We start from the raw sequence: 43,191 nt of genomic DNA on the forward strand, positions 1-43,191 counted from the left end.
CCTCGTGCCGCCAGCCAGCGGCCTGCCCGCGGCGGGAGCCGGCCGGGCGCCGCCGACCAGCCGGGACGCGGTGCCTCCCACGGTCGCGAGCGCGGCGCCGTGCACGGCCGGTTCGCCGGCCCGGACCGGGCGCGTGAGCGCGAACCGGCCCGGTGGGCCATTGCGGCCGTCGACATCACCGGCCGCCCGTCCGCTCACCCGGACGCCTGCTGGAACCCCTGGGCGCTGACGTGGGTCATCACGCTGCTGGCCACGCGGTAACGGCCGTTGGGCACGTCCGAGGAGCGCGTGATGTGCACGGTGAGCGGGCCCGCCCATTCGTAGCCCTTGTGCTCGGCGTGCCGCAGCAGACTGTCCGTCAGCTCCTGGCCCACGCGGCTGCCGCGGCGGGTCAGCTCGTCGTGCACGTGGTCGGCGAGTTCGACGTCGTAGGCGTTGGGGACCACGACCCGGGTCTCGCTGCACACGACCACGTTGTTGTCACACTCGCGCCGCAGCGCGTCGAGGAGTTCCACGGGTTCCTTGTCGACGACGCGCGCCCACAGCGCCTCCCACCGGTTCTCCAGCGCCCGTTCCAGCGCGCTGATCGCGCTCATTCACTGCTCCTTGAAGTCGTCGGGCCGCACCTCGGCCTCTTCGAGGGCCTCCCGCAGCGTGCGGCCGGTGCCGCCCGGGGCGCGCCCGGTGTCCTCCTCCCGGTGTTCGAGGAGGTCGTCGGTGGTGTGGGTCTTGGGGCGGTTCTCCTCGGGGACGGTCATCCCGGCTGCTCCTCGTCTGTCGTCAGCCGCCGTCGGAGGACGGGGAACGACGTGTTGGGGTGGACAGGTTGTCCCGGAGCGGGTTCCCGCCCGGAGCGCGCGTATCCGTCCCCTTCTCGTCGGCGGCCGGATGACACCGCACAAGCCCTGGTCACCGGGGTGGGTGGGCTATGTTGACTCTCCGTGGGAGACAAAGGAGGCGCACCGGTGCCATCGCCGCAGCAGGCACGCGCACAGGCATCCTCGATCACTTCGGGAAGAACCGCACCGGAGACGGAGGCCTCCCCGACGTCCCAGCTCAGGGCCCTCTTCGACCGGCCCCGGCTGTCTCCCGGGCAGCGGCGCATCGCCCAGTACCTGATCGAGCACATCACCGAGGCGGCCTTCCTGTCGATCACCGATCTCGCGGAACGCGTCGGCGTCAGCCAGCCCTCGGTGACGCGGTTCGCTGCGGCGGTGGGCTTCAGCGGTTACCCCTCGCTGCGGGAGAAGCTCCAGTCGATCGCGCTCGGCACCCTCGCCGGCGGCCCCGCGGCGGCGGAGGAGAACGCAAGCAACGAACTCCAGGCGGCGGTCGACGCCGAGATCGAGAACCTGGAGAACCTGCGCCGGGACTTCGTCGATCCCGACCGGGTCATCGGCGTCGGCCGCGAACTCTCCCGGTCGACCCCGCTGACCGTCCTCGGCCTGCGCATCTCGGCGTCCCTGGCCGAGTACTTCGCCTACGCGGCACGCCGCGTCCATCCGGACGTGCGGCTGGTGACGCGGGGCGGCAGCGTCGCGTACGACGCGCTCCTGCAGTCACGGGAGGCCGGCGGCACCTGGGTGCTGGCGTTCTCCATGCCCCGGCACGCCCAGGAGACCCTGACCGCCGTGCGGGTCGCGCGCAGCGCCGGTCTGCGGGTCGCGCTGATCACCGATCTGGCGCTCGGCCCGGTGGCCGACGAGGCGGACGCCGTGTTCGCCACCGGCACCGGCTCCCGCCTGGTCTTCGACTCCTACGCGGCCCCCGGGGTGATGGCCGCCGCGCTGCTCCAGGCGATGACCGACGCGGACCCGGAGCGCACCCAGGCCCGGCTGGAGGAGTACGAGCAGATCTCCGACCAGCACCAGTTCTTCCTGCGGGACTGAGCCGCACCCCCGGCCATCGGAACACAATGGGATCATCCGCCCCATATCGCGCATGAATGTTTTCATGCTTCTTGCAAAGCGGACGGCATATATAAATACTGCTCACGGATGCCACCCGAGCCGTTACGGGACGCGTTCCCCACCCCCCGTACCCCCGTCCCCTCCCGCACTGCCCCTCCCCCTCCCCCTCCCCCCTCCGCCCGCAGAAAGCCGACGGTCCGCCCATGCGCACACCGCACCATCCGCCGCGCGGGCACCGTCCGGTACCGCGGGCACCTGCACGGACACCCGAAGCCGCCGTCTCCTGCCCGCGTCGGCGCCCCAGGTGTCCGGACGGGCATCGCCTGCGCGAGCGCCCGTGGCGGCCCCGGTCATCCCCTGGACCGGGGCCGCGCCGCCCCGTCGGACCCTCCCCCTCGACGCCGCACACCCGGAAGCGATGACCATGCCCCTGACGACCACGCGGACCACCCCGCGCATCGGCCCGGACTGGCCCTGCCAGGTCAAGACCCCCGGAACCTATGACTGGGAACGCTCGGCGACCAAGTGGCTGCGTGAACTGGTGCCGGCGCGTTACGCCGGCTATCCGGCGCTGATCCGGCACCCCGTGCTGCTCGCCCGGCACGCCCAGATCCAGGTCCAGCACGAGATCCGGGTCGCCCGCACCGCCCTGCAGACGGCCCGCGCCGATCTTCCCGGACTGGGCCTGCACGAGGCGGTCATCGAGCACACGATCAAGCTGTACGCCGCCGAGGTCCTGCAACTGCAGCACATCGCCCGGAGCGTCCGGGCGGTCACGCAGGCCCTCGTCGAGCACGGTCACGGCCGCTGACACCGGGGTTCCGGCCCAGATGGCGCTCACCACCTTCCTGAGCGCCTCTCCGCTCACGTCGATGATCCAGTGGCTGGTGACGCCCTCCACCACCGCCCGTCCGCTGCCGTCGCGCGCCGCGGTGTTCCCGTTGGTGCCGCTGCCCGTGCCGCTGCCCGTGCTGACGATCCGGTGATGCCGTCGTTGAGCCGCCTGCTACGGCTGCGGCTGCGGCTGCGGCTTTGGCTTTGGCTGTTCCCCTCGCCCTGACCCCTGAGGCGCCCGGGTGGCGGACCGGCGGGTCCGGCCGCGACCGGCGACGTCCATGTTCACCGGTGCGTGCGATATGCGGGGACAAGCCCGCGAACCGACCGGGTCCGTTGTGCGATGCTCATCGCGTGACGAGCGAGCCCGCCAGCCCCGCCGAGCCCGGCGCCGCGCCCGACGTGGCCGCGCTGGCCAAAGTCGTCGCCCGGCAGCGCGCCGAGATGGACCGGCTGCGGAGCCAGGTGGCGACATCGGCCGTCGTGGAACGGGCCAAGGGCGCGCTGATGGCCCTGACCGGGTGCACCCCGGACGCGGCGGGCGAAGAGCTGCTCCAGCGGGCCAAGGCCGCGAACCGCACGCTGCTGGAGGAGTGCTGGATCACCCTCGGCACGCTGGTGCCCCCGCTGCGCGCCGCCGTGCGGGAGCCCCGCTCCGTCATCGCCGTGCCCGGCCCGTCACCGGACGATCCCGCCGGGACCGGGATCCCGGCCGGCCGGGACACGGCCGAGGCCGGCGGCACGGCTGAGGCCGGTGGCACGGAGAACGACGGCTTCGCCGCGCTGGGCCGCCTCGGCGAGGCCCTGGTCCGGGTCGGCAGCCCGCAGGAACTCGCCCAGTGCCTGCTGGAGCACCTCGCCGCGGAGGTGGAGGCCGACGCGGTCATGCTCTACCGGCGGCTGCCCGCCGGAGGGCTCGAACTGATCGGGCACGCCGGTATCGACGACACCCTGGCCGCGCAGTGGTGTCACGTGCCGCCGCTGAGCGGGATCGCGGCACTGGACGCGCTCCGCGCGCGGGAGCCGCGCTGGCTGGAGGACATCGACGCGGACCGGGAGCGGTATCTGCTCATCGGGGATCCGCCCCGGCGCTGGCACTCGCGTGCCTGGCTGCCCGTGCCGGCCGGGGACACCGCCGACGTCTGCATCGGCGTCCTGCGTACCCGTGGCGGTCCGTTCAGCCCGCCGGTCCGGCAGCTGCTGCGGGCGGTGACCCGGCTGTGCGCCGGCCGGCTGCGCGCGTTCGGCACCCGCCGGGACCCGGGCGGCGGCGGCACGGACGACGCCGCTCAGGCAGTCCTCGGGTCGCTGCCGGGCGCGGCCATGCTGCTGACGCCGCTGCGGACGCTGTCGGGAGAGGTCGAGGACTACCGGATCGACGCCGCGACGGCACAGGCGGTCGACATCGTCGGCCGGACGGGCGGCGAACTGGTCGGCCGCCGGATCCTGGAGTGCTTCCCCGCCATGGCGGACGAGGAGCTGTGGCAGGGCTGCCTGCGCACCCTGGCCACCGGCGAGCCGTACGAGGGCGATCCGTTCGCCCACCAGGAGGTCGTCGCCGGTACCGCGCAGCTCTCCCTGTTCTCCATACGGGCGGCCCGGCTGGGCGGCGGACTGGTCGTCACCTGGATCCGGTGCGAGTCCTCGGACCGGCAGGAGCAGCGGCTGGCGGACGTGCAGCGGCTGGGCAACCTGGGCTGGGCGAACTGGAACCTGGTCACCCACGAGGACGGCTGGTCCTCCCAGGTCTTCGCCATCTTCGACCGGGACCCCGCACACGGGCCGATCCTCCTCGCCGACCTGCCCGGCCACACACTGCCCGAGGACGCGCCCGCACTGGCCCGCGCCATCCGCGAACTCCTGCACGCGGGGCGGCCGTTCGACCTGCCGTTCCGGATCCGGGCGGGCGGCGGGATCCGGCATCTGCGCGCCGTCGCCGAGGCGGTGACGGACGTCGACGGCACTCCTGTCGAGGTGCACGGCTTCGTCCAGGACCTCACCGCGCAGCGCAGCGCGGAGCTCGCGCTGGTGGAGAGCGAGCAGGAGATCCTGACCCAGCACGGCGTGCTGCGCGCGGAGCGGACGCTGGCCGCCCGGCTGCAGCACGCGCTGCTGCCGCTGCCCACCCGGCCGGTGCGGCCGGCCGGGCTGCGGGTCGAGGTCGCCTATCTGCCCGCCCAGTCGGGCCTGCACGTCGGCGGAGACTGGTTCAGCGCCATCGAGCTGCCCGACGGGGACGCCCTGTTCGTGGTCGGTGACGTCGCCGGTCACGGCATCGACGCCGTCGCCACGATGGCCCAGCTGCGCTTCACCGCGAAGGGCATGGTGATCACCGGATCGTCGCTGACGGGCGCGCTGGCCCGGCTCAACGCGCTGTTGCTGCACTCCCGGGACTCGCACGCCACCGCGACCATGGTGCTGGCCCGCTACGTCCGGGACGAACACCGGCTGGTGTGGGCGCAGGCCGGCCATCCGCCGCCACTGCTGCTGCGTGACGGCGAGGCGCGCTTCCTCGACCGGCCGCGCGGGATACTGCTCGGGGCGAACTCCGCGCCGGTCTACGAGGAGGCGCAGTGTCCTCTGGAGCCGGGCGACCGGCTGATCCTGTACACGGACGGACTGGTGGAACGGCCCGTGGAGGGCATCGACCGCGGCCTGGAGCGGCTCGCCGAGGCTGCCGTGGCCCACCACGCGGACGGGCCGGGCTTCCTGGGGCCGTTGCTGGCCACCCTGTTGGAGAGTGAGCGGCGGGACGACGTCTGCGTCCTCGACATCCGGGTGCCCGACGAGCCGGAGTGACGGGCACCCTCGACATCCGGGTGCCCGACGAGCCGGAGTGACGGGCGTCGCCCGCCTTGCCGGCGGGTGGTTCAGTCGTCTCCGCGATGCCTCCAGTACCAGACCAGGCCCACGACCAGGGCCAGCAGGAAGAGGGCGGGCAGCACCAGGCCCGGGATACGGGAGCCGCTCATCGGCGTGGCCTTCGGTTCAGGAGGTTCACAACCCCTGGGAAGGGGCTGCCCATGCTGGCGGCCGGCGCCCCGGCGACACCGTCACTTTCCCGACACGTTGCCCCGTGTTCGAGTGCGGGGGCGTGATGTCAGTCGGCCGGGTGACCGGCCGGGATGTCGCCGGCGTCGTCGAGCCGCAGCAGCGGTACGCCGTCCGTGTCCTCTCGCCCGCCGCCCGCCACCGGGTCGAGGACGTACCCGACGTGGTCGCCCGCGTCGATGCGCAGCGCGATCGAGCCGACGAACCAGGCCGCCGCGTCCGCCAGGACCGCGGCCCCCTCCGGGCCCTGCCGCCAGCGGACGTGGGCGAACTTGTCGGTGTCGTCACCGGTGCGGGAGCCGAACAACTCGGCCATTTCCCGCTGTTCGCGGGTGAGCAGATGCACGGCGAGGTGCCGGGCGGTCCGTGCCACCCCGTAGGTGTGGTTCATCTTGGACAACCACACCATGTACCGCGGGGGTTGGATGGCGCACTGGGAGGAGAAGCCGACCAGACAGCCGGACCGCTCACCGTCCGCGGCGACGGTCACCACACACATGTCCGGGTTCAGCCGCCCGATGAACGCGTCGATGTCCCCCATGTCCACTCCACTCCCGTCCGTTCGTCACCCGCGGCCGGTGCCGGTCCGCGGTTCAGCGCGGTCCGGGTACCCACGCCGGGCGAAGTGACGTGCGCCGACGGGAACGAACCGTCACCCTCCGCCGCCCGTACGGGACTCCAGGGCGAGCCGGGTGTCGTCGCCGTAGACGCCACTCTCGTCGCCGCGGATGCCGTACCAGAGCTGGAAGCGGGCCACCGCCTCGGTCAGGGTCGCGTCGTAACGGCCGCTGGCCGAGCCGTGGTCGTAGACGTCCGGGATGCGCAGCAGGCGTTGCTGAAGGTCGGTCACCTCGGGGCCGGCGGCTCCCTCCCGAAGGGTGCCGGGGCCGTCGGGGTCGGCCGCGCCGGCCGGGGCGGAGGGGGCGGGCGAGGCGGACGGGCCGGAGCCGGCGGACGTGGCCGCGGGCGCCGAGGGAGCGGACGCGGCGGTCGCGTCGCTGCGGCCTTGCAGCAGGAACGCGCAGCCGAAGCCGACCAGGGCGGCGGCGGTGACGGCTCCCGCGACGGCGGTCCGACGCAGGCCGCGCGACCGGCCGCGGGGAGCGTCGCCGGGAGCCGAGGCGGGAGCCGAAGCCGAGGCGGGAGCCGGGGTCGGGCGCCGGCCGGTGGCGACGGGCGGCAGTTCCTGGGTCTCCTCCTCGGCCCGGGGCGGTGACGCGGGCACCTCCACCGTCTCGTAGTAGTGGCCGTTCTGCTCCTGGTACTCCCTGATCAACTCGGCCAGGGCGTCGGTGCGGCGCGGGCGCAGCACACGGATCGGTTGCAGAGGCGGGCCGTCGTGGGGCTGCTCCCGGTCGGGCGGTGTCGGCATGGTGCTCTCCCTCCGTCCCCTTTCCCCGGGGACCTCCGGCCTTCCCCGAGAGGGGATACGCGTCCGCCGCCCGAGGAGTTCAGCGACCGCCTCCCCGGTCGAGCCGAAGCACTCAGTTCCCTCTGCGGGCTGCACCGAGTGCCACGGGCCCCGGCCAGGTGCTACGTTCCCGTCCATGAGCTCCAGCGGTGCGTCCCCCCGTCGCGGCGAGAAGGCGGAGGGAGCCAAGAAGGCCGGGAAGGCCGAGGCGGCGCCCGCGAAGCCGCCCATGCGGGACGCGCTCGTCGCGGCGGCCTTCCGGCTGTTCCTGGAGCGGGGGTACGAGCAGACCACCGTCGACGACATCGTGGCGCTCGCCGGTGTCGGCCGCCGGTCGTTCTTCCGCTACTTCCCCTCCAAGGAGGACGTGGTCTTCCCCGACCACGAGCGCTGCCTGGCCGACATGACCCGCTTCCTGGCCGCCGGCGACGACTCGGACGAACCCGTGCAGCGGGTCTGCGACGCGGCCCGGCTGGTGCTGCGGATGTATGCCGAGAACCCCACGTTCTCCGTCCAGCGCTACCGCCTCACCAAGAGCGTGCCGGGCCTGCGCGCGTACGAGCTGTCCGTGGTGTGGCGGTACGAACGCGCCCTCGCCGCGTACCTGCGGACGCGGTTCGCGGGCCGGCACGAAGGCACCCTGCGGGCCGACGTGATCGCCGCCGCCGTGGTCGCGGCGCACAACAACGCGCTGCGCTCGTGGCTGCGCTCGGACGGACAGGGCGACGCGAGCGCCACCGTGGACCGCGCCCTCGGGTACGTGCAGTCCGCCTTCGGCGCGGATCCGGCCCGGCCCGTCACGGAGCGGCCTCAGGACGTGGTGGTCGTCGTCTCCCGGCGGGGGGCTCCGCTGTGGCGGGTGGTCCAGGAGATCGAGACCGCACTGGGCCGCGACTGAGCCAAGAAGGGGTACGGAGTGCCTTTACGAGTGACACTCAGTGCCATACGCTGTGGCCGTGCACGGTGGCACGGCGAACCGGGCACGTGCGTGCACGGTGACCCGCGCACGCGGGATTCCGGCCGAGTGCAGGGAGTTGACCAGCGTGTACCACCCCTCAGGAAGCGTTGCTCGTCAGTCAGCCGGTTCCGCGGCGGGCCTCCTGGAGTCCAGGGCCCCTGGCCTGCGGAGCGCCGACGCGGAGGCCCTGCACTACCAGCGCTGCACCTGGTGCGGCACCGCCATGTACCACCGGCTGCTGTGTCCGGTCTGCCAGGGCGGTGATCTGCGCACGGAGCGCAGCGCGGGCACCGGAACGGTCCGCCACTCCACGGTGGTGCACCGCAACACCCCCGCCGCGCGCAATGTGTCACTGATCGAGATGGCGGAGGGCTTCGTGGTGCGCGGCCGGGTCATGGGCCCGCCCGTCGGCATTCACAGCGGGGACCGGGTACGGCTGTCCACCGCGCAGGACCCGGTCCGGGGCGAGCCGGTCTTCCAGCTGGTCGACGAGCCGTACCGCGCCTGGAGCTGACGGGACGTCCATCGCCCTCCACCGCCCTCAGCGGCAAGGCAGTCCACGTCACGCAGTCCACGTCACCACTCCGTCACACCTGGCACATTGGCGATGCACAGTCGACGTCGGCCCGTGCCCCCTGTCTCACAGGGTCACGCGGATCCCGACGGTCCCGTTCCGTCCTCGGCGCAGCCTGCTGCCGACGAGGGTGAGGCGGCCCAGGATGCCGTACTTGCGGGCGATCAGCTCGCGGTAGCGGGCGGCGGTGGCCGGGTCAGTGATCTCCGCGGTGGCGGGATGCTGGTCGCCGGTCGGGTTCCCCCGTGCGTCGCAGGGGCCGACGAGGACGTCACCGCGCGCCCGGATGCGTTTGACCTTCCATGAGTCGGCGACCGTCCACACCCCGAGCGCGTCACCGTCGCGCACCACCCACACCGGGGTGGCGACCGGGGTGCCGTTCCTCCGGAAGCTGGTGAGGAGCAGGTACTTGCCCGAGCCGAGCCGCTGCAACGCCGTGTGGTCCATGGCCGGAGTCTAGGCAGCCATCCGCCGCAGCAGCACCCCGCGTAGGCCCGGTGGGAGCCGGTCGCGTTCAGTCGAGCGCCGCCGCCATCCGCCGTACGCCCTCCTCAAGGATCTCCGGCGAGGTCGCCAGGTTCAGACGTACGTGCCCCGCGCCGCCGGTGCCGAAGTCGGTGCCGGGGCTGAGGGCCACCCGGCCACGGCGCAGGAAGGTGTCCGCCGGATCGTCACCGAGGCCGAGCGCTCGGCAGTCGAGCCAGGCGAGGTAGGTCGCGTCCGCGGGGCGGTGGGTGACGGCGGGAAGGCGGGCGGCGAGCAGGTCGGCCAGCAGACGCCGGTTCTGGTCCAGGCCGGCGAGCAGGGCGTCCAGCCAGGGGACGCCCTCGCGCAGCGCGGCGGTGTGGGCGAGGACGCCGACGTGGCTCGGGCCGTGGCCGACCTCTTCCGGCAGCCGGGCGAGGTCGGCGGCGGCCCCGGGTCCCGCGACGGCGAGCGCGGCCTTCAGGCCCGGCAGGTTCCACGCCTTGGTCGCCGACATCAGCGACAGGCCGTTCTCCCCGCCGGGCACGCTGAGGTACGGCACGAACTCCACGCCCGAGGCGACGACCGGCGCGTGGATCTCGTCGGCGACGACGCGTACGCCGTACCGGTCGGCGAGCGCGGCGACGGCGGTCAGTTCACCGGCGGTGTGCACGGTTCCGGTCGGGTTGTGCGGGCTGCACAGCAGGTAGGCGGCCCGCCGCCGGCCCGCCGCCGCCTGCCGGAAGGTCTCCTCCAGGGTGCCGGGGTCGATGCGCCCGTCGGCGCCCAGCGGGGCCTCGGCCACCCGCCGGTCCATGTGCGCCAGGAACTGGAAGAACGGCGGGTACACGGGCGGGTTCACCACCACCGCGTCGCCGGGCCCGGTGACCAGCTTGAGCATCTCCACGACGCCGAGCATCACGTCGGGCACGATCGCGGTACGTTCCACCGCGAGCCCGCTCCAGCCCCACCGCTTGTCCGCGAACGCGGCGAGCGCCTCGGCGTACGCGGTGCCCGCGGGGTAGCCGGTGTCCCCGAGCGCGAGCGCGTCGGTGACCGCGCGGACGACGGGTTCGGCGAGCGGTACGTCCATCTCGGCCACCCACAGCGGCAGGACGTCCTCGGGATACGTGCGCCATTTCATGCTCGTACGACGACGGAGGCGGTCGAGCGTCAGGGCGCGCAGGGGGTTCGGTTCACCGGACGGTTCGTGCGGGATCCTGGTCATGGCCACAAGATAAGGGGCTGCGGTGGCCGTGGGACACGGACGGGACGGAGGCCGGTGCCGGCCGACGGGCTCCGGGTGGCGCCGAGTGACGCGACTGACGACGGGCGGGGTCGGGTGGGGTCGGGCGGCGGCCGGCCTCGGCGGACGAGGAGAGATCACCTCCCTGCCGTGAACGCCCCCGCCTCCGCGCGCGTATGGAAGGAGGGTGCTCAACCACGAGAGCCCCCCGCGGTGTTGCCGTGATTTCGGGTTCGGGAGCCATGCATGAGGCACGCACGACGACGGGTCGTCCGGCGAGTGACGCGGCTGGCGGCCGTCGGCGGCCTCCTCCTGGGAGGGACCATGGTCACGCGGGCCATGGCCAGTGAACCTCCCGTCACCACGACCGTTCCGCGCACCTACGCGCAGGAGGCGGGGGACATGGGCGCGGGGCTGGTCCAACGGCTCGGACCGTCCCGTACGGCGGGCGCCTGGATGGATTCCGACGGCAAGCCGGTGGTCGCGGTCACCGACCAGGACGCGGCGGCCGTGGTGCGACGGGCGGGCGCCGAGGCGAAGGTCGTGCCGCACAGCATGAACGAGCTCAAGTCGGCCACCACGACGCTGCGTTCGGCGCCCCGGGTGGCGGGCACTGCGTGGGCCATGGACTACCGGACCAACCAGGTGGTGGTACGGGCGGACAGCACCGTGTCGGCCTCCGACTGGTCCCGGATGACCGAGGTCGCCGACGGCATCGGCGGCTTCGTCCGCATGGAGCGCGCCCAGGGCACCTTCACGACCCGGCTCAACGGCGCGCAGCCGATCCTGTCCACCGCCGGACGCTGTTCGGCCGGTTTCAACGTGACCGACGGGCAGCGCGAGTTCATCCTCACGGCCGGACACTGCGGCCCCACCGGTTCCGTCTGGTTCGAGGACTCCGGCGCCGACGCGCAGGTGGGCAAGACGGTCACGCAGAGCTTCCCGGGCAACGACTTCTCCCTGGTGCAGTACGCCGGCGGCGAGGCCGGCGAGGGAGCCGGTGTGGTGGCCATCGGGAACGGCAAGGGAGTGCAGATCACGGGGGCGGCCGATCCGGCGGTCGGGCAGCGGGTGTTCCGCAGCGGCAGCACGAGCGGACTGCGCGACGGCGAGGTGACGGCGCTGAACGCGACGGTGAACTATCCCGAGGGCACCGTCACCGGGCTGATCGAGACGAACGTGTGCGCCGAACCCGGGGACAGCGGCGGCCCGATGTTCTCCGAGGGGATCGCGCTGGGGCTGACCTCCGGCGGCAGCGGCGACTGCGCGAGCGGCGGCACGACGTTCTTCCAGCCGGTGACGAAGGCGCTGTCGGCCCTCGACGTCCAGCTGATCGTGGCGACCCCGGCCGCCGGGGGCGCGAACGGCTCGGCCGCACCGGCGCCGTCCGCCTCGGCCACGCAGAGCGCGATCTCCCCCGGTGCGGCCTCACCCGGATCGTCGGGCCCGGTGGCGGGCGGCGCGACCGGGGAGGCGCTGCTGTCCCGGCTCACGGACAGCAGGAACGTCGGCCCCGGACTCCTGGTCATCGCGGGCAGCCTGGTCGCGCTGGCGGCCACCCGGTTCATCCGCGCCGAGCAGGACCGCAAGGCGTACCGGCAGTACTACTCGGCCACATGGAGCTGACCCGGCCCGCGGCCCGCCACCTCGGGCCGGCCTCGCCCGGCCCCGCCTCGCCCGACTCCGCCTCGCCCGGCCCCGCCTCAGCCGAGGGTCAGCAGGGTGGTGGCCGCGGCCGCCCCCAGCAGGCCCGCCGTCTGTCTCGGGGTGACCTTCTCGTGCAGCAGGGCGAGTCCGAGGATCACGGGGAGGGCCGGGTAGAGGGAGGCCAGGACCACGGCGACGGCCAGCAACTGCCGCTGGGCGGCGAGCAGATACAGGACGAGGGCGAGAGCGGCCCCCGCCCCGACCAGGAGCGCCTGGAGAGCACGGGCCGGCGGCATCCTCAGGCGGTGCGTGTGGCGGGCGGTGCCCGGCAGCAGGACGAGGACGGCGGCGACCCGGCCCGCCGCCACCGGCCACAGCCCGCTCGACGGGCCGGCCTGGGCGAGGGCGAGGTACTGCACGGCGACGCCCGCGCTGGCCACCAGACCGTCCGCCGCGCCCCCTCCGGAGCCGGTGTCGCCGCCGGAGACCAGCCACAGCGCGGGGACCGTGACGGCGATGCCCACCCAGGCCAGGGGCGTGGGCCGGTCCCCGAGCAGCACTCCGCACAGCACGGACAGGGCGACGCCGGTGACCGCGCTGACGGGCACGACGACGCTCATCGCGCCGCGGCTCAGGCCGCGGTTGAGGAAGTGCATGGCGGTGCCGCTGCCGACGCCGGACAGCGCGCCCCACAGGAGATCCACGGGGCGGACGGCGTCGGCGGGCAGCAGCAGCGCGGCCACGCAGGCGAGCAGGAGGCCGCCGGTCTGCCCGAGGACGGTGACGGCGGCGAAATGGGCGCGGCGGGACAGGAGACCGCCGGCGAAGTCGACGATGCCGTAGCAGACGGCGGAGGTCAGAGCGAGGAGAGGGCCCATCCGGTCAGGGGTGCCCCGCGAGCACGGGCCGATGCCTGAGGGTGGCCCTCAGGCATCGGTCAGGTCGCCTGCACCGGCTGGGGAGCCGCGGCGGCCCACTCCAGGACGAGACGCTGGTACTCCTCGCGCTGCTCGCCGTTCAGTGTCCCGCCCGACCGCAGCCACAGGGCCCGGATCTCCTCGTTGACCTCGTCAGCCGATCGTTCGGTAGCAAGTTCAACACTGGTGGACATGATGTGAAGCATACGGCGCCGTAGGTGAAGGCGATGTGAGTAATCATGAGTTAAATGGACATAACGGACCGTGTCGCTGATCACGTCCATCTGTCAACCCCTGTGCCGGACTTCACGCGTGCGCCGCCCCGAGGACGAGCACCTGGATCGCCAGCACGGCGGCGCCGCGGGCCCAGTCGTGGAAGTCGGACACCTTGGTCTCCAGGCCGACCGGGGCGGCCGCCGGATGCCGGTGCGCGCGGATGGTGTCCTCCACCACTTCGCCCGCCACGTCCATCAGACCGACGCCCTCTCCGGCGAGCAGGATCTTCTGCGGCATGACGAAGTTGGCGATCTGGGCGACCAGGACGCCGAGGGCGCGCGCGGCCTCGTCGATGACACGGGCGGGCATGGGCTGCGCGGCGGCGGCCAGGGCGAGGATCTCCTCGTAGGTGTGGTCACGGCCGGTGGCGGCGTGGACCTGGTAGCGGATGCTGGGGATGGTGAGCAGCGAGACGGCGCTGCCGCGCTCGCCGTCGGGGGTGAGCGGGCCGTTGGGGTTCACGATCCAGTGGCGGCCCAAGCCGCGGTCCTCCTCGGCGTAGGGCACGCGGGTGCCGCCCAGGACGAGGCCGTAGCCGATGCCGGCGCCGATGGTGAGGACGACGAAGCGGTCGAGGCCGCGCCCGGCGCCGAACCAGGTCTCCGCCTCGACCAGGGCGGCGACGTCGTTCTCGACGACCACCGGGAGCCCGGTGCGTTCCTCGACGAGCGCGGCCAGCGGGACCTCGCGCCAGTTCAAAAACGGGGACTCCCCCACCACGGTCCGGTCCCGGACCAGGCCGCCGACGCCGATCCCGATCCCGGCGAGCCGGGGGCGGGGGTGCTCGCGGGCGAGCTCGTCGGCCATCTCGGCCAGCAGGCCGGCGACGCGGGCGGGCTCGTGGGTGGTGAGGGGGCGGTCATGGCGGGCGACGATGTCGCTCCGGAGCGTGGTGACGACGCCGTAGACCGTGTCCTCGGTGATCTTGAAGCCGAGGAAGGAGCGGGACTCGGCGACGACGTCGAGGGGCTGGGAGGGGCGCCCCTGGCGCGCCTCCGCCGGGGAGCCCGCCTCGGGGACCTCTATCAGCAGGCCGGACTCGATCAGCGGCTTGGACAGCCGGGTGAGACTGCCCGGCGACAGGTCCAGCCGGCGCGCGAGTTCCGTGCGCGACAGCGGGCCGTGGACGAGCACCTCGATCGCCACGGAGCGCTCTCCGGGGCTCAGTGGAAGCCAGTTGGCACCTGCGGTCATGGACGTCGGACCCCCGAATTTTTTTCACCATGAAAACAACACTCCCACCATAGGACCCGCTAAGCCCCAGGAAAAGATGGTCGCACGCCCCTTGACGCAGGGATTCTTCCGCCTCAAAAGTAAGCGGGGCCGAGGACGAGTCGCAGCGGACGAGGGAGTCTCCCGATGACCATCGCCTCCAGCAGCCCTCCGTCGCGTCTGCCCCTGGGCGGCGCCGAAGGGGCACCGACCACGTCGGGGACGGACCCGACGGGAGCGGGTGAGAGCCGGGGGGACGGGCGGCTGGCCGCGGTGTTCCTCGCGCCGGCGTTCCTGGGGTTCGTGGTCTTCCTGCTCTGGCCGACCCTGCGGGGCGTCTACCTGAGCTTCACCCGCTTCAACCTGCTCACGCCGGCGGAGTGGGTGGGCCTCGACAACTACGCGCGGATGGTCCACGATCCGATCTTCTGGGACTCGCTCACCGTCACGGTCGAGTACGTGGTCATCAACATCGGGGTACAGACGGTCGCGGCGCTCGCCATGGCCGTACTGCTCCAGCGGCTGACGCAGTCGGCGCTGCTGCGCGGCATCGTGCTCACCCCGTACCTGATGTCGAACGTCGTCGCCGGTCTCGTCTGGCTGTGGATCCTCGACACCCAGCTCGGCATCGGCAACGAGATCATCACGGCCGTCGGCTTCGACCGCATCCCGTTCCTCGCGGACGAGACCTGGGCGATCCCCACCATCGCGCTGATCAACGTCTGGCGGCACGTCGGCTACACCGCGCTGCTGCTGTTCGCGGGTCTTCAGGCGATCCCCGGCGACATGTACGAGGCGGCCAAGGTGGACGGCGCGAGCGAGTGGCGGATGTTCTGGCGGATCACCCTGCCCCTGCTGCGGCCGGTGCTGGCGGTCGTGCTGATCATGACCGTGATCGGCTCGTTCCAGGTGTTCGACACCGTCGCGGTGACCACCGCGGGCGGACCGGCGAACGCGACCAACGTGCTCCAGTACTACATCTACGGCTCCGCGTTCGGCCGCTTCCAGTTCGGCTACGCCTCGGCGATGTCCGTCGCCCTGCTCGTCGTGCTGAGCGCGATCACCGTCCTGCAGTACCGGCTCACCCGGGCCGGCCAGAGCGACCTCGGCTGACGGAAGGAGTTCACCGTGGCTGCCGTGACGACACCGTCATCGCCAACGACCGCGGTCCGGCCGGGCGGGCGCAGGTTCTCCGCCGGCCGGATCGCCGCCTGGACCGTGATGGGCCTGATCGTGCTCATCACCCTGCTCCCCTTCTACTGGATCCTGCGCACCGCGCTCTCCACCAACGCGGGGCTGACCGCCGACCCCGCCGACCCGCTGCCGGTCGGCCTCGGCACCAGCGGCTTCGAACGGGCCCTCGGGGCGCAGTCCGCCGAGGAGGCGATCGCGCAGGGCGGCGCCGGCGGCGGGCTGGACTTCTGGCGCTATCTGCTCAACTCGGTGCTCGTCTCGACACTGATCACCGGCTGTCAGATCTTCTTCTCGGCGATGGCCGCCTACGCCTTCGCGCGACTGCGCTGGCGCGGCCGGGACAAGGTGTTCGGCCTGTTCCTGGCCGGGCTGATGGTGCCGACCATCTTCACGCTGCTGCCGAACTTCGTGCTGATCAAGCAACTGCACCTGGTGGACACGCTGTTCGGGATCGCGCTGCCCAGCCTCTTCATGACCCCGTTCGCGGTGTTCTTCCTGCGTCAGTTCTTCATGAACATCCCCCGCGAGGTCGAGGAGGCGGCGCTGCTCGACGGCGCCGGGAAGGTCATGGTCTTCTTCCGGGTGATCCTGCCGATGGCGTCCACGCCGGTCGTCACGCTGTCCGTGCTGACGTACATCACCTCCTGGAACGACTACTTCTGGCCGCTGATGGTCTCCTACAGCGACGGCTCGCGGGTGCTGACCGTGGCGCTGGCGATCTTCCGGGCGCAGACCCCGGCAACCGGCGTCGACTGGTCCGGGCTCTCGGCGGCGACGCTGATCGCCGCGCTGCCGATGCTGGTGCTCTTCGCCTGCTTCGCCCGCCGCATCGTCAGCTCCATCGGCTTCACCGGGATCAAGTGAGGGACTTCTGATGCGACTTCGTACGCCGACCGCGCTGACCGCAGCGCTGGCACTGTCCCTGGTGTCCGGCTGCGCGACGGGCGACTCGGCCGGGGCGTCCGCGAACACGGTGACGTACTGGCTGTGGGACGCCAACCAGCTGCCCGCCTACCAGGCCTGCGCGAAGGGGTTCGAGAAGGAGAACCCCCGGCTGAAGGTGAACATCACCCAGTTGGGCTGGAGCGACTACTGGACCAAGCTCACCGCCGGGTTCATCGCGGGCACCCAGCCGGACGTGTTCACCGACCACATCCAGAAGTTCGGCCAGTTCGCCGACCTGTCGGTGCTGGAGCCGCTCGACGACCTGGGCATCCAGGACGCCGACTACCAGCCGGGCCTCGCCGCCAACTGGATCGGCCAGGACGGCCACCGTTACGGCGCCCCGAAGGACTGGGACACCGTCGCGCTCTTCTACAACGGGAAGATGGCGAAGGACGCCGGTCTCGGCGCGGCAAAGCTCAACAGCCTCTCCTGGAACCCGAAGGACGGCGGCACCTTCGAGAAGGCCATCGCCCGCCTGACCGTCGACAAGAACGGCAGGCGGGGCGACGAGCCCGGCTTCGACAGGAACAACGTCGAGGTGTACGGGCTGGCGAGCAACGGCGGCGGCTACGGCGACGGCCAGACACAGTGGAGCCCCTTCACCGCCTCCGCCGGCTGGGACTACACGGACAAGGCGCGCTGGGGCACGGAGTACCAGTACGACAGCGAGACCTTCCAGGCCGTCATCCGGTGGTACTTCGGCCTGGCGGAGAAGGGATACATGGTCCCCTTCTCCGACTACAACGTGCAGTCCAACCAGGCCAACTCCCAGATCGCCGCGGGCACGGCCGCCGCCGCCTTCGACGGGGCCTGGATGATCTCCACGTACGACGGCTTCAAGGGCAGGGACATCAGGACCGCCGTCACCCCCGTCGGCCCGACCGGCCAGCGCGCCACGATGATGAACGGCCTCGCCGACTCCCTCACCAAGGGCTCGAAGAACAAGGCGGGCGCCCGCATGTGGGTGGCGTACCTGGCCTCGGACGCCTGCCAGAGGGTCGTCGGCGGGTACGGGGTCGTCTTCCCCGCCACCCCGGCCGGCACCGGGGCCGCCATCGCCGCGTACAAGGCGAAGGGCATCGACGTCTCGGCGTTCACCGATCCCGTGGCCGACAAAAGGGCCTTCCGGACCTTCTCCTACCCGATCACCACCTACGCGGCGGACGTGACCGCGCTCATGCAGCCGGCCATGGAGGACATCTACGGCAACGGCAAGCCGGTGAGCAGCCTCGATGAGACCAACAGCCAGATCAACCGCGTTCTCGGCCAGTGATGCGACCAGTCACTCCACCATTCACTCGACCAGTCACCCCACCAGTGAAGGGCACGCCACCCATGACGTTCTCTCTCGGCATCGTCGGCGCCGGGCAGTTCTCGGGCCAGTTCGCCAAGCTGTTCCTGGCCCATCCCGGGGTCGGTGACGTGCACGTCACCGACCTGCTCCCCGAACGGGCCGAGCGGCTGGCCGCCGCCGAGGGCCTCACGGGCACCTTCCCGTCGTACGAGGCCATGCTGGAGTCGAAGGCCGTCGACGCGGTCGCGGTCTTCACCCAGCGCTGGACCCACGGCCCGCTGGTCGTCCAGGGCCTGAAGGCCGGCAAGCACGTGTACTCCGCGGTCCCCATGGCGATCACCGCCGAGGAGATCGCGGAGATCATCGACACGGTCAGGGCGACCGGGCTGACGTACATGATGGGCGAGACCAGCCAGTACAACCCGGCGACCGTGCACGCCCGCAACCAGATCGCCGAGGGCGCCTTCGGGCGGCTCTTCTACGCCGAGGGCGACTACGTCCACGACATGGACCTGGGGTTCTACGAGGCGTACCGGTACAGCGGCGGCGAGAACTGGAAGGCGACCGCCAGCTATCCCCCACTGCTGTACCCGACGCACGCGGTGGGCGGGGTGCTGGGCGCCTGGCAGACGCACGCGGTGAGCGTGTCGGCGATCGGGGTGACCGACGACCGCGGGGACGGCGTCTTCGACAAGGACGTCAGCCAGTTCGGCAACGACGTCTCCAACGCGACCGCGCTGTTCGAGGTGGCGGGCGGCGGAGCGTTCCGTACGAACGAGTTCCGGCGGGTCGGCTACCCCTCCCACATCCGGGAGTCGCGCTTCAGGTTCTTCGGTACCGAGGCGAGCATGGAGCAGCTCGCCACGGTCGCCCTGTGGCAGGACAAGAAGGGGGTGAAGGACATCAGCGAGCTGCTGGAGCCGAAACCCACGATGTCTCCCGACGATCCGTCGCTCCAGCACATCGCGCCGGACCTGCGGGCCGCCTTCACCTCCGGCTCGGCGCCGGTGCACGACCGGTCGCGGCTGCCGCGGGAGTTCGACCACCTCCACAACGGGCACGAGGGCAGCCACCACTTCCTGGTGGACGACTTCGTCACCGCCGTCACCACCGGGTCGCTGCCGTCGGTGAACGCGTGGGTGGCGGCCCGCTACACCCTGCCGGGCATCGTCGCGCACGAGTCCGCGCGGCGGGGCGGGGCCAGGCTGGAGATCCCTGACTTCGGGGACGCGCCCCGCTAGAAGGGGCGCGGGCGGGCCGGGTGGCCCTGTCAGGTGCCCGGCTTGCGGCCGTACACGAAGACGTCGTCGCCGTTCTTCAGCAGCGACCAGTACTTCTTGGCGGTGGTCTTGGTCATGTTGACGCAGCCGTGCGAACCCGGCGGGTTCCACATGCTGAGGCCCACCGAGTGGAAGGCCTGGCCGCCGTCGAAGAACTGGGCGTAGGGCATCGGCACGTCGTAGATGCTGGAGACGTGGTCGATGTTGCGCCAGTAGATCTTCTTCAGGCCGGTGCGGGTCTCGTAGCCGTCGCGGCCGGTGCGCACGGGGACCGGGCCGTGGACGAGCTTGTCGCCGTCCTGGATCCAGCTGAGCTGGAGGGTCAGGTTCACGCAGGCGATACGGCCCTTGTTCACCGGGCACTTGCCGTCTTTGTTGGGATTCGTCCCGACGGCCTTCTGCTTGTTCATGAGGTTCATCACGCCCCAGGTGACGGAACCCGCGTACCCGGCGTTCGGGGTGATGCCGTGCTTGGTCTGGAAGGCCTGGATGGCCTTGCAGTCGGCGGTGGACTGCTTGCCGTCGACCGGCCGGCCGAGGAACTTCTCCACCTGCTTCTGGTACGGCCCGGTCTGTGTGGTGCAGCTCGCGGCCTGCGCGGGCGTGGTGCCCAGCGCGAGTGCGAGCGGTGCCACCAGGCCGGTGATCCCCAGTACGACGGCACCCCGTCTGCGTATGTCCCCCATGGTCATTCCCCTTCACCCGGTCCTGCGGTCCTCGATGTCTGCCAGCTAGACCGGTGCCCGGGGTATTCGGTTGTAGCGCTGTCCGCCCTGCGACGAAACGGTGACATTCGACACCGTGCCGTCGCTGTCAGGCATCGGTGCCGAGCCGGTCCACCGCGGCACGGAGGGCCCGCGTCGACCGCGGTGAGGCCGCCGTCGACGGTGAGCGTGGTGCCTGTGATCCAGGACACGTCGCGGGAGGCCGAAGTCCTGGAGGCCGTTGACGGGGGCGTCGTGTCCGTCAGGGGGTCGACGGGAGTGCCGCGACGATCACCCGGGCGGCTACCGTGCGTCCATGTCCACGTTCCTGCAGCAACTCCCCGCCCTCATCGGCGTCGTGATCGGCGCGCTCGGCTCGTACGTCGCCATCGTGCGCAGTGACCGGGCCCGCTTCAGCCGTGAGCGGGCCGCGCGTTGGGAGGAGCGCAGGCTCGCCGTGTACGCCGACTACGCGCGGGCGCTCAAGCGGTCGGTGACGCTGACGTACCGGGTCGCCGCCCACTTCGGCAACGATCCGCATCCGCACCCCTTGTCCCCCGAGGAGGCGGCGGCGCTGATGGCGGAGGCCACCGTCGCCCGGGACCCGGCCGGGGAGGCGCTGATCCTGCTGGGCAGTCCGGAGGTGGTGGAGCGGGCCCGGACGTGGGTGGTCACCGTGCTGGAGATGGAGCGGTTCCTGCGCGAGGAGCGGCGCGACCCGGCGGCGTGGCAGGCCCTGCTGGAGCGGCAGCGCGCCGGACGCGCGGGCTACTACGCGGCCGTACGGGACGACCTGGCGCTGCCCCCCGGCCACGCGGCCCACTGGCCGCTGCCGGCGTCGGAGCGGACCTGACCGTGACTGCGGACCTGACCGTCACCGGTACCCGGTCGTGTCCGCCGGCTTCCCCGCGTCCTGCACCTCCACGAGGTACCGCCAGGCGTCCGGGCGGCTGCCGTCCAGGTCGGTGAAGCCGTACACCGGGGCGAGGCCGCCGCTGGAGAGGGACGTGCCGTTCCAACGCGCCACGTCGGGGTCGGCGGCGAGGGCGGCGACCGCGCGGCCGACATAGCGCGGTGTCTCGGAGATGGCGAAGTGGGGGACGCGGTCGAGGGCGTCGCGCCAGTTGTCCTCCCGCACCCCGTAGACCTCCAGCATCATCTCCGAGCGCAGCCAGCCCGGGGTCAGCGCCAGGGCGGTGGCGCCGCGCGGCCCGATCTCGTGGCCGAGGGCGAACGCCATGCGCAGCACGGACGCCTTGGCGAGGTCGTAGAAGAAGTTGACGCGGTAGGTGTCGCGGTTGTACTCGGCGGTGCCGTCGGTCATCTCGACCACCAGCCCGCCGGGCCGGCGCAGGAGCAGGGGCAGGGCGTGGTGGCTGGTGATCGCGTGCGTCTCCACCGCGAGCCGCAGGAGCCGGATCCCCTTGTCGAGGTCGTGCTCCCAGACGGGGGTGTCCCACGCGAAGAGCTTCTCCCCGCCCCAGATGTCGTTGACGAGGACGTCGAGCCGGCCCTGCTCGTCGGCGATGCGGTCGACGAGCGTACGGACCTGAGCCGGGTCGAGGTGGTCGGTCGGTACGGCGATGCCGTGGCCGCCCGCCGCGGTGACGAGGTCGGCGGTGTCCTCGACGGTCTCGGGGCGGTCGTACTCGGAACGGCGGGCCCGGGTGGAGCGGCCGGTGACGTAGACGGTCGCGCCGGCCGCGCCGAGCTCCACCGCGATGCCGCGTCCGGCTCCGCGGGTCGCCCCCGCGACCAGTGCGACCTTGTCCTGCAACGGCTGTGACATGTCCGACCTCCCGTGTGCCCGGTTGTTGCTCCGAGCATGGCGGGTAAGCCGGACATCCTCTGTCGCCTTTTGTTCGGGGTCACCCGGCCGCGCGCGGTTTCCCGCCCGGTGCGGTCCGGGACGCCCACCCCGCGGACGCGCGGGACACCCACCCCTCGCCCACCCCATGGACGCGCACGACCGGGCCGGGGTCGTGAGGCCCGGTCCCTCAGTGGCCGCGGGCGATCCACTCCTCCAGGTGCGGGGCTTCCGCACCGATGGTCGTGGGGTCGCCGTGCCCGGTGAGGACCTTCGTCTCGGGCGGGAGGGCGAGCAGGCGGTCGCGGATCGAGTCGATGATCGTGGGGAAGTGGGAGTAGGAGCGGCCGGTGGCCCCGGGACCGCCCTGGAAGAGCGTGTCACCGGTGAAGACGGTGGCCAGTCCAGGATCGTGGAGGCAGACCGCGCCCGGCGCGTGCCCCGGCGTGTGCAGGACGCGCAGATCGGCGCCGGCGGCCTCGATGACCTGGCCGTCCCGCAGCCAGGCGTCGGGGTCGCGGTCGGGGTGGGTCTGCTTCCACAGCGGCAGGTCGTCGGGGTGCAGCCAGATCGTGGCACCGGTGCGCTCGGCCAGGGCGGGCGCGGCGTCGATGTGGTCGTTGTGGGCGTGCGTGCACACGATCGCCGTCAGTCGACGGTCGCCGACCGCCTGCGCGATGGCGTCGGCGTCGTGGGCCGCGTCGATCACGATCGCCTCGTGGTCGTCGCCGATGATCCACACGTTGTTGTCGACGTCCCAGGTGCCGCCGTCGAGGCTGAACTGGCCGGAGGTGACGAGGCGTTCGATGCGGGCGCCCATCACAGCACCACCACCGAACGCAGTACGTCGCCGTCATGCATGCGTTCGAACGCCTTCTCCACGTCGGTGAGTTCGATCGTCTCGGTCACGAACGCGCCCAGATCCAGGCGGCCTTGCAGATGCAGGTCGATCAGCATCGGGAAGTCGCGGGAGGGCAGGCAGTCGCCGTACCAGGACGACTTCAGCGCTCCGCCGCGGCCGAAGACGTCCAGCAGGGGCAGTTCGAGCTTCATCTCGGGGGTGGGGACGCCGACGAGGACGACCGTGCCGGCCAGGTCCCGGGCGTAGAAGGCCTGCTGGTAGGTCTCCGGGCGGCCGACCGCCTCGATCACCACGTCCGCGCCGAAGCCGCCGGTCAGTTCCCGGATCGCCTCGATCGGGTCGGTCTCGCGGGAGTTGACGGTGTGGGTGGCGCCCATCGTCCGCGCCGTCTCCAGCTTCCGCTCGTCGATGTCGACCGCGATGATCTTCGCAGCGCCCGCCAGGCCCGCCCCGGCGATCGCCGCGTCGCCGACGCCACCGCAGCCGATCACCGCGACCGTGTCACCACGGCCGACCTGACCGGTGTTGATCGCGGCACCGATCCCGGCCATCACCCCGCAGCCCAGCAACCCCGCCACCTGCGGCGCCACGTTCGGGTCGACCTTGGTGCACTGCCCGGCCGCCACCAGCGTCTTCTGCGCGAACGCGCCGATGCCCAGCGCCGGGGACAGCTCGGTGCCGTCGGTCAGGGTCATCTTCTGACCGGCGTTGTGCGTGTCGAAGCAGTACCAGGGCCGCCCGCGCAGGCACGCCCGGCACCTGCCGCACACCGCACGCCAGTTGAGGATCACGAAGTCCCCGGGAGCGACATCGCTCACCCCGTCGCCGACCGCCTCGACCACGCCCGCGGCCTCGTGCCCCAGCAGGAAGGGGAAGTCGTCGCTGATCCCGCCCTGCTTGTAGTGCAGGTCGGTGTGGCACACCCCGCAGGCCTGCACCCGCACCACGGCCTCGCCCGGGCCGGGATCGGGCACGACGATCGTCTCCACCCGCACCGGCAGGCCCTTGCCCGGTGCGATCACGCCGCGTACTTCCTGCGCCATGAGGTCGGCCCCTCTCGTCATCCCGTGTCCGTTCCTGAGGCGACCCTACGCGTGACTGATCGGTAACGGGCGGGATCACCCCGCGTCGGCTGCCCGCTGCCCGGGTCACCGGGGCGCCTCCCCGCCCCGGGCGGTGCCCGGAGCCCCGAGAACCGGCGGGCATCCGGGGAGGGCGCCGACGTAGCCTGAGGGCTCCGCCCGCCGCAGGTCCGAAGGAGTGCCGTGAGCAACGCCAGCACGGAGACCGCCCCGCCCACGTGGCGGCTGCTCCTCGGGTACGTACGACCGCACCGGTGGGCCCTGCTGACGGGCGCCACCCTCTCGCTCCTCACCGGCGCCACCGGGCTGATGCTGCCGCTGGTGGCACGGGAGTTGATCGACGACCTGTCGCACGACCGGACCATCACCGGCGCGCTGGTCGTCATGTCCGCCCTGGTGACCGCCAACGCGGCACTGGGGGCGCTCGGTTCGTACGTGCTGCGGCGCACCGCGGAGTCGGTGGTGCTCGGCGCGCGGCGCACCCTGTCCTCGTATCTGCTGCGGCTGCGCGTCGCGGCCGTGGACCGCACCGAGCCGGGCGACCTGATGGCCCGCATCACCTCGGACACCACCCTGCTGCGCGAGGTCACCACCGACTCGCTGGTGGGCCTGGGCACCGGCGGGCTCACCCTGGTCGCGACGGTGGTCATGATGGGCCTGGTGGATCCGGTGCTGCTCGGGGTCACGATGGCGGTGATCGTCGGGGCGGGCGTCGTCCTCGGGGTGATCGTGCCGCACATCAACCGGGCGAGCCGGCAGGCGCAGGACGCGGTCGGGGTGATGGGCGCCTCCCTGGAGCGGATCCTCGGCGCGCTGCGCACGGTGAAGGCGTCCGGCGCGGAGCACCGTGAGGAGCGGACGCTGCACGCGGCCGCCGAGGAGTCGTGGCGGCAGAGCGTGCGCGCCGCCAAGTGGTCGGCGGCGGCGGGCAACACGGCGGGGCTGGCCATGCAGATCGCGTTCATCACGGTGCTGGCGGCCGGCGGGGCGCGGGTGGCGACCGGAGCCATCGACGTGGGCACGCTGGTGGCGTTCCTGCTGTTCGTCTTCTACCTCATGTCGCCGATCCAGCAGGTCGTGGGCGCGATCACCCAGTACCAGACCGGCGCGGCGGCCCTGGCCCGCATCCAGGAGGCACTGCGGCTGCCGTCCGAGCCGGCGGCCCTGCCCGCGCCGCTGCCCTCCCCCGGCGCGCGGCCCGCCGCGGTCGCCTTCACCGACGTCCGCTTCCGGTACGCCGACGACCTGCCGTACGTCCACCACGGGGTGACGTTCACCGTGCCCGCGCAGGGCATGACCGCGTTCGTCGGCCCGTCCGGCGCGGGCAAGACCACCGTCTTCTCACTCATCGAGCGGTTCTACGACCCCGAGTCCGGCACGATCACCCTCGACGGCCGCGACCTCGCCGACTGGGAGCTGTCCCACCTGCGGTCCTCGATCGGGTACGTGGAGCAGGACGCGCCGGTCCTGTCGGGATCCCTGCGGGACAACCTGGTGCTCGGCCATCCGGACGCGGACGAGGACGCCGTCACCCGGGTGGTGAAGACGACCCGGCTGGACGGTCTGGTCGCCCGCCTCCCCGCTGGACTGGACACCCTGGTGGGGCACCGCGGCACCCGGCTGTCGGGCGGCGAACGCCAGCGGGTCGCCATCGCCCGCGCCCTGCTGCGCCGCCCCCGGCTGCTGCTCCTGGACGAGGCGACCTCCCAGCTCGACGCGGTGAACGAGGCGGCGCTGCGGGACACGGTGGCGGACGTGGCCCGGACGACGACGGTCCTGGTCGTCGCGCACCGGCTGTCCACGGTGACGATGGCCGACCGGATCGTGGTGATGGACGCGGGCCGGGTACGAGCGGTCGGCACGCATCGCGAACTGGTGGGCGCCGACCCGCTGTACGCGGAACTGGCGGCGACGCAGTTCCTCGCGACGGCCGACTGACCGCGGCCGCCCCGGCGCCGTCCCGCCGGCCCACGCAGTCGCCGCGGCGCAGGCGAATCCGCGCCCCCCGCACCTCCGCAGAACGCGAGAACGCGAGAACGCGAGAACGCGGAAACGCGGAAACGCGGAAACGCGAAGGGCCGCCCGGTGACGGGCGGCCCTCGACGGTGCGCGGGTCTAGCGGATACCGGGAAGCAGACCGGTGACCGGGGCGACCAGGCCGGTGATCTGCTGCAGCTGGTTCAGGTCGTTGAGGCGCTTGAGCTGGGTCAACTGCGGCGCGACCTGAGGAATGTCCGCCTTGTGCTCCGCGGGGATGCCGCTCACCACGAGCGAGTCGAGCGTGCTGACGGGGCTGAGCCGGCCGGAGCTCGGGGCGGCCGTGCCGGCCGCGCTCGCGAGGGGGGCGGCGAGGCCGGTGACCCCGACGGCGAGACCCACGGCGGCGACGATACGTCGTGTTGAGATCATGCCTACAGCAACGCCTACGGGCCCGTGCCGGACACGGGCACCGCGCCCCGCTCACCCGTCAGGCGCAGCGCGGGAGAGCGGGGCGCGTACGAGGACGCGTACCGCGGTCTGCGACGCCGCCTGCCGGCTTGCTGCCTGCTGTTTGCCGTCTGCCGTCTGCTGTGCGGCGCCGCGAGGGCCGCGCTGCCGGTGATGTGCCTCGCCCAGGCGGGGTCACGTCAGCGGCCGCGTCCGGTCGTGCCGGCGTCCGCGTCCGGCCGGCGGGAAGCGACCGGGATGGGTGCGCCCTTCAGGAGCCCGCCGGTGTCCAGCCCGGTGGGCGCAGGATGCCCAGCAGCTGGCGGACCAGTTCCTCGACGACCTCGTCCAGGGTCGCGTCCACCCATCCGGCGTTCCAGTCGTGGAGCAGCCCGTTGACGCTGCCGATGAACGCCGCCGCGGCGAGCCGGTAGTCGCGCGGCGCCGCTTCCCCGCGGCCCACTGCGGCCTCGGCCTCGGCGCACACGAGGTCGACCCAGCGGGCGCGGCGGGCCAGGCGCTGTTCCTCCAGGCGCGGACTGACGCCGATGATCTCGACGAAGGTGATGCGGATCCGGCGCGGGTCCCCGGTGACGTTCGCGGCGTACGCGCGGAAGATCGCCGCGGCGCGTTCGGCGAGCGGCAGGTCTCCCGCGCCGGTCAGGGCGAGCAGCACGGCCTGCTCGGCCCAGTCGTTGACCTGGAGGTGCAGGGCGGCCAGCACGTCCTCGAGGGTGCGGAACTCCTCGTAGAACTGGCGGGTGGACAGGCCCGCGGCCTCGCTGAGCGCCGCGACGGTGGTGGCGCGGTAGCCGGGGGTGTCGCCGAAGAGCCGGAGTGCGGCGTCCAGGAAGCGGCGGCGCCGCTCGGCCTGCCGCTGCGCGGCGGTCTTGCCGCCGTAACGGCCGGTCGGCGCCTTGAGCCTGCCTGTCACCGTGCCTCCTTGTCCCGCCCGGCCGTCGGGCGTTCCGTTCGCACGCCGATTTTGTCCTGTACGCAGTCTTGTGGAGAAGGGCACCCCTTCCTTACTTTGCAGTAAGTTGAATCTGAATCCACTCGTGTTCAGATGCGCCCCTCCGTCTTGGCATGTCCTAGTCATGAGCCGCCCATCCAGAGGAGAGAGCAGTCATGCCTGCTTTCCGACCCAGGCACCTATGCTCCGTAGCCGCCGCCCTCGTGCTCACCGTCACCGCCCCCGCGACCGCCGCGACCGCCGCCGCGGAGGCCTCGGACACTTCGGCCGCCGCCCTGCGCGAGGTGATGTTCGTGGGCAACAACTGGGAGGGCACCGCCGACGTCATCAAGTCCACCGGTGACTTCGCGAAGATCGGCCGTATCAACGTGGTCCCGGACAAGGACCAGCGGATGGCGGAGATCAACGCCGACCCGATCCGGTGGATCGCCTTCATGACGATCCGCAACAGCGTCGGTGAGGGCCACGACCAGTTCGTCGACGACATGTACTCCACGCCGGACGGCACGTCGGTGGTGGTCTCACGGCCGAGCTTCGCCGACGTCGTCTCGATCGACCTCGCCACCGGCCGCATCAACTGGCGGTTCGCCGTGTCGGGTTACCGCGCCGACCACATGGCGGTCTCCCCCGACGGCAGGCGGGTCGCGGTGTCCGCCTCGACCGGCAACACCGTGCACGTGCTCGACATCACCACCGGCAAGCAGCTCGGCTCCTTCGCCACGGGCGACAAGCCGCACGAGAACATCTTCACCGCCGACGGCACGTACCTCTGGAACATGTCCATCGGCGACGTGAACACCGCCACCGACGCCCCGTGGCTGGACTGGACGAAGGGCAACCGGTACATCACGGTCGTCGACGCCACGACGTACAAGCAGGTCAAGGTCATCGACATGCGGGCGCGGCTGGACGCGATCGGCCTGTCCGACTACTCCGACGCAGTCCGCCCGGCCGTCTTCTCGCCCGACGAGTCCAGGCTCTACTTCCAGGTGTCCTTCTTCAACGGGTTCTTCGAGTACGACATCGCCACCGACAAGATCACCCGGACGAAGACGCTGCCGAAGAACCCGGCGACCAGCGACGACCGTACGACGTTCGTCAACGACTCGCGCCACCACGGCATCTCGATGAAGCCGGACGGCTCCAAGCTGTGCGTGGCGGGCACGATGGACGACTACGCGACCGTCGTCGACCGCGCCACCCTCAAGGAGGGCCCGCTGGTCACCGTGTCCAAGCCGTACTGGGCGACCGTCAGCGGCGACGGCAGGAGCTGCGTGGTGTCGGAGAGCGGCGCCGACCAGGTCACCGCGATCGACTTCGCCACCGGGAGGAAGACGGTGTCGGTGGCGGTGGGCGACCATCCGCAGCGCGTCCGCCTGGGCCACGTGGGCGCGGGCTGGACGGGTCCGGCTTCCTGAGCCCGTTCAGCGCCTGTCCCTCCCCGGGGCCGGCCCGGATCCGCTGGAGCCGGGCCGGCCCGGCCTCGTCGTGGAGGCGGTGTCCGGCCCGGGTCCGGTCCCGGCTCTGACGTGAGGGGAGGAGCAGGTGCGCTCAGCGGATCCGCTGGGCCGCCCACGCGGACAGCTCGGAGCGGGCCGCGTTCAGCAGGTCCGTCGCGGGGGCCGTCGTCCCGTTGGTCACCAGCGCGTAGTGCAGGACACCGTTGTCCGGGGCGGTGAGCAGGAGGCGGCGGCTTCCGGTGCCGCCCGGTTCCCGGGCCGCCGCGATCGGGGTGGCGGCCGTGTAGGCCGGCGGGGCGTAGGACGTGCCCAGGTCGGAGACCACCGTGGTCGTCGAGGTCGGGAAGGAGGCGGGCAGGTGCAGTTCGGTGGGGGCCGTGGTGCCGTCGGAGCGCCACAGCAGCAGCCCGTACTGGCCCGAGCCGACCAGCCGGGCGACGTTCGGCAGTGAGCTCGGGACCGGGTTCCAGGTCAGGGTGGTGGATCCGTCCCGGGAGCGGTCCTCATAGGTGAAGGCGACGGTCGTGCCGGCCGTGGCGCTCGGGTAGAGGCGGTCCAGCAGCCGGGTGTCCTGACGCGGCACGACCGTTCCCGAGTCGTCGAGGCGCACGGCCGACAGGTCCTCGTCGTTCCAGGCGTCGCCGGAGGTGAGCACCTTGTCGGGGTTGCCGTTCATCAGCTCGTGGTGGCGGCCGTTGTAGATGTCCCACTGCCACTGCGAGCCGGAGAGCACCGAGCCGGACATCTTCGGGTCGGACCACCAACTCGCCCCGGGCAGGCGGGAGTCGAGTGCCTGGTACATCGCCTTGAGGACCGTCGGCGCCTTGTCGGAGACGGTGCCTGCCAGGGGGTGGCCGAACTCGCTGACGATGGCGGCCGTGCCGGTGGCCGCCGCGCGGTCGCGGACGGCTGCGAAGTCCGCCGCGTACTGGCCGTCCCCGGCCTTGCCCGGCATCAGGATCCCGGAGATGGCCTTCTGGTCGTAGAAGTGGGTGTTGAAGACGTGGTCCGGACCGAGGGTGCCGGCGTCCAGCAGGCCGCCCTCCTGCTTCTGGAAGCTGATGTTGGCGTTCCAGAACAGGTTCGGCTCCACGAAGGCGGGCTTGTCCTGCCAGCCGGCCGCGTCCATGCGGGCGCGGAACTTCTCGTAGAACGGCCACAGCACGTCGCGTTCCCAGGCACGGCTGCTCTGGCCGGAGTCGTACACCCCGGCGTGCGGCTCGTTGTAGGGGTCGAAGCCGACGACTCCCGCGAACTCCGCGGCGGAAACGTGCTGTCTGACGTAGGCCATGGTCTTCTGGGCCGTGGTGAGGAACGCGTCCTGGAGGCCGTACGCGTTGTGCCAGAAGTCGTACGCCGCCTGCTTCACGGCCTCGTTCTGGGTGATGTTCTGGCCCCAGAACAGACAGATCCCGCAGCTCTCGTCCGGGTAGGTCCCGGCGTCCACCGCCCACTGGGGAGCACCGTCGCCGGTGTACCAGCTGTCCGGGTCGAACAGGTACCGGGAGTAGAGGTCCTGGTGGAAGTCGGGGTAGACGCGGATGCCGGCGGCGAGGAACGCGCGCATCTGGCCGGTGGCGGCGGCCAGGTAGGCGGTGTCGACCTGGCCGCGTACGGGTTCGGCGTACGCCCAGGAGAGCAGGAAGCGGACCGAGTTGCCGCCGCCGAGGGCGCGCAGCGCGGTCGCGGACTTCTTCGCGTCGGCGACCGAGGCGAAGGGCAGGCCCTTGTTCTCCGCCAGCTTGGTCTCGCCGGAGACGTTGTAGCCGCGCAGCACGACCTCGCGGCCGTGGCCGTCGGTGAATCCGCCGTCCTGCACGGTCAGCGGGGTGTCGTCGAACCAGAGGGAGTCGGGGAGGGCTTCGGCGGTGGCGGGCCGCACGCCCGCCACCGTCAGGAATCCGGAGAGGACCACCAGAACAACGAGCAGACGCGCGCGTATATTCGGCATGTCCATTACAGTCCGACGATTTCGTGACAACGTCAACACCATCTGACTGCTGAGTAAGTTTCTGCTTTCCGGCGCGGGCCCTCACCCGCCCGCCCGGCGCGCCACGTTCAGCAGGTACTCCTTGCGGTTCAGCGGGTTGTGGTCCGTGCGCGGCCGGCTCGGGAGCGTGCCGCGGGTGACGGGCGCGTAGTGGTCGAAGCCGCTCTCCAGTTCCCCCTCGCCCCGGGTGAGCCCCGGCAGCCGCTGCTCCAGCGCGTGCACCCGGTCCGCCGGAACCACGCCTTCCAGTACGCAGCTGCCGCCCCTGGTCCCGGTGGTCCGCGGTACGGCCCGCAGCGCGGCCAGCACCGGCAGCAGGGCGCCGAGGGTGTCCGCCGGGGCCTCGACGCGGAAGCGGTGCATCGGCTCGTGCACCTGCGTGCCCGCGCGCCGCAGTGCCTCGACGAGGACCAGCGGGGTCAGGCCGCGGAAGTCCGCGCCGGTGCTGGACATGCTCTTGTCGAAGCCCTGGTGGGCGTGGCTCTGCCGGGGCCAGTAGCCGCAGTGGGTCATGGTCACCGTGCAGTCGGTGACCTGCCAGCCGTGCAGTCCCTGGCCGAGGGTGTCGCGCACGGTGTCCTCCACGGCCTTGAAGAACGCATACGGCATGGAGCCGAGCTCCACCTCCAGCCGGAAGTCCGCCCCCGCCCCGGCCGGGGCCGGGTCGACGCGCAGGCCGACGGTCGCGAGGAAGGGGTGGGCGTCCTTCTCGCCGACCTCGACCGCGCCGCCCGTTCCGGCGGGGCGCTCGACGCACAGGGGCGTGGTCTCCCGGAAGGCGACGTCGAGGCCGAAGTCCTCGGCGAGGGTGGCCTGGAGGACCTCCTTCTGCACTTCCCCGTAGAGGGAGACGGAGGTCTCCTGCCGGAGCTCGTCGTGCCGCAGGCCGATCAGCGGGTCCTGTTCGGCGAGCCGGGTGAGCGCCAGGTGCAGGGCCCGCCGGTCCGTGCCCGGCCCGGGGACGACGACCGTCTCCAGGGTGGGCGGCGCGAAGAAGTGGCCGTCGGCCGTGCGGGGTTCACCCAGCGCGTCACCGATCCGGATGTCGGCGAGGCCCCACAGCCGGGCGATCCGGCCCGCGCGGACCGTGTCCCGGCGCACGTCCGTGCCGTGGTCGAAGACGCTGATCGCGGTGACCCGGCCTTCCGCACGGGCGTCCGCGAACAGGACGCGGTCGCGGACACGGAGGGTGCCGGAGAACATCCGCGCGTACGCGATCTTCTCCCCCGCCGGGCCGCGCTCGACCTTGAACACGGTGCCGGAGACCGGCCCTTCGGGTTCGCCGCCCGCGGCGGGCAGCAGTTCCCTGATCCCGGTGACCAGCTCGGGCACGCCCGCGCCCGTGACGGCGGAGCCGAAGTACACGGGGTGCACCAGGGTCCGCCGGGTTCGGGAGGCGAGGGCGGCTCGAAGCCGGGCGTCGGAGAGGGTGCCCTCGACGTAGGCGGAGAGCAGGTCGTCGTCCTGCCCGGCGAGGACGTCGAGTGCGGCCGGGCCGAGAGCGGATGTGAAGCGGGCGTCGCGGGTGCCGAGTCCTTCGGTCGTTCCCATCGGGACGACGGCCGCCCCCAGCCGTTCGCCGAGCGCCCGCAGGACACCCTCGTGGCGGGCGCCCCGCCGGTCGATCTTGTTGACGAAGACGAGCGTGGGGATGCGCAGGCGTCGCAGGGTCCGCATGAGCACCCGGGTCTGCGCCTGCACGCCCTCCACGGCCGAGACGACCAGCACGGCCCCGTCGAGGACGCCGAGCACCCGCTCCACCTCGGCGATGAAGTCCGGGTGGCCCGGTGTGTCGATGAGGTTGACGGTCACGTCGTCGATCGCGAACGAGACGACGGCGGACTTGATGGTGATGCCGCGCCGGCGCTCCAGCGCGAGGGTGTCGGTCTGCGTGTTCCCGGCGTCGACGCTGCCGATCTCGTCGATCACACCGGCCGAGTGCAGCAGCCGCTCGGTCAGGCTCGTCTTACCCGCGTCGACATGCGCGAGGATGCCCAGGTTGAGTACGTGCACGAAGCGTCATGTCCTTTGGAGTGGGGGTCGTTCCTTCCGAGGGGGACATGAACGGTGCTCGCATTGCTGCTCCTGGATCGTGCGGCGACAAGGTCACCCCGAGTGCACCAGCTCCGGGGGCACGACGGCAACGGATTAACGCTCAACCGGTGGTGCCGGGGCGGATCGGCCGGCGCAGGTCCAGTCGCATCAGGACCCGGGGGTGACCGGAGAGCACCGAGGTGGTGTCGGCGGCGTGGACGAACCCGGCGCGTTCGAAGTTCCTGCGGATCCCGGCGTAGGCCATCGTCAGGTCGACCTTCGCGTCGCCGTTGTCGAGGGGATACGCCTCGACCGCCGGTGCGCCGTGGGCGCGGGCGAAGCCGACCGCGCCGGCGATCGGGGCGTGCGAGATCCCCTGCCCGCGGTGACCGGGGCGGACCCGGATGCACCACAGCGACCAGACCGGCGCGCCGTCGACGTGCGGGATCCTGCGGCTGCGTGCGAAGGAGGTGTCCGAACGCGGCGCCACAGCGGCCCAGCCGACCGGCTCGTCACCGTCGTAGGCGAGCACCCCGGGAGGGGGGCCGGTGCGGCACAGCTCGGCGACGTAGGCGCCGCGGGCCGGACCACGCAGCTCGTTGTTGAGCCGGGACGGGATCCGGTGGCTCAGGCACCAGCAGACGGTGGCTCCGGGTGACTTGGGGCCGAGCAGAGCACGGACGTCCTCGAAGACCGAAGCCGGACGCACCTCGATGGTCATGGCACCACGATGGCACGGCGTGCGGGGCGACGCCGCTCGTGCCCGGGAATACGACGGCCTGCCGTCCGTACCGCACCCGGCGGTACGCGGTCGAAGCCGGCACGGGGGCCGGGCAGACTGGCACGGGGGTACCCGGCCCGGTGAGCGGGTGAGGCGATGAGCCCGTTCCGGCCGGGGCGGGGCCCGGGGCCGAGGTGGCTGCCGCGAAAGGAGCGGATCATGCGTGACCTTCTCCCGGTGCTGAGCGGCTGGTACGCGGCCCGGACGCCCTTCGGGCTGGCCACGGTGGTCGAGGTCAGCCGCAGCGCGCCGCGCGACGCGGGTGCGGCCATGGCCGTCGGCCCGGACGACGAGGTCGTGGGCAGTGTGTCGGGGGGCTGTGTCGAGGGGGCGGTCCTCGCGCTCGCCCAGGAGGTGGTGGCGAGCGGGGAAGCCCGTCTGGAGCGCTTCGGGTACAGCGACGAGGACGCCTTCGCGGTCGGGCTGACCTGCGGCGGCGAGATCACCCTGCTGGTGCGGCCGGTGACCGCGCGGACCGACCCGTCCTTCGGCGCGGTCGCCGAGTCGGTCGCCGCGGGCCGTCCGGTGACCGTCGCGACGGTGACCGACGGGCCGGCGCCGCGCGGCGCCACGCTCGCTGTGTGGCCCGACCGGGTCGCCGGCACGCTCGGCACACCCGGAACGCTCGGCACACCCGGCACGCTCGGCACGCTCGGCACGGACGGCCTGGATGCGGCCGTCACCGCCGACGCGCGCGGCGAACTCGCCGTCGGTGCCACAGGGCTGCGCCACTACGGACCGCACGGCGAGCGCCGCGCGGACACGGTCACCGTCTTCCTGCACTCCTTCGCTCCCCCGCCGCGCATGCTGGTCTTCGGCGCGATCGACTACGCCGCCGCGGTCGCCCGGATCGGCGGCTTCCTCGGCTACCGGGTCACGGTGTGCGACGCCCGGCCGGTCTTCGCCACGCCGAAGCGCTTCCCGCACGGTGTGGAGGTGGTCGTGGACTGGCCGCACCGCTACCTGCGCGACACGGACACCGACGGGCGGACGGTGATCTGCGTGCTCACCCACGACCCGAAGTTCGACGTGCCGCTGCTGGAGGAGGCCCTGCGCCGGCCGGCCGCGTACATCGGGGCGATGGGCAGCCGCCGGACGCACGACGACCGCAGGACACGGCTGGCCGAGGCCGGCCTCACCGAGGCCGAGCTGTCCCGGCTGCGCTCCCCGGTCGGCCTCGACCTCGGCGCCCGTACCCCCGAGGAGGTCGCGGTGTCCGTCGCCGCCGAGATCGTCGCGCTGCGCTGGGGCGGCAGCGGCGTCCCCCTGACCAGGACGGCGGGGGCGATCCACCCGGCCGGCTCCTCAAGGACGCCGGTGCCCGGGACACCGCCGTCCCCGCCGCGGTGAGGACGGTGTCCCGGGGCCTTCCCGAACGCCTGCCGCGCCAGGGCCGGCAGCGGATCAGCCGTACGGGTGGTGCGTCATCGCGGCGGCAGCGGGTGGAGGGTCACGTCGGTGAGCCGGCCGTCGGTCACGGCCGCGGTCATGTAGGTGCGGTGGGGCTGGCGGCGGCGGTCGGTCGGGGAGCCGGGGTTGAGCAGACGCAGGCCGGTGGGCGCGGTGGTGTCCCAGGGGATGTGGCTGTGCCCGAAGACCAGCACGTCGGCGTCGGGGAAGCGGGCGGCGCAGCGCGCCTCGCGCCCCTGGGCGGGGCCCGTCTCGTGGACGACGGCGAAGCGCAGGCCCTCAAGCTCCGTGTACGCGACCTCGGGCAGCCGGGCGCGCAGCGGCGGCCCGTCGTTGTTGCCGTACACGGCGACGAGTCTGCGGCTGCGGCTCTCCAGCAGGTCGAGGGTGGCCGTGTCGACCCAGTCACCGGCGTGGAACACGACGTCGGCGTGCGGGAGTTCGGCGAGCAGGGGCGCGGGGAGTTCCTTGGCGCGCTTGGGCAGGTGGGTGTCGGACATCAGCAGCAGACGCACAGGGTCAGCCTAGGCGGACCGGAGCGGTCACGGCTCGCGGCCTGCCCGCGCCACACCGGCAACTCGCCGTGCGTCGCCGCGTCCTAGGGGCCGGGCGCCACCGGGCAGCTGGACGACGTCCGGGTCGAGGAGCCCTCACCACCGTCACCACCGTTCGCCTGTCGCGGCACGCGGTGTCCCAAGGCCCCTCAGCCCAGGCCGGGTTGGCGCCGGCACGGTCTGGGCCGCCGTTCCGCTGCCCGATCCCCGGATCCACCGGACCGTGCCGCACGCCCGGCCGGAACACGGCGGGCGCCTGTCGGGGGCCGGAGACGGCCGGCGCACCCGGTGGCGTTAGCATCGGCCCACGCGCAGCAGCTCATGTCGCACGCGGCCAGCGATCCAAGGGGGCCCGGAGACCGATGCCGGTCAAGGTCAGCGTCATCGTTCCCGTCTACAACCCGGGGATCTACATCGAGGACTGCATCGCCTCACTGCTGAGGCAGTCGCTGCCTCCCGACGAGTACGAGATGGTCTTCGTCGACGACGGCTCCACCGACGCGACCCCCGCCCGGCTCGACGCTCTTGCCGCCGGGAACCCGCGGGTGAAGGTGATCCACCAGGAGCCCTCCGGCTGGTCGGGCAAGCCCCGCAACGTCGGCATCGCCGCCTCCGAGGGCGAGTACGTCATGTTCGTCGACAACGACGACTACCTCGGCGACGAGGCCCTGGAGCGGATGTACGACTACGGGGTGGCCAACGGCGCCGACGTGGTCGTCGGCAAGATGGCCGGCAAGGGCCGTGGCGTGCCGGTGGAACTGTTCCGCCGCAATCATCCGCGCGCGAGCGTCGAGAACGCCCCGCTGATCGACAGCCTCACCCCGCACAAGATGTTCCGCCGGGCGTTCCTCGACCGCATCGGGCTGCGCTTCCCCGAGGGCCGGCGGCGGCTGGAGGACCACGTCTTCGTCACCGAGGCGTTCCTGCGCGCGGACAACGTCTCGGTGCTCAGCGACTACGTCTGCTACTACCACCTCAAACGGGACGACGCCTCCAACGCGGGCTTCCAGCGCTTCGACCCGGTCGGCTACTTCAAGAACCTGCGCGAGGCCCTCGACGTCGTCGAGCGGTACACCGCGCCGGGCGCCCTGCGGGACCGGCTCCACCGGCGCTGGCTGCGCATCGAGATGGTCGAGCGGATGCGCGGCCGGCGTCTGCTGGCCGCGCCCGAGGACTACCGCAGGGAGCTCTTCGAGGAGATCCGCGGTGTCGTCGTGGAGCGGTTCGGCCCCGGTGTCGCGGCCGGGCTGCCACTGACCCAGCGGGTCATCGCCCAGCTGATCGCCGCCGACCGGTTCGACGACCTGGTGGCCTTCGCCGAGTGGGAGGCGTCCGTCGCCCTGCGCGCCGAGCCCGGGGACATCCGGTGGGAGGACGGCACGCTGAAGATCGGCCTGACCGCCGAGTACACGGTCGCCGGGCAGCCGATGACGTTCCCGTCCGGCCGGGCCGGCACCGCGTCCGCCGATCCGCCGCGGGACGCGGCCGAGGCGATCGTCCGGGTGAGCGCCGATACCGTCGACCAGTTCGGGAAGGCCACGGCGGACCTGCTGCTGCGGGAACGCGTCAGCTCCGCGCAGTACTTCCAGCCGGTGGAGTTCACCCGGGAGGCCGTCCCGGTGGCGGACGGCGACGGCGTCCGGCTGGTGCTGCGGGCCACGGCCACCGTCGACCCCGCCACCGCGGCCGGCGGCACCCCGGCGGGCGCCGGCCTGTGGGACGCCCTGGTCCGGGTCAAGCTGGGCGGCTGGACCAAGGAGTGCCGGCTCGGGCCGGTCCCCCGCAAGGGGGCCACGGCCGCCGCCGCCGGTGTGGTGGCAGGCCGGGTGGTGCTGCCGTACTGGACCGTCCACGGTCATCTCGCGCTGGACGTCGACCGCGCGACCAAGCGCCTGGGACTCTCCGGACTCAGGCCCGAGCACGTCACCGTCACCGGCGACCGGCTGCGCGCCCCCCTGCCGCTGTACGTGCCCGGCGACACCGAGGTGCTGCTGCGGCTCACCGGCCAGACCTCCGCGGACGTTCCCGGCACCCTGTCCCCCGACGGCCCCGGGGCGCGGCTGGAGGCGGCCCTGCCCGCCGGCGGCCTCGGCGGCGGGGTCCGGCGGGTCGCGTTGTGCCCGGCGCCGGAGGCGGACGAGCCGCGTTTCCTCGCGCTGCCGGTCGCGCTGCGCGCCGGGGCGGGCGGGGTACGGGTGGTGCGCCCGCCCGGGCCCGGTGCCGTACGACGGCTGGCGGGCCGGGCACGGCGGGTGCTCGGCCGGGTCCGTGCGAAGGCGGCGGCCCGGGTCACGGCGTGGAAGGCGTGAGCGCCTCCGGCTGCCGGGCACGGCGGGCGCCGGGCCCGGGAAGCCGGCCGAGGTCCTTCCGCGGTCATGCCTCGGTCTCCGGGGGACCTCCTCGGCGATCCGCTGGTCCTCGCCGGCGCCGGGCGGGCCCCGTCGGCGCGGCGGACAGCGCCCCCTGAGCGCCGCGTCGTCGGCCCGAGAGCCGCCGCCGCTGCCCCCGGAGGACGCCGAGGCGTCGTCGCTCGCTCGGGCGGAGCGGTCCGGTGCTCGCGCCGGACCGGACCTGCTCCGCCTCCTGCGAGGGCCTGTGCGGCCCGGGTCTCAGCGGCTGACGGAGAGCTGCTCCAGCGCCTTGCGCAGCGGCTCCCAGCCGCGGGAACGGCGGACGCCCAGATTGCGGGCCCGCACCAGCGGGCGCCAGAACGGCGCCTCCACCAGGGTCTCGGGCGTCACCGCCTGCACCCGCTCCAGGATCGCCTCGGGCACCTTCTGCGGGTCGGGCACCTTGAACTCGGCGATGATCTCGTCGTACCTGTCGTGCAGCACGGTGTTGTCCGGGTCGGCGCCGAAGACGACGAGCTGACCGGTGGGCTGCGTGTCGACCAGGACGGTGACCAGGTCCGGGCGGTAGCGGTTGAGGATCTCCACGACCTTGTAGACGTCACCGGTCCAGGCTCCGGTGTGCCGGTCGCGGGCGGCCTCGTCGATGTTGCGCGGCAGCATGTCGTCGAGGACGATCACGCTCGCCCAGTCGGAGTGCTTCTCCACGTTCATGAAGTCGCGCAGCGCGTACTCGAACAGGTGCATGCCGTCGATGAACGACAGGTCGAGGGTGGTGCCCCGCCAGTAGCCGATCGGGCTGCGCCCGCGGCGCAGGTTGCGGACGGGGTGGCGACCGCCCTTCAGGTGGGCGAGCGGATTCTCCCGGGCGAAGAAGTCGTCACTGGTGGCCTTCACCAGGTGGACGTCGCAGCGGATCTCGGTGACCACCTTGAAGGCGGGGTCGATGGCGATGCTGGGGACACGGGACAACGTCAGGCTGCGACCGTCGTTGACACCGATCTCCAGGTAGTTGCGGTTGGCGCTGGCCTTGTGCAGCGACCGCAGGAACTCATGGCGTTTCACGCAGGGGACTCCTTGCGGATCCGGGAAGGGACTTCTGGCGGGGCACAACGCCCGTCACGCAGCGGTGGCAGGCCCGGTTGCTGCCGGCGGCCGTGCGCTGGGGCGCTGTGGGCGGGTGGGAGCGCGGGCCGGGCACCGGCCGCGCTGCCGACGGGACGCACCCGGTCCGGCCGGGCCGCGCGGTGCCGGAACACCTCGCGGGCCAGGTGGGACCGGGTGGGCTCGCCGGAGTGGGTGGCGCGCAGGACACCGCTCGCGTCCCGGCCGGCTCGGGGGCGACGTCGGCGCTCCACGTCGGCTGCCCGCGCCGGTCGTCGGCCGGCGTCGGCCGTCAACTCACCGACGGGGCGGGCGTCGTGGAGGTCACTCGGCACGAACTCCGGCCGGGGACGGCCGAGTCCGGGGTCGCCGGGGGTGCCGGCGCGGACGAGCTCGTCCAGCACCGCGATGCGGGGGGCATCGGGCCCGCCGGACGCGAGGGGCGTACGGACGTTGGCGGAGCCGATGAGCCCGGCGGCACCGGTGACGAGAAGGTTCATGAAGGGATCGGCACCTTGCTGTCGTCGCCCGGGACGGGACGGTGCACGCCGGGCACGCCGGGTGCCCGGCTGAGGACGCCGGCCAGGGCGAGGGCACCGCAAACAGGTTCGGGGGACTCCACCAGGCCGGCAGCCCGTCCCTCCGGGCCGCGTTCGCAGGTGAGGATCAGGCCGGACGTCGCTCCGTCGGCCACGGCCTCCCGGATCTCCGTGGCGGTGTCCCCCACGATCATGCCCGCGTCGGTGGCACCGGGCGCGGCGACGGACTCCGGGCCGTGGACGCGGACAGCCTTGTCAGCCACTGGTGGCAGTGGGTCGGCCGAGGTGTGCGTGATCGGCCTCAACCGTGTCCCGGCGTCGCCGGACAGCACGAGTGCCTTCATCTGCTTCACCATAGTGCGTCACCGGGGCAACGGACCATGGAGAACGGGCAGCTCGTTGGTCAAGACGGCGAGAAAAGGATCAGTCCTCGCCCCGGAAGATGTTCCCCTCGGTGCCGGTCTGCGCCGTCCGCGGCGCGTTCCCGTCCTCGACCGCCGGAAGGCAGGTGCGCAGGGCGCGGGCGCCACGCAGGCGGCGGGCCCTGGACCAGCCCGTCTCGGGCCGGCGGACAACGGGTTGGTCACTGATCTGCGCGGTCACGGCACTTCATCTTCCTTCTGCGTCCCGTCGTGCCCTCGGCCCGCTGCGGACCGGGGCGGCTCACGTTCGATGAGGTGTCCTTCCGGGTCCCCGGCGGTGCACCGGGCAAACGGGACGGTCCGGGGCGGCCGGCGCCGGCCTGGTGGGACCGGCCGGACCGGCGCGCCCCGGACCACGGCCGGGGGGCGGCGTGGACCAGGGCGCTCATCCGGCGGGCCCGGCCGCGGGTTCCGCTCAGGTGTTGGGCCGGGCCGCGCTGATGTCGCCCAGGGCGGAGTCCGGGTCGCGTTCCATGGCCAGGTCGGCGAGGGCCACGATGCCGACGGGGTGGCCGCTCTCGACGACCGGGAGCCGGCGTACGGCATGCTCGCGCATGAGTTCGATCGCGTGGTCCACGTCGTCCTCGGGGGCCACGGTGACCAGGTCGTCGCTGCACGCGCCGGCGACGGTGGTCTGCTCCGGGTCGCCGCCCTCGGCGAGGGCGCGCACCACGAGGTCACGGTCGGTGACCAGGCCGCGCAGCTGGTCGCCGTCGGCGACCAGGACGGCGCCGAGGTCCTGGTCGCGCATGATCCGGGCGACGGCGGTCACGGAGGTCTGCGGTTCCACGGTGACCGGGGCGCTGGTCATGATGTCGCTGACGTGCTGAGTCATGACGTACCTCGCTTCTAGGGGATTCTCGGTCCCGGGTACCCCGTTGCGCGGGCCGTGCTCATTCCAGGGGCGTGATCTCGCTCCACACCTGCTTGCCGCCGCTGACGGGCACGGTCCCCCAGGCCGACGACATGGCCTCGACGAGGAGGATGCCGCGTCCGCCGGTGGCCTCCCAGCCGATGCTGGTGGGCTTGACGGGGGTGCGCGGCGAGGAGTCGGCGACGGCGACCCGCAGCCGGTGGTTGATCCGGGTCAGGTCGAGACGGACCCGGCCGTCGGTGTGCACGAGGGCGTTGGTGACGAGTTCGGAGACGACGAGGAGGACGGCGTCCACGGCGTCGTCCGCGACGCCCCAGGCGCGCAGGGTGCGGCGGGTGAAGCGGCGGGCGTGCCCGACGGCCTGGGGGACGCGCCACACCGTCCAGCTCTCGCGCTGCGGGCGGGAGGCCATGCCGTCGTAGCGCAGCAGGAGCAGGGCGACGTCGTCGCTGCGGCGGGCGTTGCCGAGCAGGGCGTCGGCCACGAGTCCGAGGTGGGCGGGGTCCGAGACGGCCAGGCCGTGGGCGAAGCGGTCCATGCCCTGGTCGATGTCGGCCTCGACGGACTCGACCAGGCCGTCCGTGGTCAGGGCGATGACCGTACCGGGCTGGAGCCGCAGCGGGCTCATCGGGAAGTCGGCCTGGGTGACCACGCCGAGCGGTGGTCCGCCCTCCGCCTCGGCGATCTCCGTGCTGCCGTCCGGGTGACGCAGCACCGGCGGCAGGTGGCCGGCCCGCACACACCAGGCGGAGCCCTCCTCCAGGTCGACGTCGACATAGGCGCAGGTGGCGAAGAGGTCGGTCTCCAGGTCGGTGAGCAGGCGGTTGGCGCGCGAGACCACCACGTCGGGCGGGTGTCCCTCGACGGCGTAGGCACGCAGCGCGGTGCGCATCTGCCCCATCAGGGTGGCGGCGCCCGCGCTGTGGCCCTGGACGTCGCCGATGACCAGGCCGACGTGGTTGTCGGGCAGCGGGATCACGTCGTACCAGTCGCCGCCCAGCTCCAGACCGGCCGTGCTCGGCAGATACCGGGCGACGGCGACCGCGCCGGGCAGTGGGGGCAGGCGGCGGGGCAGCAGCTGGCGCTGGAGCATGCCGACGAGTTCGTGTTCGGCGTCGAAGGCGTGGGCGCGCATCAGGGCCTGTCCGGCGAGGCCGGCGGAGGCGGTGAGCAGGGCTCGTTCGTCGGGGCCGAAGTCGTGCGGGGCGTCCCAGCCGATCAGGCAGGCGCCGGCCATGCGGCCCGCGGCGGGCAGCGGCAGGACGGCGAGGCCGCCGGGGCCGACGTCGGCGAGGGCGGGCTCCAGGACGGTGCCGGCGGGCCAGATCTGGGAACGTCCCTCGCGCAGGGCGGCGGCGAGCGTGGGCATGGTGCGCACGGGCGCGTCGGGCCACTCGGAGCGCCATTCCAGGCGCCACAGCTCGGGCCAGGCCTCCGGTTCGGGCGGGTCGAGGACGGTGACGACGAGCCGGTCGTTCTCCAGCTCGGCCAGCGCGATCCGGTCGGCCTGGAGCGGGCCGCGCAGGGCGGAGACGACGGCCTGGCTGACGTCCCGTACGGTGCCGGCGATGGCGAGGGCGGCGGCCAGGCGCTGCACCCGGGCCACGTCGGTGACGTCGGAGCGCAGCTTGGAGGCGTCGCCGACCGTGCCCACGAGCCGTGCCGGCTGCCCCTCGCCTCCCGGCAGGAGACGTCCGCGCAGCCTGATCCATCTGGGCGGACCGGAGGGCTGGAGCACCCGGAACTCCAGCTCCCGGTCGCCGATGGACATGTGGTCGGCCTCGACCACGGACATCAGTGAGGGCAGATCCTCCGGCACGGTCAGCCCGAGCAGGGTCTCGACCTTGCCGTCGAAGGCGTCGGGGCTGAGGCCGAACAGCTCCAGGATGTCGTCGCCGACCTCCACCCGGCCGCTGTCCATGGCGAGGCTGAAGGCGCCCGCCGCCAGCTCGTCGCCCTCGGCGGGCCGGGACGGGACGGGGGCGGCCACGGCGTCGGTGATCAGTTCGAGGCAGGCCCGCTCGTCGGGGCCGAATCCGGCCGGCTCCTCGCTCACGGCGAGCAGACAGGCACCGCCGCCGTCGCCGGAGGCGGGCAGGGCCGCCAGGAAGAACTGCCGCGAGAGCGCCCGACGGGCCTCCGGGCACGCGGCGAGCTCCCGCGGTCCGAGCCAGAGCGGCCGTCCGGTGCGCAGCACGTCGGCCGCCGGGGAGCGGCCGGAGCGGGGGTAGCTGTCGCGCAGCCCGTACAGCGTCCGGGGCACACCCGCGGACTCGACCAGACACAGCGGGTCACCGCCCTCGCCGGGCGCGTACACGGCGGCGAAGGTCGCCCGGGCGAAGACGAGCACCTGTTCGAGAACGCGGCGCAGCCTTTCGGGTGATTCGGGACCGCCTGTGAGCGTTTTGAGGGCAACTTCGGCACGCGGCATTCGCGTTCCGCGTCCCGCAGCGCCCTCACTGACCACGTTGGCCATTACAGCGCGTATGGGGCACCCGCGCAGCCCCTGTGACCGTTCGGCGCAGCCGCGGCGTGCCCGGGAGCGGGGGCGCGGCGGCCCGGGAGCGGGGGCGCGGCGGACTTCATCGTGCCCGGGCATCCGGGAG

General features: G+C 72.7%; 41 protein-coding genes and 1 pseudogene. 16 read left to right on the plus strand and 26 right to left on the minus strand.

Annotation, left to right across the window (positions count from 1 at the left end; genetic code table 11):
* From ACWD0J_RS30915 to ACWD0J_RS30925, 3 genes are all read right to left on the minus strand, one after another.
* Positions 1-198 (minus strand): hypothetical protein (locus tag ACWD0J_RS30915; RefSeq protein WP_451499140.1); only part of this gene is annotated, 198 nt, incomplete at its 3' end.
* On the minus strand, positions 195-596 hold the full coding sequence (locus tag ACWD0J_RS30920; protein WP_451499141.1) for a DUF3662 domain-containing protein: 402 nt from the start codon (positions 594-596) through the stop codon (positions 195-197). The genes ACWD0J_RS30915 and ACWD0J_RS30920, both read right to left, overlap by 4 nt.
* A complete protein-coding gene (locus ACWD0J_RS30925; RefSeq protein WP_451499142.1) occupies positions 597-758 on the minus strand; it encodes a hypothetical protein in 162 nt (53 codons plus the stop codon).
* A gap of 207 nt (positions 759-965) precedes the next feature.
* Between ACWD0J_RS30925 and ACWD0J_RS30930 the strand changes: the two genes are divergently transcribed.
* The 4 genes from ACWD0J_RS30930 (at position 966) to ACWD0J_RS30945 (ending at position 5,543) form a co-directional block, all read left to right on the plus strand.
* Positions 966-1,889 (plus strand): MurR/RpiR family transcriptional regulator, encoded by a 924-nt coding sequence (locus ACWD0J_RS30930; protein ID WP_451499143.1) that lies wholly within the window; start codon positions 966-968, stop codon positions 1,887-1,889.
* Positions 1,890-2,328: 439 nt separating this feature from the next.
* On the plus strand, positions 2,329-2,721 hold the full coding sequence (locus tag ACWD0J_RS30935) for a hypothetical protein (RefSeq protein ID WP_451499144.1): 393 nt from the start codon (positions 2,329-2,331) through the stop codon (positions 2,719-2,721).
* Between the two features lie 19 nt (positions 2,722-2,740).
* On the plus strand, positions 2,741-2,896 hold the full coding sequence (locus tag ACWD0J_RS30940; protein ID WP_451499145.1) for a hypothetical protein: 156 nt from the start codon (positions 2,741-2,743) through the stop codon (positions 2,894-2,896).
* A gap of 292 nt (positions 2,897-3,188) precedes the next feature.
* Positions 3,189-5,543, plus strand: coding sequence for a SpoIIE family protein phosphatase (locus ACWD0J_RS30945; protein WP_451499180.1), 2,355 nt, complete (start codon positions 3,189-3,191; stop codon positions 5,541-5,543).
* Positions 5,544-5,844: 301 nt separating this feature from the next.
* Here ACWD0J_RS30945 and ACWD0J_RS30950 read toward each other — a convergent pair whose 3' ends face one another.
* Together ACWD0J_RS30950 and ACWD0J_RS30955 are read right to left on the minus strand one after the other, a co-directional pair.
* Positions 5,845-6,336: a flavin reductase family protein gene (locus ACWD0J_RS30950; RefSeq protein WP_451499146.1), complete on the minus strand. Its 492-nt coding sequence runs from the start codon at positions 6,334-6,336 to the stop codon at positions 5,845-5,847.
* A gap of 111 nt (positions 6,337-6,447) precedes the next feature.
* Positions 6,448-7,167 carry a peptidoglycan-binding domain-containing protein gene (locus tag ACWD0J_RS30955; protein ID WP_451499147.1) on the minus strand — a complete coding sequence of 240 codons (720 nt, stop codon included), beginning with the start codon at positions 7,165-7,167 and terminating at the stop codon, positions 6,448-6,450.
* A 175-nt stretch (positions 7,168-7,342) separates the two neighbouring features.
* Here ACWD0J_RS30955 and ACWD0J_RS30960 point away from each other — a divergent pair, with 175 nt between their 5' ends.
* Entirely contained in the window at positions 7,343-8,104 is a 762-nt protein-coding gene (locus tag ACWD0J_RS30960; protein ID WP_451499148.1) for a TetR family transcriptional regulator, read from the plus strand.
* Between the two features lie 145 nt (positions 8,105-8,249).
* Complete coding sequence (locus ACWD0J_RS30965; protein WP_451499149.1) at positions 8,250-8,678, plus strand: Zn-ribbon domain-containing OB-fold protein; 429 nt, start codon at positions 8,250-8,252, stop codon at positions 8,676-8,678.
* A gap of 126 nt (positions 8,679-8,804) precedes the next feature.
* Here the strand turns inward: ACWD0J_RS30965 and ACWD0J_RS30970 are convergent, their stop codons facing one another.
* Both ACWD0J_RS30970 and ACWD0J_RS30975 read right to left on the minus strand, forming a co-directional pair.
* A complete protein-coding gene (locus ACWD0J_RS30970) occupies positions 8,805-9,185 on the minus strand; it encodes a PPOX class F420-dependent oxidoreductase (RefSeq protein WP_451499150.1) in 381 nt (126 codons plus the stop codon).
* Between the two features lie 67 nt (positions 9,186-9,252).
* Positions 9,253-10,431 carry a MalY/PatB family protein gene (locus tag ACWD0J_RS30975; RefSeq protein ID WP_451499151.1) on the minus strand — a complete coding sequence of 393 codons (1,179 nt, stop codon included), beginning with the start codon at positions 10,429-10,431 and terminating at the stop codon, positions 9,253-9,255.
* Positions 10,432-10,695: 264 nt separating this feature from the next.
* On the opposite strand from ACWD0J_RS30975, the gene ACWD0J_RS30980 reads away from it, so the two are divergent.
* A complete protein-coding gene (locus ACWD0J_RS30980) occupies positions 10,696-12,075 on the plus strand; it encodes a S1 family peptidase (RefSeq protein WP_451499152.1) in 1,380 nt (459 codons plus the stop codon).
* Positions 12,076-12,152: 77 nt separating this feature from the next.
* On the opposite strand, the gene ACWD0J_RS30985 is transcribed toward ACWD0J_RS30980, so the two are convergent.
* The 3 genes from ACWD0J_RS30985 to ACWD0J_RS30995 all read right to left on the minus strand — a co-directional run bounded on the left by ACWD0J_RS30985 (position 12,153) and on the right by ACWD0J_RS30995 (position 14,483).
* A complete protein-coding gene (locus ACWD0J_RS30985) occupies positions 12,153-12,974 on the minus strand; it encodes an EamA family transporter (protein WP_451499153.1) in 822 nt (273 codons plus the stop codon).
* Between the two features lie 59 nt (positions 12,975-13,033).
* Positions 13,034-13,219 carry a hypothetical protein gene (locus ACWD0J_RS30990; protein ID WP_451499154.1) on the minus strand — a complete coding sequence of 62 codons (186 nt, stop codon included), beginning with the start codon at positions 13,217-13,219 and terminating at the stop codon, positions 13,034-13,036.
* Positions 13,220-13,319: 100 nt separating this feature from the next.
* Positions 13,320-14,483, minus strand: coding sequence for an ROK family protein (locus tag ACWD0J_RS30995; RefSeq protein WP_451499155.1), 1,164 nt, complete (start codon positions 14,481-14,483; stop codon positions 13,320-13,322).
* A 165-nt stretch (positions 14,484-14,648) separates the two neighbouring features.
* Between ACWD0J_RS30995 and ACWD0J_RS31000 the strand changes: the two genes are divergently transcribed.
* From ACWD0J_RS31000 to ACWD0J_RS31015, 4 genes are all read left to right on the plus strand, one after another.
* Complete coding sequence (locus ACWD0J_RS31000) at positions 14,649-15,614, plus strand: carbohydrate ABC transporter permease (protein WP_451499156.1); 966 nt, start codon at positions 14,649-14,651, stop codon at positions 15,612-15,614.
* A 15-nt stretch (positions 15,615-15,629) separates the two neighbouring features.
* Positions 15,630-16,559, plus strand: a complete 930-nt coding sequence (locus ACWD0J_RS31005) for a carbohydrate ABC transporter permease (protein WP_451499157.1) — start codon at positions 15,630-15,632, stop codon at positions 16,557-16,559.
* Positions 16,560-16,569: 10 nt separating this feature from the next.
* Complete coding sequence (locus ACWD0J_RS31010) at positions 16,570-17,913, plus strand: extracellular solute-binding protein (RefSeq protein WP_451499158.1); 1,344 nt, start codon at positions 16,570-16,572, stop codon at positions 17,911-17,913.
* 62 nt (positions 17,914-17,975) lie between these two features.
* Complete coding sequence (locus tag ACWD0J_RS31015; protein WP_451499159.1) at positions 17,976-19,175, plus strand: Gfo/Idh/MocA family protein; 1,200 nt, start codon at positions 17,976-17,978, stop codon at positions 19,173-19,175.
* Between the two features lie 29 nt (positions 19,176-19,204).
* Here ACWD0J_RS31015 and ACWD0J_RS31020 read toward each other — a convergent pair whose 3' ends face one another.
* On the minus strand, positions 19,205-19,900 hold the full coding sequence (locus ACWD0J_RS31020) for a L,D-transpeptidase family protein (protein ID WP_451499160.1): 696 nt from the start codon (positions 19,898-19,900) through the stop codon (positions 19,205-19,207).
* Between the two features lie 334 nt (positions 19,901-20,234).
* On the opposite strand from ACWD0J_RS31020, the gene ACWD0J_RS31025 reads away from it, so the two are divergent.
* A complete protein-coding gene (locus ACWD0J_RS31025) occupies positions 20,235-20,771 on the plus strand; it encodes a hypothetical protein (RefSeq protein ID WP_451499161.1) in 537 nt (178 codons plus the stop codon).
* Between the two features lie 21 nt (positions 20,772-20,792).
* Here the strand turns inward: ACWD0J_RS31025 and ACWD0J_RS31030 are convergent, their stop codons facing one another.
* The 3 genes from ACWD0J_RS31030 to ACWD0J_RS31040 form a co-directional block, all read right to left on the minus strand.
* Complete coding sequence (locus tag ACWD0J_RS31030) at positions 20,793-21,707, minus strand: SDR family oxidoreductase (protein WP_451499162.1); 915 nt, start codon at positions 21,705-21,707, stop codon at positions 20,793-20,795.
* Between the two features lie 208 nt (positions 21,708-21,915).
* Positions 21,916-22,545, minus strand: a complete 630-nt coding sequence (locus tag ACWD0J_RS31035) for an MBL fold metallo-hydrolase (RefSeq protein WP_451499163.1) — start codon at positions 22,543-22,545, stop codon at positions 21,916-21,918.
* Entirely contained in the window at positions 22,545-23,630 is a 1,086-nt protein-coding gene (locus tag ACWD0J_RS31040; protein ID WP_451499164.1) for an S-(hydroxymethyl)mycothiol dehydrogenase, read from the minus strand. The genes ACWD0J_RS31035 and ACWD0J_RS31040 overlap by 1 nt, the downstream gene beginning before the upstream one ends.
* 222 nt (positions 23,631-23,852) lie before the next feature.
* Here ACWD0J_RS31040 and ACWD0J_RS31045 point away from each other — a divergent pair, with 222 nt between their 5' ends.
* Positions 23,853-25,607, plus strand: coding sequence for an ABC transporter ATP-binding protein (locus tag ACWD0J_RS31045; protein ID WP_451499165.1), 1,755 nt, complete (start codon positions 23,853-23,855; stop codon positions 25,605-25,607).
* Positions 25,608-25,784: 177 nt separating this feature from the next.
* Here the strand turns inward: ACWD0J_RS31045 and ACWD0J_RS31050 are convergent, their stop codons facing one another.
* Positions 25,785-26,078 (minus strand): hypothetical protein, encoded by a 294-nt coding sequence (locus ACWD0J_RS31050; RefSeq protein ID WP_451499166.1) that lies wholly within the window; start codon positions 26,076-26,078, stop codon positions 25,785-25,787.
* 289 nt (positions 26,079-26,367) lie between these two features.
* Positions 26,368-27,030 carry a TetR/AcrR family transcriptional regulator gene (locus ACWD0J_RS31055; RefSeq protein WP_451499167.1) on the minus strand — a complete coding sequence of 221 codons (663 nt, stop codon included), beginning with the start codon at positions 27,028-27,030 and terminating at the stop codon, positions 26,368-26,370.
* Between the two features lie 194 nt (positions 27,031-27,224).
* On the opposite strand from ACWD0J_RS31055, the gene ACWD0J_RS31060 reads away from it, so the two are divergent.
* Entirely contained in the window at positions 27,225-28,487 is a 1,263-nt protein-coding gene (locus ACWD0J_RS31060; RefSeq protein WP_451499168.1) for a YncE family protein, read from the plus strand.
* A 133-nt stretch (positions 28,488-28,620) separates the two neighbouring features.
* Here the strand turns inward: ACWD0J_RS31060 and ACWD0J_RS31065 are convergent, their stop codons facing one another.
* The 3 genes from ACWD0J_RS31065 to ACWD0J_RS31075 form a co-directional block, all read right to left on the minus strand.
* On the minus strand, positions 28,621-30,486 hold the full coding sequence (locus tag ACWD0J_RS31065; RefSeq protein ID WP_451499169.1) for a cellulase family glycosylhydrolase: 1,866 nt from the start codon (positions 30,484-30,486) through the stop codon (positions 28,621-28,623).
* Between the two features lie 75 nt (positions 30,487-30,561).
* A complete protein-coding gene (locus ACWD0J_RS31070; protein ID WP_451499170.1) occupies positions 30,562-32,532 on the minus strand; it encodes a GTP-binding protein in 1,971 nt (656 codons plus the stop codon).
* A 142-nt stretch (positions 32,533-32,674) separates the two neighbouring features.
* Positions 32,675-33,274 carry a GNAT family N-acetyltransferase gene (locus ACWD0J_RS31075; protein WP_451499171.1) on the minus strand — a complete coding sequence of 200 codons (600 nt, stop codon included), beginning with the start codon at positions 33,272-33,274 and terminating at the stop codon, positions 32,675-32,677.
* A 219-nt stretch (positions 33,275-33,493) separates the two neighbouring features.
* Here ACWD0J_RS31075 and ACWD0J_RS31080 point away from each other — a divergent pair, with 219 nt between their 5' ends.
* Positions 33,494-34,684 carry an XdhC family protein gene (locus tag ACWD0J_RS31080; protein ID WP_451499172.1) on the plus strand — a complete coding sequence of 397 codons (1,191 nt, stop codon included), beginning with the start codon at positions 33,494-33,496 and terminating at the stop codon, positions 34,682-34,684.
* 74 nt (positions 34,685-34,758) lie between these two features.
* On the opposite strand, the gene ACWD0J_RS31085 is transcribed toward ACWD0J_RS31080, so the two are convergent.
* Positions 34,759-35,259, minus strand: a complete 501-nt coding sequence (locus ACWD0J_RS31085; protein ID WP_451499173.1) for a metallophosphoesterase family protein — start codon at positions 35,257-35,259, stop codon at positions 34,759-34,761.
* Between the two features lie 401 nt (positions 35,260-35,660).
* Here ACWD0J_RS31085 and ACWD0J_RS31090 point away from each other — a divergent pair, with 401 nt between their 5' ends.
* On the plus strand, positions 35,661-37,607 hold the full coding sequence (locus tag ACWD0J_RS31090; RefSeq protein WP_451499174.1) for a glycosyltransferase family 2 protein: 1,947 nt from the start codon (positions 35,661-35,663) through the stop codon (positions 37,605-37,607).
* Positions 37,608-37,907: 300 nt separating this feature from the next.
* Here the strand turns inward: ACWD0J_RS31090 and ACWD0J_RS31095 are convergent, their stop codons facing one another.
* From ACWD0J_RS31095 to ACWD0J_RS31120, 6 genes and pseudogenes are all read right to left on the minus strand, one after another.
* Entirely contained in the window at positions 37,908-38,711 is an 804-nt protein-coding gene (locus ACWD0J_RS31095) for a class I SAM-dependent methyltransferase (RefSeq protein WP_451499175.1), read from the minus strand.
* A complete protein-coding gene (locus ACWD0J_RS31100; protein WP_451499176.1) occupies positions 38,708-39,250 on the minus strand; it encodes a hypothetical protein in 543 nt (180 codons plus the stop codon). Before ACWD0J_RS31100 ends, ACWD0J_RS31095 begins: the two co-directional genes overlap by 4 nt.
* Before the next feature lie 113 nt (positions 39,251-39,363).
* Positions 39,364-39,633: pseudogene (locus tag ACWD0J_RS31105) on the minus strand (sugar phosphate nucleotidyltransferase); the annotation flags it as partial.
* Between the two features lie 79 nt (positions 39,634-39,712).
* Complete coding sequence (locus tag ACWD0J_RS31110; protein ID WP_451499177.1) at positions 39,713-39,892, minus strand: hypothetical protein; 180 nt, start codon at positions 39,890-39,892, stop codon at positions 39,713-39,715.
* Positions 39,893-40,126: 234 nt separating this feature from the next.
* A complete protein-coding gene (locus tag ACWD0J_RS31115) occupies positions 40,127-40,546 on the minus strand; it encodes a CBS domain-containing protein (protein ID WP_451499178.1) in 420 nt (139 codons plus the stop codon).
* Between the two features lie 58 nt (positions 40,547-40,604).
* Positions 40,605-43,061, minus strand: coding sequence for a SpoIIE family protein phosphatase (locus tag ACWD0J_RS31120; RefSeq protein ID WP_451499179.1), 2,457 nt, complete (start codon positions 43,059-43,061; stop codon positions 40,605-40,607).
* Positions 43,062-43,191 lie beyond the last annotated feature (130 nt).

Source organism: Streptomyces sp. NPDC003011 (genome assembly GCF_053591515.1).

Bases quoted from the DNA above. Each gene is read 5' to 3' on its own strand.
- ACWD0J_RS30920 (WP_451499141.1), bottom strand. From the start codon at position 596: ATGAGCGCGATCAGCGCGCTGGAACGGGCGCTGGAGAACCGGTGGGAG.
- ACWD0J_RS30925 (WP_451499142.1), bottom strand. From the start codon at position 758: ATGACCGTCCCCGAGGAGAACCGCCCCAAGACCCACACCACCGACGAC.
- ACWD0J_RS30935 (WP_451499144.1), top strand. From the start codon at position 2,329: ATGACCATGCCCCTGACGACCACGCGGACCACCCCGCGCATCGGCCCG.
- ACWD0J_RS30940 (WP_451499145.1), top strand. From the start codon at position 2,741: ATGGCGCTCACCACCTTCCTGAGCGCCTCTCCGCTCACGTCGATGATC.
- ACWD0J_RS30945 (WP_451499180.1), top strand. From the start codon at position 3,189: ATGGACCGGCTGCGGAGCCAGGTGGCGACATCGGCCGTCGTGGAACGG.
- ACWD0J_RS30950 (WP_451499146.1), bottom strand. From the start codon at position 6,336: ATGGGGGACATCGACGCGTTCATCGGGCGGCTGAACCCGGACATGTGT.
- ACWD0J_RS30955 (WP_451499147.1), bottom strand. From the start codon at position 7,167: ATGCCGACACCGCCCGACCGGGAGCAGCCCCACGACGGCCCGCCTCTG.
- ACWD0J_RS30960 (WP_451499148.1), top strand. From the start codon at position 7,343: ATGAGCTCCAGCGGTGCGTCCCCCCGTCGCGGCGAGAAGGCGGAGGGA.
- ACWD0J_RS30970 (WP_451499150.1), bottom strand. From the start codon at position 9,185: ATGGACCACACGGCGTTGCAGCGGCTCGGCTCGGGCAAGTACCTGCTC.
- ACWD0J_RS30975 (WP_451499151.1), bottom strand. From the start codon at position 10,431: ATGACCAGGATCCCGCACGAACCGTCCGGTGAACCGAACCCCCTGCGC.
- ACWD0J_RS30980 (WP_451499152.1), top strand. From the start codon at position 10,696: ATGAGGCACGCACGACGACGGGTCGTCCGGCGAGTGACGCGGCTGGCG.
- ACWD0J_RS30985 (WP_451499153.1), bottom strand. From the start codon at position 12,974: ATGGGCCCTCTCCTCGCTCTGACCTCCGCCGTCTGCTACGGCATCGTC.
- ACWD0J_RS30990 (WP_451499154.1), bottom strand. From the start codon at position 13,219: ATGCTTCACATCATGTCCACCAGTGTTGAACTTGCTACCGAACGATCG.
- ACWD0J_RS30995 (WP_451499155.1), bottom strand. From the start codon at position 14,483: ATGACCGCAGGTGCCAACTGGCTTCCACTGAGCCCCGGAGAGCGCTCC.
- ACWD0J_RS31000 (WP_451499156.1), top strand. From the start codon at position 14,649: ATGACCATCGCCTCCAGCAGCCCTCCGTCGCGTCTGCCCCTGGGCGGC.
- ACWD0J_RS31010 (WP_451499158.1), top strand. From the start codon at position 16,570: ATGCGACTTCGTACGCCGACCGCGCTGACCGCAGCGCTGGCACTGTCC.
- ACWD0J_RS31015 (WP_451499159.1), top strand. From the start codon at position 17,976: ATGACGTTCTCTCTCGGCATCGTCGGCGCCGGGCAGTTCTCGGGCCAG.
- ACWD0J_RS31020 (WP_451499160.1), bottom strand. From the start codon at position 19,900: ATGGGGGACATACGCAGACGGGGTGCCGTCGTACTGGGGATCACCGGC.
- ACWD0J_RS31025 (WP_451499161.1), top strand. From the start codon at position 20,235: ATGTCCACGTTCCTGCAGCAACTCCCCGCCCTCATCGGCGTCGTGATC.
- ACWD0J_RS31030 (WP_451499162.1), bottom strand. From the start codon at position 21,707: ATGTCACAGCCGTTGCAGGACAAGGTCGCACTGGTCGCGGGGGCGACC.
- ACWD0J_RS31035 (WP_451499163.1), bottom strand. From the start codon at position 22,545: ATGGGCGCCCGCATCGAACGCCTCGTCACCTCCGGCCAGTTCAGCCTC.
- ACWD0J_RS31040 (WP_451499164.1), bottom strand. From the start codon at position 23,630: ATGGCGCAGGAAGTACGCGGCGTGATCGCACCGGGCAAGGGCCTGCCG.
- ACWD0J_RS31050 (WP_451499166.1), bottom strand. From the start codon at position 26,078: ATGATCTCAACACGACGTATCGTCGCCGCCGTGGGTCTCGCCGTCGGG.
- ACWD0J_RS31060 (WP_451499168.1), top strand. From the start codon at position 27,225: ATGCCTGCTTTCCGACCCAGGCACCTATGCTCCGTAGCCGCCGCCCTC.
- ACWD0J_RS31065 (WP_451499169.1), bottom strand. From the start codon at position 30,486: ATGGACATGCCGAATATACGCGCGCGTCTGCTCGTTGTTCTGGTGGTC.
- ACWD0J_RS31075 (WP_451499171.1), bottom strand. From the start codon at position 33,274: ATGACCATCGAGGTGCGTCCGGCTTCGGTCTTCGAGGACGTCCGTGCT.
- ACWD0J_RS31080 (WP_451499172.1), top strand. From the start codon at position 33,494: ATGCGTGACCTTCTCCCGGTGCTGAGCGGCTGGTACGCGGCCCGGACG.
- ACWD0J_RS31090 (WP_451499174.1), top strand. From the start codon at position 35,661: ATGCCGGTCAAGGTCAGCGTCATCGTTCCCGTCTACAACCCGGGGATC.
- ACWD0J_RS31100 (WP_451499176.1), bottom strand. From the start codon at position 39,250: ATGAACCTTCTCGTCACCGGTGCCGCCGGGCTCATCGGCTCCGCCAAC.
- ACWD0J_RS31115 (WP_451499178.1), bottom strand. From the start codon at position 40,546: ATGACTCAGCACGTCAGCGACATCATGACCAGCGCCCCGGTCACCGTG.
- ACWD0J_RS31120 (WP_451499179.1), bottom strand. From the start codon at position 43,061: ATGGCCAACGTGGTCAGTGAGGGCGCTGCGGGACGCGGAACGCGAATG.